The following is a 57,671-nucleotide window of genomic DNA, read 5'->3' as shown; positions in this document are numbered from 1 at the left end:
TCGCGGCGATCCACGAGAGGCGCGTCATCCACAAGGACATCACGCCGAGGAACATCCTGGTGGATACGTCCACCTCGAGGGTTTTTCTCATCGATTTCGGCATATCGGCGCGCATATCTCGTGAGCTCAACGCGCCGACGAGTGCGCGATCGCTGGAGGGCACGCCTCTCTATGTTTCACCGGGACAAACGGGGCGGATGAATCGCGCCGTCGACGCGCGGTCGGACCTTTATTCGCTCGGCGTGATTCTGTATGAGATGCTCGTCGGCCATGTGCCTTTCCCGGACCGCGAGGTCGAGGACGTCATTCAGGCCCATCTGACACGAAATCCGGTGCCGCCGCGCGAGATGGCTCCGTCCGTGCCTGCGCCGCTCTCGGATATTGTCATGAGGCTCCTCGCGAAGACGCCCGAGGAGAGATACCAGAGCGATGCGGGCCTCGCGTTCGACCTCAGCGAATGCCTCCGGCAGTGGAGGGAGCACGGCTCCGTAGACTCATTCCGTCTGTATACGAAGGACAGGGCGCCCGAATTGCGGCGCGCGCAACGCCTGTACGGCCGAGAGCGCGATATCGAAGCGCTCCTCCAGGCGTTCGAGCGCGCCCGCCAGCGCGGCCCGGAGCTGGTCCTCGTCTCGGGTTATTCCGGCATCGGTAAGTCGGCGCTGGTCCGCGAGATTCACAAGACCATCTCGCGGCATGGTGGGTATTTCATTTCGGGAAAATTCGATCAGCTTTCCCGCGACGTGCCGCTCGCGCCGGTCGCCCATGCGTTTCGGGAATTGATGCGCGAGATCCTGACGGAGCCACCCGCGGCGCTCGCACGATGGAAAGAGGGGCTCCTCTCCGCGCTCAAGGGCAACGGCGCGCTGCTCACCGAGCTCGTGCCGGAGCTCGCGCTCATTGTCGGCGACCTGCCCAACGTGCCGGACCTGCCGCCGGATCAGGCCAAGAACCGCTTCGAGCTGACGCTTCTCGACTTTTTGCACGTCTTCGCGAGCGCGGCGCACCCCGTCGTCCTCTTTCTCGATGATCTTCAATGGTTGGATCCGGCTTCGCGGCGGCTTTTGCATATTCTCCTGACGGACGCGTTCAGTCGGCACTTGCTGATCATCGGCGCCTACAGGGACAACGAAGTCGAGCCGGGCCATCCGCTCCTCTCGCTCGTCGCGGAGCTCGGCAAAGTCGGCTTCCGCGCCACCGAAATCCAACTCGGGCCGCTCGATCGTGAGACGTTGCACCACCTCGTCGCCGACACGCTCACGAGCCGGCCCGAGGAGGTCGAGAGCTTGGCCGAGCTGGTTTACGAGAAAACGCACGGAAATCCGTTCTTTTTGCATCAATTCCTGGTCACGCTGAACGAACGGAATCTCCTCCGCTTCGACCCATCCACATACGCGTGGTCATGGGAGGTCGACACCATCCGCGCAGCGAACGTGACGGACAACGTCGTCGATCTGCTCCTCGAAAGCATGCAGGAACTCCCGGCAGCGACGCAGCAGGTGCTCGTGCTCGCGGCGTGCATTGGTCATTCATTCGATTATGGATTGCTGGCCATCGTCGCGAACAAACCGCCGGGTGATATCCTTGCCGCGATTTGGGGAGCGATGAAGGCCGGACTCATCGTGTCTCCGGACGGCGATTACCGGTATCTCGAGGTCGGGCTCGGCGGCGCGGACGCGAGCGTCTCGGCGGCGCGGTTCGACGTCCGCTATCGATTCGTTCACGATCGGGTCCATCAAGCTGCATACCTTCTCCTCCCGCCGGAGCAGCGGGAAACGCTCCATCTTGGCATCGGGCGCCTCCTCCAGCAGCACATCAAAGGCGCGTCCGTGGACGAGCATCTCCTGGAGCTCGTTCGCCACCTCAATATCGGCGCTGCCTGCATGGAGAGTCATGCCGAGCGGGCCGACCTCGCGGCGCTCAACCTGCGAGCCGCCCAAAGAGCCAAGGCTTCCACGGCCTACCACGCGTCCGCCGAGTATGCACGCGCTGGCATCGGCCTGCTCCGCGATGGAGATTGGGACGAACGTTATGATTTGTGCCTCGAATTGTACATGCTCGCGGGGCAAGGCGCGTCTTTGGGCGGTGACGCCGAACGCGCCGAGGTCGTCTTCGCGGAGCTCGGGCGTCGGGTGAAGACCGATATCGAGCGGGCTGCGATCCAGAGGGAGCGCGTATACAGCAGGATATCCCACGGGCAATTCATGGAAGGCGTCAGGATCGGCCTCGATACGCTGGGGCTGCTCGGACACCCGCTGCGGATGGAAGAGATCACGTCGCCGCAGGTGATGATGGCGGAGCTCGCCCAGGTTACGACCAACTTGCGTGGACGCCGCATCGAGGACGTGATCGACGCGCCGGAGGTGAAAGACCCTGTGATCGGCGCGGTCCTCTCGATCCTCGACTCCATCGGCGACGGCTCGCACCACCTCGGCGCGATCCCATTTTCCATCATCAATCTCAGGGCGGTCAACATCGCCCTCGTGCACGGTCATACCGAGCTCGTCGCGCTGCCGTACAGTTGCGTAGGCTACATGCTCGCGGCGATCCGCGGGCGCGTGAACGAGGGGATGGATTTCTGCAAACTGGCGGAGGGGATCAACGCGAAGTTTCCCAGCGCCCTGCAGACCGCGAGGCTGGGCTTTGCTGCGAGCAGCTGCGCGCATATGCGAGATCCGATGCGCCAAGTGGGGGAGCGGTTCGCCGTCACGCGGCAACGCTGCTTGGAGACCGGCGAGTTTCACATGCTCGGCGTCGCCTGTTTCCTCGGGACGATGGCAAACCTTTTCGCGGGGGATCAGATCGACGATGTTCTGGACCTCGCCGAGAAGAACCTGGCAATCGCCCGGCGCACCAAGATTCAGCGCAACAACGCCGCGATGACCGCGGTTCGGCAGAGCATCGCGTGCCTCGCAGGCAAGACGCGGGACGCGACGTCGTTCAGCGACGACAACTTCGACGAGGACAAGTTTGTTCGTGACCTGCAAAGCCAGCAACCCAGCAGCACGAATGTCCACTATGGCGTGTTGAAGACGTTTGTTCTCCTCGTGCACGGAAAACACGCGGACGCCTGGGAGGCCTCGGAGATCGCCGAGCGTGCATTGATGTTCGGCGGCGGGACGATTCAACCAAAGATCCATCCGTTCTTCCGAGCGCTCCTGCTCCTCATCCTACCGCCGCCTGAGGAGCCCAAAGAGGCGGCGAGGCGCAAGGAGCTTTTTACGAGATACAGGGCGGAGATCGCCGAACTCGCGGCGTGGTCCCCGAAGAGCTTTGCGCATGTGAAGGCGCTCGTTGACGCCGAGGAGGCACGAACGCAAGGCGATGTCGCCGGCGCCATGCAGCGCTACGAAAGCGCAATCGCGCTTTGCCAAGAGAATAAGGCCCCCCACTTCGAGGCGATGGCCAACGAGCTCTTCGCCAAGTTTTTCGTGAGCATCGGCATCACCGCGGGCGCCGGCGCCTATATGCGGAATGCGTACCGGGCATACCTGCATTGGGGCGCTCCCCTCAAGGCCGCCTCGCTCGAGTCGGAGTCCTCGCACATCTGGCCCTCGCCCCGCGAGGTTACGCGTTCGAGCTCGAGCACGGGGACGACGAACACATCGGGCCTCACGGAGCTGGGCAGGACGCTCCTCAGCAAGACGGGCGCTGGGAGCCTCCGCGACGCTGCGCTCGTCGTCCGTGCAGCGCAGGAGATCGCGAGCGAGATCGACCTCGCAAAGGTCATCGATCGCCTCGCCCAGCTCGTCCTCAGCAACGCGGGTGCCGATCGTGGGGTATTGATCCTCGCGCGAGACGGGCAGTTTGCGATTGTCGCGAGGCTCGGGGAAGGGAGCAGCACCATCGACGTCGGCGAGGGTGAGCCGCTGGAGAGCGCCGCCGAGTGCGCCCATAGCGTCATCCTTTATGTGTCACGCACACAGGAGGCCGTACTGCTCGACGACAGGGAGAGCGCCGCGCGTTTTGCGAACGATCCGTATCTTCTTCACGAGAATCCACGGTCGATCTTGTGCCTGCCGCTCCTGCACCAAGGCAGGCTGAGCGGCGTGCTTTACCTGGAGAACCGCACCATCTCAGGCGTCTTTCACGAGGCGCGTGTCGAGCTCCTCACCCTGCTGTCCTCGCAGGCCGCCATCGCGATTGAAATCGCAAGTCTCATCGAGAACTCGCGCGCCGCCAATGAAGAGGTCAAGCGGGCCAATGAGCGGCTCGAGCTCGAGGTCGCGCGAAGGACAGAGGAGCTGCGGTATCTCAATCGTGACCTCACCGACGCAAACGTCCGCCTCGAAGCCGAGCTCTCCCAGCGCCGCGTCGTCGAGGAGCAGCGCGAGGCGCTTCAGGCGCAGATCATCGGGGCGCAGCGCGATAGGCTCGCGGAGCTGTCGACGCCGCTGTTGCCCATCACGCGCGAGATCGTGGTCATGCCCCTCATCGGCACCATGGATGGCGAGCGCGCCGCGCAGGTTCTCGCAGTCGCGCTCGAAGGCGCCCAGCGCCAAGGCGCGCGGATGGTCATCCTCGACGTCACGGGGATGAAAGACGTCGATACCCATGTCGCTCGAATGCTCCTCGACGTCGCGGGCGCGCTGCGGCTTCTCGGCGCAGAGACACTCATCACGGGTATCGCTCCGCGGAGCGCACAGACGCTCATTTCGCTCGACGTCGATCTACGGTCCTTCGTGACAATGAGCACGCTCCAGAGCGGAATGGAATACGCTCTCCGGCGCGTCCGCGGTTCAACGGCCGCCGCCTCTGCGCCGAGGCTCCGAGGGCGGTGACCCTACCTCGCCGCGCTCGCGATCTGGAAGCTCAGCGGAAACGACGGGCAGAGCGATATCACCCCCAGCGCCGCGCCGCCCAGCCCGCGCCCCAGCGGCCACGTGCACCCCCCGGCGGGAGAATCGTTCTGGCTAGGGTTTACATGGCGCGGGATCGCCGGACGTAGGGCTTCTGGTGCTCGTCGCGGGCGGGTCCTTCCTCGGAGAGGAGCCGGGTGATGCGGTCCTCGAGGGGCGGGTGACTCGAGAAGAGGGCAATCATGCGGCCGCCGCGGATGCCGAAGGCCTGCATGCTGCCGGGCAAGAGGCTGGGCTGGCCTTGCTGCGTGCGGAGCCTATTCAATGCGCGGGCCATGGCCTGCTTGCCGACGAGCTCGGCGCCGCCATCATCCGCGCGGAACTCGCGACGCCGGCTGAACCAGGCGACGATCAAGCTCGCGAGGATGCCAAAGACGATCTGCAGGACGATGCTGCTCACGAAGTAGGCGATGCCCGGACCTCGCTCCTCGCTGTTCTCGGAGCGGCTCAAGAGTCGGTCGATGAGGAAACCCACGACGCGGCTCAGGAAGATGACGAACGTGTTCAGCACGCCCTGCAAGAGGGTGAGCGTGACCATGTCCCCGTTGGCGACGTGCGCGGTCTCGTGACCGAGCACGGCCTCGACTTCGTTGCGCTGCATGTTCCGCAAGAGACCCGTGGAGACGGCCACGAGGGCATTGTCACGCCGCGCGCCCGTGGCGAAGGCGTTCATCTCCGGGCTGTCGTAGATGGCGACCTCGGGCATTCCAATGCCTGCGTCGCGCGCGAGCTTCTCGACGGTCTGCACCAGCCAGGCTTCCTCGGCGGTCCGGGGGACGTCGATGACATGCGCGCCGGTGCTCCATTTGGCCATGGTCTTCGACAGGAGGAGCGAAATCAGCGAGCCGCCGAAGCCGATCAGCGCGGCCGTGACGAGCAGCCCTGGCAGGCTGATCCGCACCCCTTGCTGCACGAGGAAGCGCTCGAGGCCGAAAACCTGGGCGAGGATGGCGAGCATGGCCACGACGGCCAGGTTGGTCAGTACGAACAAGGCGATCCGGCTGATGAATGTTCCTTTCATTCGCTATCTCCACAATTGGCACGAACCTGGTACAGGAAATCTGTGACGCCTCCGTCCGGGTGCAAGCGGCAAACCGGCGAAGCGCGCCAAAGCTTCCGTGAACCAACATCGGAAAAACCGTGGTGTGGCTTCCGTGGCGCGCCCATTCGTTCGGCGCTTTTGACACGGCAAGTGCCCACCTCCTGCATGCGCCGCCGGGCGGTGGCTTGCTCAATCACGCAAGCAAGATGTTTGACAACGCGAGCGCTCCCCCGATGGCCCCGGCAGGCGCTGATCTGAGCGCGTTGGCGCCCTCGCGGCGCCCTTGCACCGCCTGGCGGCGCCGCTCTTTGGCGCGTGGCCTCGCCGTTGCTTGGCGCACCTCGGGCTCTCGCCCCATTCCCCACGAGGTCGACTGCATGGAACCGCTCGTCCTTCTGCTCTATTATCTGAGTTCGTTCGCCGGCTTTGCCATGGTCATCGGCGGGATCATTCTCATCTACAAGCAAAAGATCTACATCGACGCCCGATCCAACGACATCACGTCGGTTGATACGCCCCTCGGCAAGTTCAGGACAAACGTCCCGGCGCTCGTGCTCTTTGCGCTGGGTTTCGTCCCGTTGATCTTTCCGATTGTCGAACTGCGAAACTATTGCAAGCAGACGAAGATCACCGGCAGCGTCCTGTCCAACGTGATCCCGGTCCAGGTCTATGCGGCCGTTCGGCTGGACGCCGTATCCGGCGACGGGAACTTCGACCTGAGCGTTCCGGCGCTGGTGGGCACTTACAAGATCCTCTACGTCGCGTACGGTGCTTCGGGGACCGTCGTGCTCGACGAGGTGGCGAACCTCAATCAGGCAAAAGACGGGCGGGTCATCCTGCCTCCCAAGCAGATCCAGTTGCCGGACGTGGCGCGGTACGAGGGACGCATCGAGGTGCTGCCGCCCGAGTTCGAGCGCGGAGGGAATCGGTGATGGGAAAAATTCGTGCAGCCATGGTGTCGCTGGCCCTGGTCTCGATCGCGCCGCGCGCGGAGGCGCAAGACGCCTCGCTCGCGGGGTACGTGCGCGAAGCGCCCAGCCTGCGCGCCGTCCCAGCGATGACCGTGCGGCTCCTCGCGCCTCCGGGCGCGAGGCAGCCGGAGATGCTCACGCTGACCAACGTCCAGGGGCAATTCCGTTTTTCGTCGCTCTCGCCGGGAAGCTACATGCTGGAAGTGCTGCAAGGTACGCACGTCGTGAGCCGCGAGATCGTCGAGGTCAGCGGGGAGGCGACGAAGGACGTCATCGTGCGCCGGGTACCGTGATGGTCGCAGACGACCCTGCGTGTACTCCCTTTTGCCTGCGCTGCCCTTTCAGGAAGGCGACGGAGCAGGATGCGGACGAGCTCCTGGAGATGACGTTATTTTTTCCTTCGTCGGCTCCTGGATTTCAAGATGGAGCTGCACAACTACCGCGGGACCCGAGCTGAGGCACCCGCGGGCTGAATGGGTTGAGTCCGAAGGAATGCGTGCGTGAATGCCGCGGCCGTGTGACATGCGTAGGCCGTCCACCCGGGGTCACGTTTGAACCCTACGACGTCACTGATTCCCCGAATTGCCACGGCGGGCACTTGCCGACCGGAGGCGCCGCGGTATACACCTGCCGACTCCATCTCGACGGCGAGAACCTGGCGAGCGGCCTTGCGCAGGAATGCCGCGAGGACTTGGGTGTCCTTCACGAGCCGATCACTCGACCCGATGGCTCCCGCCGTCACGAGTGGTTCCGAGCGCGACGCATGGTGCGCAATGGCTCTTTGCGCCTTCTTTTGCCAGTCCTCGTCGCCGTAGAAGAGCTCGTCGTCGAGCACGATCGCAGGACGCGACGCCATGATGGATGCCGCCGTATTCCATCCTTTGAGCTGCGCCTTGTGGGCCCGCAGGTTGGCTAGGATGGCAGCGGCGTCCTTGTGCACGGGGCCCCCCATCATCGCGTACTCGGAGGGTTTGTCCTGGAGGACCGCCTCGATGCTGAAGTCGACGATACGCGTCGAGACGACAACGTCGCCGAGCGTGAGCTCGTCGGACGGGACCGCACCCGCGATGCCGACCACGAGGAGCCACTGCGGTTCAAGCTCCTCCAGAAGGTCGCGCGCTGCATCAAGCGCTTCCGTGTTCCCTTGCTCGATGCAACGGACGACGGCGACGAGATACGAGCCTCCAGCAGGCAGTTCGAGGCGGTGGAGGTTGTAGACTCTACGCCCCTTCACATGGGTGAACGGCGGGAACCGTTCAAGCACCGCGTCGAACTCGTCCTCGCGGATGGTAAGGATGCCGAAGTCAACTTTGCCCTTGACGTCCTCGACCGAGAGGGGTTGGTGAGGGATGGCGCTCGTCCGAGGGCCTGGTTCGCCAGGCGAGGCGCTGATCTGGCCGCCGTCGAACCTTGCTGTGGCTCCGCCGCCGGCACCCGCCCGCCCCGAGGTCGGGCACCGTTCGAGCGCCTTCCGGAAGACCGTGGCTTCCTGTCGATCACCAGCACGAGCGACCGCGTTCTTGAGCCAGATCGCGAGTGGAACGCTGCCGTCTGCGAGTACGCCCGTCCCGTTCATCCCGTCGAGGTCGGTGAGGATCTGATCACCGGGGGTCGTGGCGATCGGGAGCCCAGCCACGAAGTGCCCATCGATGCCGACAAGCAAGGCGGCGCGGCTCGTGACCATCTGCGCGGTGATGACCGCCGCGTGGAGGTTCAAGATGTCATCGTGCGAAAGGATGGCCATGATGCGCCGTCGGTGAGATGGGGCGAGCAGTCTTCGACAGGTCCCGCGCCGGATCAACGGAGGGTGCGCGTTCGGGTGCGCAAATCCGAGGGGCCACAGCGGGCGCTCGCCGGGCGACCGACGCTCGGGGGAGTGACGTCGTGCCCATAGGTTGATCCCCATCGCAACCTATCGGAGACTCTTCGCCAACTCCTTCAGGCGTTCCATGACCATTCTCTCGCACGACGACATCTTGAACCTCCACGCGGCCGTCGTGTCGGGTCAGCTCGTCGCAAGCCGCCAGGCACTGCTCGTCGGCATCGACGCCAACTTTGTCGCCGCGCTCCCAACCGCACCGACTCCCAGCGACCAGATCCTGACGGACCTGAACGCGATGAACGAGACCGCCGCGCTCGGAGACGGGTCTGTCCCGCTCGAGCGTTGGCTCAAAAACGCCGCGGCACGTGCAGCGGGGCGCGAGGAAGCAGACGTCTTCAAGCGCGCCCTCGAGCGCTGCGGCATGACACCGACCTCGGGGCAAGCGGAACCGCACGGCCCTTTTCCCGGCCTCGAGTTTTTCGACGAGGAGCGCGCGGCCGACTTTTTCGGGCGCGAGGCGGAGGTGACGGAGGCGCTCGCCCAGCTCCACGAATCGCGCCCGCCTCGTCGGTGGCTTCAGATTGACGGACCCAGCGGCGTCGGCAAGTCGTCCTTCGCGCATGCCGGGATCGTGCCCGCGGTGCGCCGGGGCGTGTTCGATGGCGGTACCGCCGGGTGGATCGTGGCTGGGATGCGGCCGGGTTACGATCCGATCGCGAACCTCGCAGAAGCTCTCCTGAAGCACTCGAAGCCGTCGTTCGACCTTCCGCCCCATCTCGACCTCGAAGCGATGACAGCCAAGCTCGGGGCTTCGCCGAGTGCCCTTCGGAGTTTTTTGCGCGAGTACGCGCCGGCCCGTCATGGCGTGTTGCTCCTCGTCGACCAGCTCGAAGAAACCTTTACGCTCGCCCGGCCCGACGAGGCTGTGGTGAAGCAGTTCGACGCATTGCTCGCCGCTGCGCTCGAGGATCGTGAAGGGCCCATGATGCTCGTGACCACCCTCCGCAGCGATTTCGCTGCGCGCATGGGCGAACTCCCAGCGCTCGAAAGCAAGCTCCCCGCAGAGGCCATTCGCTACCACCTCCATCCGATGGACGATGAGGCGCTGCGTGCGGCCATCGAGAAGCCCGCGAAGCGTGCCGACCTTGCATACGAGGAAGGGCTCGTTGCGCGCATCGTCGAGGACGCGCGGTCGCCGGGGGCATTGCCGCTGGTGGCGCATGTGCTCGAAGCGCTCTACGCACGTCGTGAAGGCCGAAGGATGACGCTGCGCGCGTACGAACAGGTCGGCCGCGTGGGCGGCGCGCTCGCTCGCAGTGCGGACAGCATCTTGGGATGTCTGGACGCTGAAGACCGAGAGCGAGCGCAAAAGCTCCTCCTGCGCCTCGTGAGGACGGGGCGCGGCAGTGAGGACACGCGACAGACGGCGCGACGAAAAGACGCCATCGACGTGGCAGGTGGCGAAAAGGACGCGGGTCGGGTGCTTGCGCGATTGTCGGGCGGTCGTGCGGTGGGAATCGCTGGCATGACCGGTACGCCCGCGCGCATCATCATGGCGAGCGGCGACAAAGGCCATGAGCGCCTGGATCTCGTTCATGAGGCGTTGATCCAGAGGTGGGAGACGTTTCAGGGGTGGATCCACAAGGCGCGACCGGCCCTGGAGCTACGCGACGACGTGGAAGAGGCCGCGCGAATCTGGTCGGCGTCTGGTTCCCACGAAGATGGGCTCCCCAAGGGCACGATGCTCGAGCGATTTCGCGGGGTGGAACGAGACCTCCTGGGAGGCCAAGCAAGGATCTATCTCAAGAAGGCAGAAGATTCGGAAGAGCGGTCCAAGCTCGAAAAGAAGCAGATGGAGGCCAGGGCCCACCAGCGGACCCGGCGGCTCAACGCCGTGCTCTTCGGGTTCGTGCTGGTGCTGATCGTGATCGTGGTGTGGGCGCGAAGGCAGGAGCGGCTCGCAACACGAGCGCGTCATGATGCGGACTATCGCAAGCTTGCAGCAATGTCGGAGCTAGCCGGCGCGAGAAACGAGTCGCGGATTCAGCTCCTGCTTGCCGTCGAAGCGGCGAAGATCGCCAAGAATGCCCAGGTGTCCGAGCCAGCCCCCGTCCTTCAAGCTCTCATCGCCGGGGTGACCTCGGTCCCCGAGAACGAGACGCTCCAGGACATAGCTTGGTGGGGGGGGTGGTCGTACATGTGGATCAAGACAAGTGCGGATTTTCGATACTTGGCAGCTATCAATAGAGAAAAGTTGTTTCTGTCACGCATGGGGGAAAGCAGGAGCTCCACTGTTTTCAGGGTGAATGCTGAGGGGGATCTTTCGTTCCACATGAAACGAAACCGTGTCCTCTTCGGTGTCGATCATAGAAAAGTGCTTCTCGATGCGGAGGGCATTCTTCGTCCGGTGCGACTGCCCGATCATCCAAGCTCCCCGCTCTTGTTTGATGTCAGCCCGGATGGTTCGCTTGTCGCGATTGGCTGGGAAGATGGTACGTCGTGGTTATGGGCCACGGAACGGACGCCTGCACCGACGACGTTGCTCGGTGATGGTACGAGCCTGAGCGCGATTGCATTTCATCCCGCCGGGCGAATCCTTGCTACGGGCAACGCGGCCGGGGTGGTCACGTTGCGGCAAGTCGATGATCCCGATGACTCGACCGTATTGTATGCGCACCGCGGGGCAGTTATGGCGATATCCTTCAGCTCCGATGGGCGGCTGATGGCTACAGCTTCTCACGACGGGACCACGCGCATCTGGAGTGTTCAAGACGGTTCCGAGTTGATGACGTTGGAAGGCCCTCAGGGTCGCGTCAAATGCGCCGTCTTCAGCGCAGACAGTCGCCGCCTGATGACATGCTCAGCCGATGCGGTTGTCCGGATCTGGGACCTTGTCCATCCCAACGAGCCGGTCCTTCTCCGAGGGCACGAGTCGACCGTAGAGGATGCTGGGTTCAGCCCTGACGGAGAGCGTGTGCTCACGCGGTCTTTCGACGGGACGGTGCGCCTCTGGCAGGTCGACGGTCGTTCTGCCCCCATCGTTCTCCGCGGCCACGATTCGGAAGTCGTCGCCATGCGCTTCTCTGAGCAGGGCGACCGGATCACGACGGTTGCTGCCGATGGGACTGTGCGCTCATGGCGACCCGACGGCAAGCTCGAGCCATTCGTGCTTCACGGGGCACCCGCGAGGACGACCGATCCATCCTTTGATCCTGAGGGAAAGCGCGTCCTCGTGATCTCCGCCGATGACACAGCCCTCGTCTGGCACCTCGACAAGCCGAAGGAACCCACCGTGCTCAGGGGGCACCATGGCATGCTGTGGAGCGCCAGATTCGACCCCATGGGCGAGGACATCGTGACCGCGTCCGACGACGGCACTGCGCGCGTCTGGAAACCGGGCCATCTGGATGCGCCGCTTGTGCTCGCCGGCCATCGGGGACCGGTGCATTCGGCCACCTTCAGTCCGGACCGAACACGTGTGATCACAGCCTCCGAGGATGGTACGGCCCGCATCTGGAACACCGATGGTTCAGGAACACCGCTCGTGATCAATGGAGACGGAGCTCCGCTCGACTGCGCTCGCTTCGACGGAAATGATCGTGTGCGAATAACAGATTCCAGGAGGTATTACTACTCCTGGCTTTGGCGACTCGACGCCGACGGGCAATCGAGGTTCTTGGGGGAAGAAAAGAAAAGCGCTTGCGAATCCAATACCTGGAGTGAGAAGGCCCGCATTTTTGTCGATGTCCAAGCGCCTTACGTAAACGCCAGGTTCCGGGAAACGGAGCGATTTCGCATTGGAGGCAATGCAAGCACAGTCACGGCCGCCGGTATCAGCAAGGACGGTGAGAAGGTTGTGGCGACTTCGCAAGATGGGGCCGTGTACATCTGGAGCATCGGTCTCGATCGCCTCGTTGAGATGGCTTGTGCACGCGCTGGTACAAATTTTTCGCCCTCCACGTGGCGCCGCTTCTTCGATGACGTGCCCTACCGCGAGACATGCGAGCAATGGCCCAGCTCCCCTGGCCGTGGGCAGGCGGAGGGATTGCCCGAGCCGTCTTGTCTATTTTCAGAATTGGCGTGCGCTCCGCGTTGAGCCCGACGCCCGGGACCGCCGGCCACGGCGGAGCACGAAGGCCCGTTGATTCTGCTCGGCGCGCGTAGGATCGAGGCCAGGATGCGTGAGGATGGCAAAATCGTGTAAGCAGGTTCTGTGCCAACGCTCTTGCCCCGCCCCCGGTCGCGGCCCCCGAATCGCTCGCACGATTCATCTTGTGACCTGCGACGAACGTCGGATACCCTACACCGAGTCCGTGGGGCTTGCGATGAAGCGGAAGTTCGAAGTGGGGCAGGCCAAGCACTTCACAACAAGCGAGGCGACGCGTGCTTGCGAGTAGCTTTTTGGATCCGGTGCTGGGCATCGACGTGCACTGGGAGCTCGTGCCCATGCCGGCGCCCACCCCCGTACCGATTCCCAATCCATTCACCGGGATCGTCTTCGATCCGATCGGGCTCGCGGCCGGTCTCGCGATCGGCGCCGCGTTCGCGCTCGCGGTCGGAGCACCCGTGCAGGGCCCCGTCCTTTACTGGGGGTTCTTCCCGGCGACAAACACCGGCACGGAAGCCATCCACATTCCGGGACACATCCTGTTCCCGCCGGGCGTGTTCTGGGCACCCTTCCCGAGAACGCCGAAGCCGGTCATTCGCCCCGGCGACACGCTGAAGCCGCCCAAGCCGATCACGCCCGACAACGACGCTGTTGCGATTTTCGGCTCCAAGACGGTATCGGTGATGGGCAGCAATGCCGTGCGATTCGGCGACATCCTTCTGAGCTGCTCCGAGCCCATTCGACTGCCGTCGTCCGTCGTCCTGGCGGTGCCCAAAGGCCGGCCGATCCTCATCGGGGGGCCGATGTCGCTGGACATCATGGCTGCCGTCATGGCCTCGCTGCGAACACGGTTCATGTCTGATTCGCTTCACGCACTGGTGTCGCGACTCTCCCCTGGCCGGTTCCGCAACTTCCTTCACCGTGCCGTATGTTTCTTCACGGGGCACCCGGTCGACGTCGCGTCGGGCAAGGTGATCTCGGAGCATGTGGACTTCGCGCTGTCGAGCCCATTGCCGCTACAGATAGACCGCGTCTACTCGTCGGCGTGGGCCGATCGAGCGGGTCGAATGGGCAACGGTTGGAGCATCTCGCTGGACCAGGCGGTGTGGCGCGAACGCGGCAAGGTGGTGTTGCGCAGCGAGGATGGGCGCGAGATCGAGTTCGACAGCTTCGACATGCCCCGTCATCGCATCGAATCGGGTCAGTCGATCTTCAACCCCGTCGAAGGGCTCACGCTCCGCTGCCTCCCCAACGACGCCTGGGAAATCGAAGCGAAGGATGGCGTCGTTCGGGAGTTCGCGCCGATCGCTGGCGATGAGGGTGAACCGGGGGCGCTCGGTCCGACAGCTCGCATCGTCGCGATGCGCGATCGCACGCGTCATCATCGAAACGTGTTTTCGTATGACGCGCGAGGCTGCCTCGAATGGGTTCGAGATGCATTGGGCCGTTACATTCGCATCGAGCACGATGCCGCCAGGCGGATCACGGCGCTCGTGCTTCAGAGTCCCCAGGGCGACCTCTGGACGACACACCGCAGATACCGCTACGACGAGGCAGGTGATCTCGTCGAGGTGGAAGACGCCACCGGCGCTCGTTGGCGATTCGAGTATTGCACGCATCTGCTCACGCGCGAGACCGACCGGACCGGGTTTAGCTGGTACTTCGTCTGGGATGGATTCGGCGCCGATGCCTGGTGCACCCGCACGTGGGGAGACGGCGGCGTCTTCGACCACAAGATCGCCTATGACAAAAAGCAACACATCACGTTCGTCACTGATTCGCTCGGCAATACGACCGAATACCGGATGAACGCCGCAGGGCTCGTCACGAAGATTCGAGAGCCGCTGGGGGGCGCGACCGAGTTCGCCTACGATCCCGTCACGATGCGGCGGACTCGCAAGGTCGACGCCGCCGGACGCGTGACGGCGATGGAGTACGACGCGCGCGGCAACATGACCAAGCTCGTCCGGCCAGACGGGGCGGAGCTCGAGTTCACGTACGATTCGAGAGATCTCCTCGTTCAGGGCAAGGATCCGATTGGTGGTGTATGGCGGTGGCGGTACGACGAGCAGGGGCAGCAGCTCGCGACGAGTGATCCCCTGGGTCAGGTGACAACGTTCGGCTGGGCGAATGGCCTGCCGGCGTGGGTGCGGAGCCCCGGCAGGCGCGTCGTCGAGTTCGAGCACGACGCGCAAGGACAGCTGCGCGTCGTGAAGGACGGCAGCGGTTTCGAGAAACACCTGTCGTGGGATCAACAGGGTCGCCAGACGCGGATCCACGAGGTCGGCGGCGCAACGCTCTCGCTGCGTCATGACCAGGAGGGTCGGCTGATCGAGCTTTCGCGCCCCTCGGGGGAGCGGCAGCGAAGGATCTACGATGCCGAGGGGAACGTCGTCGCCATCGAGGACGGCCGCCGCTCCGTGCGTCTGCACTATGGTGCGGCGCATCGCGTGATTGCATGCGAGGAGGAGGGTGAGCTCCGACGCTTCGAATACGATACGGAAGGTCGGCTCCGTGCGCATGTGGATGCGGCCGGACGACGGACCGCGTTCGACCGTGATCCGGCGGGACGCGTGGTTCGCGAGCGCAAGCCCGATGGGGGCGTGAAGTCGTACAAGCACGATGTCTCGGGCCGAATCGTCGGCGTGCAGAGCCCCGCGCAGCGCACCACCTCCATCGAATACGACAAGGTCGGCCGGGTGACGCGGATGCAGCACTCGGACGGCACGTTCACGACCTTGAGCTGGCGGGCGGACGGCGGCCTGCTGGAGGCGGTCAATGAATCGAGCGCGCTGAGGTTCGAACTCGACGCGCTCGGCCGCACGCTCCGCGAGATCAGCGGTGACGGCTGGGTGCAGTCGCAATACGGTCCAGATAGCATGCGGACGAGCGTACAGAGCTCGTACGGCCTGCTGCAGGAGGTCGAGCGCGATCGCAGGGGATCGGTCCGTCGGATGATGCTCGGGATGCGCCCGTGGTCTGACGCGTCGGCCATCGAGATCGAGCGTGACGCGGCCGGCCACGAAATCGTGCGGCGCATGCCTGGCAACATCGGGCTGACATGGCAACGTGACGACCGTGGCCGCGCGTGCCGCAGGCACACGGTCGCGGCCGTACCCGCGGCCGAGCACGACGCGAGCGGCAGGGTGCAGGTGCTCGAGGAACGCCGGTGGCACTGGCAGGGCGACGACCGCCTCGTCACGCTCGAAGACGTGCGCCGAGGCGCGGCCACGCACTACGATTACGACGGTCGCGGGCGCGTCGTACGAGAGCGCCGCGGCGAGCGGAGCATCGAACGGGCTCACGACGCGCAGGGGAACGTGTACCGCCAAGCCGATCGGCGGGACCGGGAATATGCGGCCGATGGACAGCTCACCCGGACCTCGCAGTCGAGCTACGACCATGACGCCAATGGTCAGCGGATCCGCAGGGTCGACGCAGGCGGGGCGACGTGGAGCTTCGCCTATGACGAACGCGGCATGTTGCGCGCGATCGACAAGCCCGATGGACAGCGCATCGAGTACCAGTACGACGCCCTGGGTCGCCGCACCCGAAAGGTGCGAATCGGCGAGGATCGGCGCGTGGACGAGGAGGTCCGGTATCTCTGGGACGGGCGTCGCATGGTGCACGAGAGCCGCGGCGCCGACGACCTCACATCGTGGTACTGGAGCCCGCACGATACCGCGCCTGTCGCGAAGCGGCGCGGCGACCGGCTTTGGTCGATCGCGGCCGATCACATGGGCAATCCCACGGAGATGTACGACGAGCACGGTCGACTCACCTGGCAGGCCCAGCTCGATATTTATGGGCAGGTTGATCTCCGCGTGGGGACGGCAGACGATTGTCCGTGGCGCTGGCCGGGGCAATACGAGGACACGGACGCCGAGCTGTGCTATAATGGTTTCCGCTACTACGACGCGTTCACCGGCAACTACACGCGGCGCGATCCACTGGGCCTGGCCGGGAACACGAATCCGTACGGCTATCCCGCGAATCCGTGGGCGTACAGCGATCCCCTCGGACTCGAGACGCTTGATTGGATGGCCTTCATGGAGCGGGCGGATGCCTGGAACCTGGGCGAAGGTGTCGACAATCCGATGAGCGATACTTTCAAGAACCAGGCGTTCAATTTGTATAACAAGATGCTCAAGAGCAGCGATATCCCGATCATCGGCGAGTTCGGCGACGTCGACACATTCCTGAAGAAGAACGGCCCAGGGTTCGCGAAGCTGTCCTTGCCGATGCCGCCCGCCACCGGCTTCCACTGGAACACCTTCGTGAATGACATGTGGTTACAGGCCTTCATAGACAACAATGCCGTGGTTCGGCTCGCCAGCGAGCCCACCGAAGAGCTGCTCAGCAGCAAGATGTACGGTAGGTCGGTGTTCGGGCGCGAGATGGATCAGCTCATCGCAGCGGGGTATAAGCTGGTCGGTAAGCTCGGCGATAAGAAGGATCCACTGCGAATGGAGCCACCATGTCGATGAAAGGGGAGACGACGGAAAAGCTCGATCTGGACGAGCTATTCGCGCGCTGGAGCGACCAGATGGCTGTGCTCGACGCAGCGCTCGTGATTCCGAAAATCGAGCCGCTGGTGCCCGGGACGGCGCCGGGCCGGCCGGTCAGCGAGGAGTGGAAGGCGGAGATGCGTAAGCGGACCGACTTGCTGCATCCTCTCGCGCGCGAGATGGCGGAGGTCTACCTGCATCGCCTCGACGATGCAGGACGCCGGCGCGCACAAGCGCTGTTGGCAGCGCATCGCAGAGTCGTTTGGCAGTTCGATGGCGTCATCGACGACTACCTCGAGCGCTTCCTCCAGTCCCTGGATCAGGCGGATCTCGACATCGCGCTCGCGCTCACGGCGATCTACGACGCGCCCGCGGGCGGCCGCGACTTCCACCGGGTCATTTATCCGCGGTACTTGGAGATGCAAAGGCGAGGTATTGATGCGAGGGCGCTGTTCGAGGCCGCGCTCCCGCTCACGACACGACACGACGATCCCGACTTCGGTGCTCACGGGCTGTTCCTCCGTCTGGGTCGAAGGTTGGACGATGACACCGAATCGTAATGTGCTGTCCGGGATTGGGTCCATCCGGACCGCGACATGGAGCTGACATGCAGGCCATTTCCAGCGCGCTGAACCATCTCCTCGAGGATGGCAGCTGGTTTGTTCGTGCGAAGGAGATAGAGCTTCTGGTCGTCCGAGCCAGCGCGGATCTGCGCAAACCGGCGCTCAAGATCCTTGCGGGGCTGGAGTTTCATCACGACAACCGCAGTGCGTGGGTCGTCCTCGACGATGCATACACCCGCGCAGATTCGGGCTGGAAGGTACGCGCGCATCGATTGCTCGCGCATTGGGAGGATCGTCGCGCCGCCTTCCTGAAGAACGAGGGCATCGAGATGCCCAGCGCGCACGCGCCCTCGCTGGCGGGGCAGGCGGGTCTGCTCGCGCACCTGGAAGCCGGCCCTCGGACGGCTCGCGTGGCACTTTTTCGAGGCGCGGCGGGGGCCGTCGTGACAGCGCTGCGCCCGCCGCTGGAAGGCCTGGTGCTCGTAATCGCGCCGACGATCGTGGAGGAGGTGGACGCGCTAGGGAATGAGCTCGAGCTGCTTATCAAAGAGCCTGCGATGAGGTCGTGTCGCTGGGTCCTGCTCGTCGACGCGGCGGAGCCACGGCCCGCGCTGCTCGATCGGCTTGGCGAGAAGCATTCGCTCCAATGCGACTGCGTCCCGGATCCCAAGCAGCACGACAAGGACCTGCAGATGCTCGTATACCCGCCGAATGCCTCGTTCGCAGGCGCGGCACCTCGTGGCGTAAAGCCGCCCAGGCGCGTCGATGATCCTCCGCCGGTCGATCCGGCGGTCGTGGAACAGACGCTCAAGGAGGCTGGCCTCTCCTCCGACTATCTGGCGAAGGCGCCCGATCTGCAGCGTCTGGTGCTCGGCGCTGCGCTTGCGATGAAGGAAGGGAAAGGCGTGGACGCCATACGTATGCAGCGTGAAGCGCGTGATCTCGCCGCGTCGTTGGGCCTCGCGGAGGTGACGGTCATCTGTCAGGTGTCGCTCGCCAGCTACCTCTCGGGGCTCAACCAGCGAGATCCCGCTTTGACGGAGCTGCGCTCCGCGGTCGATCTCGCGACACGGCACAACCTCGGTCTGCAGGAAGCGCAAGCGCGGCTTGCGCTCGCGCTCCTCCTGTCGCTGCAGCAGCGCTTGCCCGAGGCCGCGGGCGAGTATGCAGCGTGCGCGACGCGCGCCGAGAAGGCGAACGTGCCGCTGATCGCGATCGAGGCGTGGAGGCTGGCGGCGCAGCTCGCATTGCAGGTGAAGGCGGAGCAGCAGGCCATTTCGTGCTTCTCCGAGGCGATCCGCGTCGCGGTGGGTTCGGAAAGGGAGATGGTCAAAGTCTCGAGCGCACCGGAGGCGGCGCGCCGCCTCGCGGCGCTCTGCCGAGAACGCGGGCTGATCGCGCAGGCGGAATCGTTGTACACGCAGGCGGACGCCATGGAGCGAGCGGAGGTCGGCGTGGACGCAGCCGCACAGGCTGAGGAGTGAGGCGATACGGGAGACCCCTGGCTGCGCTGCGCACGACCTAAGCCCGCCGTCGAGCGATCGGCGCACGGAGGGCGCAGCTTGCCATGGGTGTCTCTCTATCGCGGAATGCTCGTGCAGTAGCGCCCAGGCCTCAGGAAGCTCCGTACGACGGCGTCCACGCCCGCCTTGGACCGTGGTACAATGCTTCGCGTCATGGATGTCCTCTCCTACTGCCCGCTTCGCGTCGCTGCGCTTTCTTGGCAACCTCGTCCGGGTTCCCATGCGTTGACCGTGGTCTGCAAAGCGACGTTCGAGCTCGGGCCCGGCGAGTCGCCGCTCGCGAAAACGCAAGACGAGCCAGCTCAGGCGGATGTCCACTGGAATGACGATCCTCGGCGAAGCCTGCGGGTCGCGAGTGATCTCGTTCCGTTCAAGCGGCGTGCCGAGGTGCTCGTGCTCGGGCACGCCTTCGCGCCGACGGCGGCGCCCGTGACCTCGGTCGTTGCGCGAATCGCCGTCGGCTCGATCGATAAAGCCATCGAAGTGCACGCGGATCGCGCCTTTACGATGGACGGACGCATCGTCGTCGGAGAGCCATTTTTGAAAGCGCCGCTCGTATGGGAGCGAGCCGCCGGGGGCGCGAACAACCCTTCCGGCATAGCCCCGAACGCGCCGCCGGACGCGCGCGGGTTCAGGCCGGCTCCGAGCCTCGTGCCCCGAGGTTTCACGGTGCGAGCTCCGGCGGATTCGGTTCCGTCCATCGGTTTCGGTCCTCTCGCGCCCGCGTGGTATCCGCGTGCGTCGCTGCTCGGGCGTCATGCGAGCACCTGGGATCCGCGGACCTGGAATACGCGACCCTTGTTCGATGACTTCGACGGCGCGTACTTCAATGCCGCGCCGGTGGATCAACAGCTCGCCGAGATTCGAGGCGACGAGACGGTCGTGCTCGAGCACCTGCATTCGAGCCACCCGCGGCTCACGACGAAGCTCGCGAAGGTGCAACCGAAGGTCACCGTGATGCGTGAATCGGGAGGGGCACAAGAGATCCGGCTCCGCGCGGATACTTTGTGCATCGATACCGATCGATCCCTGGCGACGCTCGTTTGGCGCGGCGTGGTGCTTCTCGAGAAGCCCGACGAAGCCGGAACCGTGATGGTGATGATAGTGGGCTCGGAGGCGAGCGCGGATATCGAAAGCACCCTGACGGTGGCGCCGACGACCACGAAAATCGCGAATGTGCCTACGCGTCCGGCCCTGCCGTTCATGCCCGCCGCGGGGCCGCCAAACCCGGCGATCTTCGAAATGGGGGGGCATGAGACCTCTCGGCGCGAACATGACGAGGAGGTCGGCACGGGGACGATTGGGCCTTGGACGAAGAACCCGGCCCCGGTGCTTCCATTTCAATCAGGCGCGGCGCCGCCGGTCGTTTCCCCGCCGGCGCCCATGGCGGTCGATCCCATCCCTTTCGACGAACTGCCGCCGACGACGCAAAAGAGCCTGAAGGTCGCCGTCGATCGTCCCCTCGAAGCGCCGCGCCCCGCGGCCATCGCGCCCCCCGCGATGATCGGACCCTTGGCAACGCCAGCGATGCCCGAGGCGCTCGCGAAAGCGCCTCCGCCCAAGGCAGAACAAGCGAACGCGCCCAAAGCGGCAGAAGAGCCGAAGAGACCCGCGCCGCCTCCCGCAGCGGAAGAGCGGCCGGCCGATTTGACGATCGAAAAGACCGCGGCGATCGCGGCCGAGATCGCCGAGGGGAAAACCGAGCGTGTGAAGATCCTCGATGCGCATGGCTTGAAGGAGGGCGCGTGGAAAGCGAATGAGCTGCGCTGGAACAAGGCGCTCGAGGAGGAGCCGCAAAAAGGAAAGAACGCGCTCCGGGGCGCGTATGATGGGGCGTATGTCGCGCAGGTGGAGAAGTTTCGAGGCCCGATCGCCGTTGGGGAGTACGCTCGAATCTCCGTGGCCTTGGAGCGAGGAGGCGCAAATGAAGCGCTCGACGCCCTGAAGATCCAGCGGCCAGCGCTGATGCCCATCGTGCGCATGTGGGCGAAGCGTGTGGCGAAGGATATGAAGCTCGGGGAAGAGGCCAGGAAGGCGGTGCGGGACGCGAGGCGCGCGTAGGGCCCGGCTTCAGAAGCGGTTGTCTCGATCGCGGAAATGCGCTCGCGGCGCGAATTGGATCAATTGATCTTCACCACCCCACCCGTGATCTCGTTCGTCCCTGCCGCCGACGAGTTGATCGCCGGGGCCGCGATGCTCACCTTCGCGCCGCCCGAGATGTTCACGTTCGTGCCGCTCATCGTCGCGTCCGCCGTGAACTGCGCGCCTGCGCCATCTGTCGACGCAACGGTTGCCACTTTGCCGGTGCTCGAGACATTCGCGTCACACAGCGTTTGACCGCCGCCGCTCGCTTGAAGCAGCGCGTTCGCGTCGAGAAAGACCTGGCTGTTGCCCGAAGAATGCATCTTCGCGTTCGTGTCGAGGAACATTTCGCTGTTGCCCGAGGAATGTACCTTCGCGTTCGCGTCGAGGAAGACCTCCGTGCCCGAGCTCGACTTCATCAGCGCATTCGCGTCGAGCACAATATGGGCATTGTCGCCCGCCTTGATCGTGATCTTGCCAGGCTCCAGCGTGATCGAGCTGCCCTGGCATTCGAGCGTGATCTTGTTCGGCGCGCTCATGAACGAGGTGTCGGACGCAGTCATCTTGTAATGACCGGTGATGTCGGTGTGGCTGCCATTGAAGCCGCCCTGCTTCGGCTGGCCGAGCACGGTGTTGAATTGGCTGCCCGTGACCGTATTCTTCTGGTCGCCGCCCACCGTCGTCGTGTGGTTCGAGCCGATCGTGACAGACTGGTTCACGCCGATCGTGACGGATTCGTTATTCCCCACCTGTCGTGACCGATCATTGCCGACTGTGAGCGTATCGTCGTGACCGATGCTCTTCGTCCGATCGTTGCCGATATTGACGCTCTCGTCATTCTTGACGAGCTTGTTCAAATCCTTCTCGGCCTGCATGCGCAGGAGCTCTTTGCCCGCAGCGTCCTCGAACATCAGCTCGTTGTAGCCACCGCCTCCGCCCGTCGAATTGCTCTTCCATCCGCTCTGCGTCTTGTTCTCCGGCAGCTTGTACGGCGTCTTCTGCAGGCCCGTATAGACACGGCCGACGATGACGGGGCGATCCGGGTCGCCGCCCAAGAAATCGACCAGGACCTCTTGCCCGATGCGCGGCAAGCTCGACCCGCCATATCCCGCGCCGCCCCAGGGCTGGCTCACGTGGATCCAGCAGGAGCTTTTCTCGTCCATCTTGCTCTCGCGATCCCAATGAAAATGGACCCGAACGCGGCCGAATTCGTCCGTGTGGATTTCCTCGCCCGAAGGACCCACGACCGTCGCGCTCTCCACGCCATTGACCGTCGGCCGCGGCGTCTCTTGATCCGGCCGGAAAGGGACATCCGTCCCCCGCGCCGCGCAGCGGTGCGTCCACTCGCCTTGATCCGTGCCCCTCAAGGACGATTCGATCACGAGCAGCGGTTTCCCATCGCCAATCGCCGCGTGCGGATGCCCCTCGAAGCTCATCACCACGCCGGGCGCGAGGTCGTGCGCATTCGTCTCGAACGTGCAAACCCGCGCGCTACCCCGGTGTGCGTCCAGGCACTTTTGCGCCAGGACCGCGGCTTCTTTTTCATCCGTCCGCGCCTTGCCTTTATCGTCCGCGACCGGTGTCGATTCGCCTTGATCCGTGCCAAAAAGGAACGCGCCCGGCACGTAGTGGTATCGTTCGAGCTTCTCCTCGATGTCGCTGCCGCCCGAAGCGCTCGCCAAGAGCTTGTAGCTCGGCGGCCTTCGATAATCGTGATCCCGCAGCGTGACCTTGCCGGGTTTCACTTGCTGCGACATGCGCACCGCCGTCACGAACTTGATCCCGACATCTCGCACGCTCGACGTATCATCCGCGAACGTGAGCGCTCCCTCGCGCGCGGGATTCGTGTGCGCCGCGTCCGAAAGCACGAGTTTCGTGCCCTCGTCGGTCTGCTCGAAATAATACGCGATGCCAGCGTCCTCGAGCATCCGGCTGATGAACGTGAAATCACTCTCCGCGTATTGCACGCGGTACTTGCGCTTCTTGTAGGCCCCCGCGTCGTATTGCTTCTTCGGCGCGATGTTCCACTCGGCGAGGATCTGGAGTACGATCTCCGGCTCGGAGACCTGCTGGAACATGCGGTAGTTCCTACGCTGCGTGAGCAGCCACAAGGTCGGCACGACCGAGATTTGATACGTCGACATGCCGTCCGGCGCGACGCGCACGAGCTCGATGTGGTTGCAGAGGCCCGTCCACTCGCGCGTAAACGCGCCCGTGGCGAGCGCGAAGCGCGCGGGTTGCCCCACGACCTCGTCGAAGTCGATGCTCGGGTTCTTCGAGAGCGCGGTGATCGTGATCTGGAAGAGCGACGAAATTCGCTCACGCACCTCGAATTGCCGCACGTCGAGGTGATCCTTGGAGGCGAGCTCGATCTCGCAGTTGTTGGTGCCGACGAGCTTTCCCGCGACGGCCGCCGCGCCGCCGACAAATGCGCTGACGGCCTGCTTGGCGATGTTCGAGGTGATCGCTTTCTCCTCGAAGAACGGCAGGTCCTCCGCGATGCTCGACGTCGCGCCCCGGATGAGTTCTCTCCCTTTGCCGGAGACCTTCGCCGTGGCAGCGCCGACCGCGCCCTCGAGCGCCGCTTCCCCTGCTTCTTGCACTGCCTCATCCTTCGACGTCTTGACGAACGACATCTCCACCGCCCTCCGACGACCGAGCTTCGACGGTGCGCATGCTAACCTATCAAGCGTGATCAAGGGAAGCCTTGTCGAAGCACCCACCGTTTTTTAGGATAGCTGGCGGTTTGTGGGCTGGATGTAGGAGGCTGCTCGGGCATAGCACGACCGAATGCAGTGCGCGTCCGCGACTCCTAGCGATATGGTTCGTCCCGGCCGCACTCTTGGGATGCCGCTTGCGGCGGCGCCGCGGTCGGTCGCACGCTGCGTGGCGCGCCACGTCGAGGATCGATCGCCCGTTGAACCCCCTCCAGAGGGCATGATAGCCGACGCTGAGCGAACGCGCCGACGTGGGCAACGAGGATGGGTGCGACCAACGCCTTGCGCGCGACGCCGTTCCAGCTAGCTCGACCGATGCGATCCGTGGTCATGTTCGCCGAGGCGGTGCCGCATGAAGTCTCCTGATGAGCGAGGGCGCGGCGCCCACCCGGCGCCGGGAGCGAGCGTCACCGCGGACTTCGCTCGTCACGAGCGGACAGGACGCTCGTCGCAGGTTGCTTCGTCATCCCCCACGTCCCGCGAGCGAGGCGCGCCCCCCGAGGCCTCCCTTCCGTTCGACGGCTTCCTCAAGCACTACGAGATCATCCGCAAGCTTGGCGAAGGCGGCATGGGGATCGTGCTGCTCGCGCGGGACATCAAGCTCGGGCGCCTCGTCGCCATCAAGCTCCTCCAGGACAGCGGACATGCGACGACGCGCCTGCTCGCCGAGGCCCGAGCGACGGCGCGTTGCAAGCACGAGAACATCGTGGTGATCCACGATGTCGATGAGACCGACGGGCATCCGTACATGGTCCTCGAGTACCTCGAGGGCCGCACGCTGCGGGAGGTCCTGTCCTCGGGCGCCCGAGGATCGAGCCGCGTGCTCCCGAGGGGCCTCGCGCTCGACATCGTGATGTCGGTCCTCCGCGCGCTCGTCGCCGCGCACGAGCGCGACGTCGTGCATCGCGACCTCAAGCCCGAGAACATCATGATCCTCGACGCAGGGGGGGTCAAAGTGCTGGATTTCGGGCTGGCGAGGCCAGGCGATGGCCTGTACACGAGTGACGGCGGCACGCTCGCGTACATGGCGCCCGAGCAATGGCTCGGCGAAAAGGTCGACGCGCGGGCCGATATATGGGCAGTCGGCGTGATCCTGTACGAGCTGCTCGCAGGCGCGCATCCGCTCGAGCCGATCACGATGGAGCGGCTCGAGAGCGTCGCCGACCTTTCCGCGCTCATGCCCAAGCTCCGCGATGTCCTGCCCGAGCTTTCGGCGCTCTCGGACGTCGTGGAACGCTGCCTGCGCAAGCGAAAGGAGGAACGATTCGCGTCGGCGGACGAACTGCTCGCCGCGCTCACGTCTTTGCGCGAAGGGGGAAAACCCCTTGCGCTCGCCTCGGGTGAGCTGCCGTTCGCGGGGCTTTCGACGTTTCAGGAGGCGGACGCGGGCCGCTTCTTCGGCCGCGAGCGGGACATCGCGGCCCTCGTGGGGCGGCTCCGGCGTCAGCGGCTCGTCACGGTGGTGGGCCCCTCCGGCGCTGGAAAATCGTCATTCCTGCGCGCCGGCGTGATCCCGGCCTTGAAGCACTCCGGCGAGAATTGGGACGTGCTTGTCCTGCGCCCGGGCCGCGCTCCCATGTCGGCCCTCGGCGAGGCGCTCGCAGAGGTGCTAACCGAAGGCAAAACGGATGATCCCGTGGCGATGGGCGATCTCCGCGCCGAGCCGGGCTTGCTCGGCGCCCGCCTTCGCGCCCATTGTCGCGCGCAAGGCCCCGAGAGCCGCGCGCTCGTTTTCGTCGATCAATTCGAGGAGCTCTATACCCTGGTCTCCGATCCCGGCGAGCGCTCTGCGTTCCTTCAATGCCTTCTCGGCGTGGCAGACGACGCCTCGTCCCCGCTGCGGGTCATCGTGGCCCTTCGCTCGGATTTCCTCGACCGCGTCGCGGAGGATTCCCATTTCCTGGCCGAGGCAATCCAGGGCCTCCTCCTCCTGCCGCCGATGGGGCGCGAAGCCCTGCGGGAGGCCTTGGTGCGCCCGGTGGAGGCGTCCGGGCATCGCTTCGAGGACGAGGCGATGATCACCGACATCCTGGACGAGCTGTCGCGCGCCAAGACCCCACTGCCGCTCCTGCAATTCTCGGCCGCGGAGGTATGGGAGGCGCGGGATCGGGACGCGAAGACCTTGACGCGGGCGAGCTACGAGCGGCTCGGCGGGGTCGTCGGTTCGCTTTCGACACACGCGGACGCCGTGTTCGCGGCGCTCTCGCTGCCGAGCCAGCGCCTCTGCCAGGCCATCTTCCTACGCCTGGTCACGCCCGAGCGGACGCGCGCGATCGTGAGCATGCCCGAGCTCGCCTCCCTCGCCGAAGATCCCGCCGCCGTGGAGGCGCTCGTCCAGCACCTCTGCGGCGCGAGGCTCTTGCTCCTCGAAGTCGGCGGCCTTCCGGGCACGGTGACGGTGGAGCTCGTCCACGAGTCGCTCATCGAGCGCTGGCCGAGGCTCGCGCGGTGGCTCGACGAGAGCACGGCGGACGCCCAGTTCATGGCCCGGCTGCGCGCCGCCGCCTCGCAATGGCAGGCGGGCGGAGAGGCGTCCGGCTTGTTGTGGCGGGACCGCGCCGCCGAGGAGGCGCGGGCGTGGTACGAACGAAGGCGCGGGAACCCTGAGGCGGAGCGCGGCATGCCGCTCGGCCGCGCGGAAGAGCGGTACCTCCTCGCCGTGATCGACCTCCAGGAGCAGGCGCGGCGGAGGCGACAGCGCTCGATTGCCGGGGCGTTCGTGGTGCTCGGCACCGTGTCGGTCCTCGTGTTTGTCCTGGCCATGCGTGCCCAGGCCCAGGCCCGGCGCGCGGACGCCGAGGCTGCGCGTGTCACGGAGCAGAATGGCGAGCTCGCGCTCCAGGCGCTACGTGGCCGCAATGCCACGCGGATGCTCGCCACGCGTAGGCGGATGGACGATCCCACGCTGGTCCTCGCGCTCGCACGGGAGGTCGAGCCCGAGGACATCCCCAAGGAGTGGGCCGAGATCGTGAGCGGCGCGCTCTCCTCCGGCGTCGCGCGGAACGAGATCGCGGGCCTCCATGGGGGCCTGCCGGTCTACGCGGCGGCCATCAGCCCGGATGGCGCGCGGATCGTCACGGCGTCCCAGGACCAGACGGCGAGCATCCTGGCCGTGGGCGATTTCCAGAGGCTCGCCACGCTGCGGGGCCACGACGCGCACGTCTGGTTCGCCGCGTGGAGCCCGGATGGCGCGCGCATCGTCACGGCGTCCGGGGACAAGACGGCCCGGATCTGGAGCGCGGACGGCTCCGGGGAGCCGCTCGTGCTGCGCGGCCACGAGGACGAGGTCAATTCGGCGCTGATGAGCCCGGATGGGCAGCGCGTCGTCACGGCGTCCATGGACGGGACCGCGAGGGTGTTCCGCGCGGCGGACGGGAGGCAGATCGCCGTGCTCGAGCACCAGGCGAACGTCACGAGCGCCCGGTTCAGCCCGGATGGGAAGAGCATCGTGACGACCTCGGTGGATGGGCTCGCGCGTGTGTGGAGCGCGGACGACAAGGGCGCGCCGCTGGTCCTTCGCGGGCATACGGACGAGGTTGTCGCGGCAACCTGGAGCCCGGATGGCGCGCGCATCGCCACCACGAGCAAGGACGCCACGGTGCGTGTATGGGACGCCTTCGAGGGCGCCGAGCGCCTCACACTGCGCGGCCACGAGGACAAGGTCATGAGCGTCGCGTGGAGCCGCGACGGCAAGCGCATTGCCTCGGCCTCGAAGGACAAGACCGCGCGCATCTGGAATGCCGACGGCGCGGGCCAACCGATCGTCTTGCGTGGCCACAAGCACTGGGTCTACACGGCGGATTTCAGCCCGGATGGCCGCTCCCTCCTCACGGCGTCGCTCGACAGGACGCTTCGGTTCTGGAATCTCGACGAGGTCGTCGCGCCGCGGCTGCTCGAGGGCCACACGGAGGTCATCAACGCGATCACGTGGAGCCCCGATGGCGCGCGGCTCGTTACGGCTTCGGGAGACGGGACCGCGCGGGTGTGGCGTGCGGATGGGGAGGGGAGCCCGGTCGTCTTGCGCGGCCATACCAGGGACATCGTCAGTGCGAGGTGGAGTCCCGATGGCGCGCGGCTCGTCACGGCTTCGCGGGACGGGACCGCGCGGGTATGGCGCCTCGACGACCCCTCTTCGCCCGTCGTCCTCGACGGCCATCGGGCAGGGGTCTGGAGCGTCGATTGGAGCGACTCGGGTGACCGGATCCTCACCGCCTCCATGGATGGAGGCCTTCGCGTGTGGGCGAGCGACGGCTACGTGCTCCAGGCGGAGACAAAGGCTCCGATCGAATCCGAGTGCGTGGTGCAAGCGTGGTTCGAGCCCGCGGGCACGCGGGTGCTCGTGTCGTACGAGACCGGGGACATCTATCTCTGGAACGCGGGCGAGGCGGGCGAGGCGGGCGAGCTCGTCGGGCTCGCCGGGCACACCGGGAGGTTCGTACCCAGCTTTACGGGCGCGCGATGGAGCCCGGACGGCTCGCGCATTCTCTCCACGTTCGCGGACTGCGCTGCGCGAGTCTGGGACGTGCGCGGCGCTGCGGCCCCCGTCACGCTGCAGGGGCACGAATCGAAGTTCACCTTCGCTGCGTGGTCGCCCGACGGCGCGCGGATCCTCACGACGTCCCTCGACGGGACCGCGCGCGTATGGAGCGCCGACGGCTCCGGGCAGCCAGGGGTCCTCCACGGTCACAGGGAACGGGTCGTATCGGCGTGGATGAGCCCCGACGGCACACGCGTCGCCACCGCGTCCGCGGACACGACGGTACGCATTTTTCGTGCGGATGGGTCCGGGCAGCCTTTCGTGCTCGGCGGCTCTCCATTCGTCGTCGGGTCTGCCGAATGGAGCGCCGACGGCAAGTACATCGCGCAATGCTCCGACGAGAAGGTCGCCCGGGTATGGCGCGACGTGGAGCCCTTCACCGGCCCTGAGGACGCCCGGCTCTGGAGGGCGACCTCGTATTGTATTCCCGTGCCCATCCGTAGAGAACTGCTCCAGATCACCGAGGCCGAGGCCCAGAGGGACCAGCAAGCGTGCGAGCGCCGCGTCGCGGAGGCCCGGGCCGCCGAGAGAAACCCAGGCCCCACGCCGCCTCGTGATAGGGTGGTGCGGCCATGACGAGGAAGTTGATCTCGCTCGGTACCACCCAGGACCCCGTGCGCGAGCAGCGGAGGGCGCAGCCCCTCGCGCGTCCCTTCCTGTTCGTCGTGCTCCATTGTGGCCAGCCGGCGCTCGGCGGAGCGCGGTATGGCCTCGCGGAGCTCGACGTCGTCGACATCGGGCGCGGCGCCTCGCGCGTCGCCTCGCGCATCTGCGAGGGCGGCGTGCGGCGGCTCGATCTGCGCCTGCCCGACGCGACCATCTCGAAGACCCAGGGGCGCCTCGTCAGGAGCGGCGACACGTGGGTGTTCGAGGACGCAGGCTCGAGGAACGGCTCCTATGTCAATGACAGGCGCGTCACGAAGATCGCGCTTTCGGACGGTGATTTCATCGAGCTCGGCAACGTCATCCTGCGTTATCGCGCGGGCTTGCCTTCTTCGCCCACCTCCGCCGCGGATCTCGAACTCGATACCCCGGAGGCCAGGGGGCTCCAAACGCTCGTCCCGCCGCTCGCGGACGAGCTCGACGCCCTCGCTCGTATCGCGCGCGCGCCGATCCCGGTGCTCCTCCTCGGCGAGTCGGGCACGGGCAAGGAGGTGCTCGCGAGCAACATCCACACGCGCTCGGGGCGCGCCGGGCCGCTCGTCGCCGTCAATTGCGGGGCGCTCACGGCGTCGCTGCTCGAGAGCCAGCTCTTCGGACATGTCAAGGGCGCGTTCACGGGGGCCATCCGGGACGAGCCGGGCTATGTGCGCCGGGCGGACGGCGGCACGCTCTTCCTCGACGAGGTGGGCGATCTCCCGCTGCCCGCGCAGGCCGCGCTCCTGCGCGTGCTCGAGGAGAACGAAGTCGTACCCGTCGGTGGTTCGAACCCCATCAAGGTGGATCTGCGCGTCGTCGCGGCGACGCACAAGCCGCTCGACAAGATGGCCATCCGGGGCGAGCTTCGGGTCGACTTGCTCGCGCGGCTCTCCGGGCATCGGCACACGCTCACGCGGCTGCGGGATCGGATCGAGGACATGGGGATCTTGGTCCGTGATCTCTTGGGGCGCTCCAAGGTGCCGGGCGCGAGCGAGCTTGGTTTCACCCTACAGGCGGGCAAGTGGCTCTTGTCGCAGCCGTGGTCGCTCAACATCCGGGAGCTCTCGCAGGTCCTCGGGGTCGCGGCTGCGCTCGCGGACGGGCCGCTCATCGAGCGCGCGCACTTGATCGAGCGGAGCCTCGGAACCGTCGCGCCACCCGAAGAGGAGAGCGTCGTGGCGCCGGAGCCCGAGGACGAGAGGGACACGGCGCCGGACGCGTTGCGCGGGCGTATCGTGGCGCTGCTCGAGAAGCACAGGGGCAACGTGAGCGGGGTTGCGCGCGACATGGGCAAGTCGCGGGTCCAGATCCACCGCTGGATACAGAGATTCTCGATCAGCGTCGACACGTATCGCGGGTGATCATGACCGGCTCACGGCATCGGGCACGTGTCGGTCATCGACGGTTCACATAGCGCGTCCTTCTTCACCTCGAGGAGCTGCATCATGCCTTCATCCTCGTGCTCCAGGATGTGGCAGTGCAGCACGTACTTGCCCTCGAAATGCAGGAAGCGCGACAGGAACGTCAGGGTGCCGTCGACGCCCATCATGTCGCCCGTGGGGATGAGAAACGTATCGCGCCAGATGGACTGTGCCGGCTTCTTCCCGTTGATGGACGTCACAAGGAACGAGTTGACGTGGATGTGGAAGGGATGGACCGACGCCACTGCCGCCTTGTTGTTGATCGTCCATTCCTCCACGGCGCCCAGAGCCATGCATTGGTCGATACGGGTTTCGCAGAACGTCCTGCCGTCGATGGTGAAATGTGTTCCTTGCGCATCGATGGACACGGCGAAGTCGAGCTGGCGGCTCTTGTCGATCTGGTTGCCGGGCTTCGCCATGTCGTCGAAGGACGGGTAAAGCGCCGGAGGCGTGAGTGCTTGCGGGATCTGAAGGCTCGTGTCTGGCGTCCCCGAGACGATCACGGTGGCGAGGACCTGCGGCTCCCAGCAGACGAAGTCCAGGTAGCCGAGCGCCACCATCTGGTAGGTGCCCGGTTCGAATTGGACGAGCATGTCCGCGCGGCCTCCCGGCGGGATGACATACTCGACCTCCGAAACGGCGTTGGTCATCGGCATCTTCAGGGGCGCCGCGTAGGTGATCCCGTCCGTCGCGACCTGGTAGTACGTGACCGACTTCGCCCGCAACGCGTCCCGGTTGAGCACGGGCGGCCCCCCGTTGCTCGCGCAAGAATAGTCGAAAGGATTATAGTCGGGCTTCGGCAACGACGTTGCGGCGTCCACCTGATCGTCCGGTACGCGGAGGAAGGCGATGTCCAGCGGAGCACGGAAGCCCGTGTGAAGGACCCGGAAGCGCTGCACCTCACTCGGATGCATGCGAAGGATCGGGTTGATCTGGCCGTTGACGTGGAAGAAATCCACAACGTTATCAGGCAAGGGGCCGGAATGGCCCATTTCACCGTACGTCGCGAGGCGGATTTTCCCATTGCATGGATCCTTGGTCTGGAGCATGAGCTCACCGACGACCAGGAGCTGCTCCTTGCCCTGGCCCGGCGCGGGCTCGGGTGAAAACATCTTGTCGAGATCGTCTTGCCATTCATCGCGGATGATGAGGGCCCCCACCATGCCGCCTGCCACCTGGATGGCCGTCGCGCCGTGGAAGTGTGGGTGATACCAGTAGGTCCCGGCCGGATGATCGGCCATCGTCCCATCCGGCATGACGACGTCTTTGGGGATGTCGATGACGAAGTCGTAGCTTTGGCCAGGACCAATCGCCAAGAAGACGTCATCTCCGGGCGGCCCGGGGTCGACGTGCAGACCGTGCGTGTGGAAGTTGGTCGTGTTGTTTTGCATGCCCGGGCCGTGCCCGCCATGGCCGCCGCTGGTGGTCATGCCGCAATCGACGGGGTCCACGGCGCTGCCGTCGTCCGGGAGGCCGTTGATGAGCTTGAGCTTGAGCCGATCACCCGGGCGAAGCTCGACGCTCGGGCCTGGGATCGTGCCCGAATACGTTCCCTCGAAGTTCGCCTCTCCTGCGTTGACCTTGAGGCCGGTGTACGCGCGGGTCATGAACGTATACTGACCGACCGTCACCTCGACCTCGGTGATGGTCATCTCGATATCGAGAAGGCCGTCCTTGGCTCGGACCGTGGCAGGGTTGAAGAGCTCTCTGCTCGGAACCGGCTGCGGCGTCGGGGTCTTGTCGTCGTCGCTGCAACCGATCGTATCGGGCAGCAAGAGGCCAGCGCCGAGCGTGGCGCCCATCCTCAAAAAAAGGCGCCGATCGAATGTGAGCGTGACACGAGCCAAATTTTTATCCGATGAAGATTTGTTATGGGAAGTCACGAGTTCACCCTGTGGATTCGCCGTTGCGCTCCGGATGGTCGACGATGCTATGGGAGATGGCGAGCCGCGGGACACCTCGGGGATCCGTCGTGGCTGCTTCGAGCGTGCGCCTTGCAACGCTTGGGCCACCTTTCCGAACGAGAACACAAATTCGTCGGTGAGCGTGCGCTTACGGTAAGGAGGCGGCCACCGGCCGAGCGCTGCCGACGGATGCGTACAGGACCTGTAACAGGACCTGTAACAGGGCCCTGTTACAGGTCCTGTTACAGCGGTCGGGCCAGGGTAGGTCGCATTTCCAAAGAACGATGGGACGCCCCGGCTCGGTAGGCCCAGGCCACCCGAGGGTCGCACCCGGCCGAAGGCACCGACGCGCGTTTCGCCTCGCTGCGCTGTTCGCCGCTAGAAAGCCCCGGCGCGCTCGATCGCGTCCTGCAACCTGCGCGGGTTGGTGGTTCGAGGGCAACGGCCTGCTGTCATCCCATGCTGTCATACCACAGGATGCGGCCAGGTCGATCTCCGATGCACAAGCAAGACCTATCATGGGCTGGCACCGCGCTTGCTACGTCGCGGGCGTAACGTCTACCCAAAGAGAACCTGGATAGCAAAAGGCGCCCCCCGAGCGTGCGCCAAGACAAACGTTCGTCGTCAGCGGCAGTGTCACCGCCCTGTTGGGCGACGCTTGCCGGCGATCGATTCACATCAGCGCATCCCGAGGCGACCTTTCGACGCCGGGGGTCGCAAGAGGACCCACGATGAGTGTCTTCGACGACGCAGATACCACCTTCGAGGTGGTCGTGAACCACGAGGAGCAATACTCGATCTGGCCCGCCGGCCGGGAGATCCCTGCGGGCTGGCGCCTGGCGGGGAAGAGCGGGAAGCGCGCGGAGTGCCTCCAGTATATCGAGGAGGTTTGGACCGACATGCGGCCGCTCAGCCTGCGCAAGCAGATGGACGCGGCTGCGGCTGCGGCCAAGTCGCAGGCCTGAGTCGCCGACCCCATGGAGCCGATCCCGGGCGCGTGGTTCTGGAGGCCCAGGCCCGTGGCATTGCCGCGGGCGCGGCTCTTTTGCTTCCCCTATGCGGGGGCGAACGCGATGGTCTTCAGGACCTGGTCCGCTCACCTGTCGCCCGACGTGGAACTCGTCGCCGCGCAGCTTCCAGGCCGAGGGCCGCGAATCCGCGAGGCGCCCATCACGAGGCTAAAGCCCCTGGTGGAGGCGCTCGGGCAGACGCTCGCCCCTAGCCGCATCCCTTTCGTGATGTTCGGGCACAGCATGGGCGGGCTCGTCGCGTTTTCGCTTTGCCACTGGCTGCGCGCGCGCGGCTTTCCGGCGCCGATGCACCTTTTCATTTCCGGCCGCCGCGCGGCGCAGATCCCGGACTCCTACCCACCCACCGGCGAGCTGACCGACGCGTACATCCTCTCCTGCATCCGACGTTATGGCGGAACGCCCGCGAGCGTTCTGGCCGAGCCGGGGCTCATGGAGCTGCTCGTGCCTATTTTCCGGGCGGACTTCGAGCTCCTTCGGTCCTACCGCCACGTGCCGGCAGAGCCTCTCGATGTTCCGCTGACCGCAATCGGAGGCACGAAGGACGACACGGTGCCGTCGGCGCAGCTCGAAGGGTGGCGCGAGCACACGAAAGGACCATTTGCGCTCAGCATCCTCGAGGGCGACCATTTCTTTCTGCATTCCGCCGAGGCGGCTGTGCTGCGCGTGGTCGGGCAGGCCTTCGAGGGAGCCTCGCGCGGTGAAGTGTAAATTGGATATTGGTGCATAGAGAGCGCGACTATGGCAGGCGAGGCTACGAAGGCTGATCGAACCAAGACGTTCACCAAGGACGATTCGCGCGCCGGCCGGGCGGAGGCGATCATACGGCGGAACGTCTTATGGGCGCTCGTGGCGGGCGTCCTTCCCGTGCCGGTCGCCGACTTCGTCGCAATCAAGGGTGTTCAGCTCAAGATGCTGAGGGAGCTCGCCGACCTTTACGAGGTGAAGTTCACCCATGAGGTCGTGACAATGCTCGTTGGTTCCCTCATCTCCAGCACCTGGAGCGTGGGCGTGGGAGCCACGCTCGGATACGGACTCGTCAAGCTCGTCCCCGTGGTCGGCACGGCTCTCGGGCTCATCTCGACGCCGCTCGTCGCGGGCGCGGCCACGTATGCGCTTGGCAAGGTATTTACGATGCATTTCGAGACCGGTGGTACGTTCCTCGATTTCGATCCGAACGCCATGAGGTCGCATTTTAGGTCGGAGTTCGAGAAAGCCAAGGAGACGGTCGCCACGATGCAGCAGGAGCCGTAGGCCTGCCGGTCGATCCTCGGGCTCGGATGGATATCAAGAGACGCAATCACGACATACGATGAGCATGCACGACGAGAGCGGATGCATTCGGAGTCAGGACGCAGGCCGCCGCGGCGACCTTGGGGCGCGTTGGAACGAGGAGCACGCCGAGCCGGCGTGCCCGATGGGGCGCTTGCCCCTGCTCACCTCCGACGAGCTGCGCCTGCTGGCGGCGTGGAACAACACGGCGGTGACGTATCCGGAGTGCAAGTGCATTCACGAGCTCTTCGAGGAGCAGGTCGCGCGGACGCCTGATGCCGTGGCATTGGTGTTCGGCGAGCACGAGCTCACCTATCGGGAGCTCGACCAGCGCTCGAATCAGCTCGCCCACCACCTGCGCGGGCTGTGCGTGGGCCCGGAGGTGCGGGTCGGGCTGTGCGTCGAGCGTTCGCTGGAGATGGTGGTGGGGCTGCTCGGCATTCTGAAGGCGGGTGGCGCGTACGTGCCGCTCGACCCTGGTTATCCGCGGGAACGGCTGGCCTACATGCTGACGGACGCGCGTCCGGCGGTGCTGCTGACCCAGGAGCGCCTGGAGGGGAGGCTGCCCGCGCATGAGGTTGTCACGGTCTACCTCGATGCAGGCGCGGCCCGCTGGCAGGAGCAGCCGGTCACGCCGCCCGACGTGGAGGTAGGGCCGGGCAATGCGATGTACGTGATTTACACCTCAGGCTCGACGGGTCGGCCGAAAGGTGTGCTGAACACGCATCGCGGGCTCGACAATCGCCTGCGCTGGATGCAGCGCGCCTACGGTCTGAAGGCGAGCGACGCGGTCTTGCAGAAGACGCCGCTGTCGTTCGACGTGTCAGGCTGGGAATTGTGGTGGCCGCTTTTGGAGGGCGCGCGCATGGTGATTGCGGCGCCCGAGGGGCACAAGGATCCGCGTTATCTTGCTGCGCTCATGGAGGAGCGCGGCGTCACGGTGACGCATTTCGTGCCGTCGATGTTCGGCGTGTTCCTGGCGGCGACGGAGCCCCGGGAGCGCGCGTCGCTGCGGCTGGTATTCGCGAGCGGCGAGGCGCTGCCGGCGCACCTGCGTGGGTCCTGGTATGGGGGCAGCAAGGGCGAGCTCCACAATCTGTATGGCCCTACGGAGGCGGCCATTGATGTGACGAGCCACGCCTGCCGGGCGGACGAGGAGGGGCCGGTGCCGATCGGGCGTCCGATCGACAACACGCGCACGTACGTGCTCGACGACGATTTGCGCCCGGTGCCCGTGGGCGTAGCGGGGGAGCTGTACCTGTCGGGCGTGCAGCTCGCTCGCGGCTACCTGAATCGGTCCGAGCTGACGGCGGAGCGATTCGTTCCAGACCCGTTTTCGCCCGAGGCGGGCGTGCGGATGTATCGCACGGGCGACCTGGCGTGCTGGAGGGAGGACGGGGAGCTTGAATTCCTGGGCCGCATCGACCACCAGGTGAAGGTCCGCGGGTTCCGGATCGAGCTCGGCGAGATCGAGGCGGCGCTCGCGACGCACGGGTCGGTGCGCGGCAGCGTGGTGGTGGCGCGGGAGGACGCGTCGGGCGACAAGCGGCTGGTGGGGTACGTGGTTGCAGCGGAGGAGGGGTGGGCGCCGGGCGCATTGCGTGAGCACCTGAGCGCGACATTGCCGGAGTATATGGTGCCGTCAGCGTTCGTGCGGCTGACGGAGCTGCCGCTGAATCCGAGCGGCAAGGTGGACCGCAAGGCGCTGCCGTCGCCCGAGGCGACGCGCGGCGAGGCGGAGACGTCGTACGTGGCGCCGCGGACCGAGACGGAGCGCGCGCTCGTAGCCATTTGGGAAGAGTTGCTCGACGTGCGACCCATCGGGGTCAAAGACAATTTCTTCCGGCTCGGCGGCCATTCGCTCCTGGCCTTTCGCCTCGTGTCCGCCATCGAGGCGCGGATCGGGGGCGCGCTGAGTGTAGCGACGGTGTTTCGCCATCCGACGATCGAGGCGCTTTCGGCAATTTGTGACACGAGGGCAGAGCGACCGGCGTTTGCGCCGCAAATCCGCCTCTCGCCACGCGCGGAGGGCGAGGCTCCTCATGAGGGCCTGTCGGGCACGGAGCGCCGCATCTGGTTTTTGGAGAAGCTGTCGCCGGAGGCGAGGTCGTACCAGATCCCGCACGTATTCGAGGTGGTGTCCGCGCTCTCAGTTCCGGCGCTCCACGAAAGCGTACGCGCGTTGGCATTGCGCCACGAAATCCTTCGCACGACGTATCCGGAGGTGGACGGCACGCCGAGGCGGCGCGTGTCGGACGACGTGGCCATTCCGATTCGCGTGGAAGACGTCTCGTCCCTGCCCGAAGCAGAGCGCGATGCCGCATTCCGGGTGCTGCTCGCCGCGGAGGTCGAGACCCGCTTCGACCTGGAGCGTGGCCCGCTGACCCGGGTCCTGGCCGTGAAGACGGCCGCGGACAGGCATGTCGTCGTCGTGCACCAGCACCACGTTATCACGGATGAATGGTCGTGGGGGCTCTTGCTCGCGGAGCTCTCGTCCCTGTACGAGGCGTCGCGCCGCGGCGGGACGGCCGCGCTGCCTCCCCTTGTCTACCATTCTTCGGATTATGCGCGCGCAGAGCAGTCGGCGCTCGCCAGCGACGGGCTCGCGGCGTCGCGGGCCTATTGGAAAGATTCTCTCTCCGGCGTACCGCGGCTCGACCTGTCGATGGTTTCTCCTCCCTCGGACGCAGGCTCGGGGCCGGAAGGGTGCGTCTCGCTTCATTTGTCGCCGGAGACGAGCCGCCGAATGCAGGCGCTCTCGCACGAAAGCAACGCGACCCCCTTCATGGCCTGGTATGCGGCCCTGGCGGCTGTGTTTTCTCGGTACAGCCGGCAGACGGACTTCGGCCTCGGTGCGGTCCTCGCGAATCGCCAGGTCGCTGGGACCGAGGCGATGCTCGGGTTTTTCACGAATACGGTTGTGCTGCGGACCGACCTCTCGGGAGACCCGACGTTTGCCGAGCTGCTCTCGCGTGCGCGGCGGACTTCGCTGGACGCGTACGAACACCAGGCGCTGCCATTCGACGTCGTGGTCCAGGACCAGGGGCTCTCGCGGCAGGCCGGCGAGAACCCGCTGTTCGACGTGACCTTCTTCGAGGTGACGCCGCCGAGCACCGGAGATGCGGCCGGCTGGTCACCGCTGCTCGGCGCGGTGCCGGAGGGCGTGACGACGGCGAAGAACGCGCTCGCCGTGACCGTCCGCCACGGCGCCGAGGGGACCGTCGTGGAGGTCCTGTACGACACGAGGCGTGTCTCGCGCACGGCAGCGGAGCGGTTGTGCGGGCATCTGCGGACGGTGGTGACGGATGCCGCGACGCACCCAGACAAACGTTTGTCGGACTTGGACCTCTTGACTGAAGAGGAGACGGAGAAACTCGCCGCGTGGAACGACACGCCCAAAGTGGACCCCGCCGCGCGGTGCATTCACGAGCTCATGGCGGAGCAGGCGGCGAAGGCGCCGGGGGCCGTGGCCCTCGAGCAGGACGGCCGGCAGCTCAGCTATGGTGAATTCGAGGCGCAGGCGAACCGGCTGGCGCACCACCTTCGCTCTCTCGGCGTTGGGCCCGAGGTGCGCGTGGCGCTGTGCGTGGAGCGGTCGTTCGACATGGTGGTGGGCCTGGTCGGGATCCTGAAGGCAGGCGGCGCATTCGTGCCGCTGGATCCGGCATATCCGGCGGACAGGCTCTCGCTCCTGCTATCCGAAGCGCAGGCACCGGTGCTGCTGACGCACGAAAGCCTTGAGGACCGGTTCACGGCGTCCGGTGTGACGATGGTGCGGCTCGACGCGGACGCGACGCAATGGGCGTCGCAGCCGGATGCTCCCCCCGAGAGCGGCGTCAAGCCCGAGCATGCGAATTACGTGGTGTTCACCTCAGGCTCCACGGGCAAACCCAAGCCGGTGATCAACGAACACCGGGGGCTGGCCGCGCGTGTGGCATTCCAGCGCGAGCACTTCGTGATCCATCCGAGCGATCGCGTGTTGCAGAGCGCAGCGGTGGCGTTCGACGGAGCGATCATCGACTGGATGATATCGCTGTGCAACGGCGCCGCGTGTGTGTTGCCGAGCAATGCCTCCGGCGCGGTCGAGGGCATTGCAGAGTGCCTGGAGAACCGTGGGATCACGGTGTCGTTCATCCCGCCCGCGATGCTGCGGGTGCTGAACTGTCGCGCACCCCATCTGCGCCATATCACGCTGGCGGGCGACACGACCTCGCCCGCGCTCGCGGCGCAGTGGGCGAAGGGCCGGAACGTGCTGAACTCCTACGGCCCTACCGAGTTCAGCATCTTCGGTGCGCAAGCTTATTTTGATCCAGAGCGGCCGGAGAGTTTTTCGATCGGCCGACCGGTTCACGGCGTGCAGATCCACGTGCTCGATGGCGCCAAGCGGCCCGTGCCCATAGGAATGGCAGGGGAGATCCACCTCGCGGGGGTGGGCCTGGCGCGTGGCTATCTGAATCGTCCTGGCATGACGGCGGAGCGGTTTGTCCCGGATCCTTTCTCGAAGGAGCTTGGCGCCCGGATGTACTGCACCGGGGATCTCGCGCGCTGGAACGAAGACGGCGAGCTTGAGTTTTTGGGTCGCGCCGATCACCAGGTGAAGATCCGAGGGTTCCGAGTCGAGACAGGCGAAATCGAGGCGGCGCTCTGCTCGCACGCCGCGGTGGGGTCGTGCGTCGTCGTGGCGCGTGAGGATGCGCCGGGGGACAAGCGAATCGTCGCCTATGTGGTGGGGAAGGACGGCGCGCCGGCGGCGGGCGCGTTGCGCGAGCACCTGCAATGCAGGCTCCCCGATTACATGATCCCGTCGGCCTTCGTCTCCCTCGATGCGCTGCCGCTCTCGCCGAACGGCAAGGTGGACCGCAGGCGGCTGCCTGCGCCGGACGACACGCGACAGGCCGCGGAGGCAGCCTACGCCGCGCCACGCACGGAAGCGGAACAAGCGCTCACGGAGATCTGGTCGGAGGTGCTGCGCGCCACGCCCGTGGGAATCCACGACAACTTCTTCGCGCTCGGAGGCGATTCGATCCTCGCGATCCAGGTGGTGGGGCGAGCCAAGCGAGCCGGTTTGCACTTGACCGTGCGTGACATGTTCATGCACCAGACGGTCGCGGAGCTTTCGCCGGCGGCGCGCAGCTCGAGCGAAGCTTTGGTGGAGCAGGGCGCGGTGACCGGCAGGGCTTCGCTGACGCCGAGCCAGCATTGGTTCCTGAACAAGGACCCCGAAGAGATACATCATTTCAATCAGGCGATGATGTGGACGCCGTCGTTCACGCTATCGCCCGAGATCGTGGCGGAGGCATTGCAGGTCGTGTTGAGGCAACACGACGCGCTGCGATTGCGGTATCACCGCGCGGAGTCCGGGTGGGTGCAGAGCCACGCGGAGGAGGTGGCGCTGCCGCTCGAGCGGGTGGACCTCTCGGCGGTGCCGTCCTCGGCACGCAAGGCCGCTGTGCAGAACGTGGCGGATACCCTGCAAGGAGGTTTGTCACTCTTCACGGGCCCGGTCGCCCGCGCGGCGTGGTTGGATTTGGGCGAGGAAGGGACGCGGCTCCTGCTCGTCGTGCACCATCTCGTCGTGGATGGCGTGTCGTGGCGCATTCTGCACGATGACCTCGAGCGCGCCTGCGAGGTCCGGCTGGCCGGACAAACACCGCAGCTCGCCGCCAAGACGACCTCGTTCCGGCAATGGTCGGAGCGGCTGCACGGATTCGTGGCCGGCGGCGGCCTGTCGGAGGAGCTAGGCTACTGGCAGGCGCAATGCGAGCGCGCCGTGGCACCGCTCCCGCTCGACCGCAAGGCGGCGCCGGGCACGGTGGGCGAGAGCCGTACGGTGGACGTGGAGCTGTCAGCGGAGGAGACCCGAGCGCTTCTGCACGCCGTGAGCGCGGCCTACCGCACCGAGATCAATGACGTCTTGCTTTCGGCGCTCGCATTCGCGCTGAGCGCGTTTTGCAAGACGAATACCATCTGCGTCGACCTGGAGGGGCACGGGCGCGAAGCGGTGGTCGAGGACGTGGACGTGTCCCGCACCGTCGGATGGTTCACGGCCATGTTCCCCGTTTGGCTGACGGTGCCGGGGAACGACGATCCTGCGGCGCTGCTGAAGGGGATCAAGGAGCAACTCCGGTCGGTACCGAGCCGAGGCGTGGGGTACGGCTGGCTGCGGTATGGGCACCCGGACGCGGCGGTGCGAGCCTCGCTGTCAGTCGATTCGCCCGTGGTGTTCAATTACCTCGGACAGCTCGACATGGCGGCGCAGGGCCGAGGGTTGCTCGGGCCGGCGGGCGCGTCGACGGGGAGGTCTACGAGCCCGCGGATGAGGCTGTGGCATACGCTTGCGGTGAACGGCGGCGTTTGGCAGGGGCGCCTGCGGTTCGAATGGACGTACAGCCCCGTGGTGCACGACGCGTCCACGGTGGAGCGGCTCGCGGCACGGTTCGTCGCTTCGCTACGGCGGCTCATCGCCCATTGCACTTCGGGCGAGGCATTTGGATACACGCCCTCGGACTTCCCGCTCGCGCGGCTCGGGCAAGAGGCCCTGGACCGCCTCTTCGGGACCACGCGCGGCGTGGAGAGTATCTACCCGCTCTCGCCGCTTCAGGCAGGCCTTTTGTTCCACGCTCTGCGTGAGCCGGAATCGCCGACTTACACGGTCCAGCTTGCGCTCGAGCTGGGCGGCGAGGTGGACGCCGCGGCCCTCGAGAGCGCGTGGAAGACCGTGTTCGCACGGTATGCGGTCTACCGGACGTCGTTCGTGTGGCAGGGGGTCCCGGAGCCGCTGCAGGTGGTGCGGCTCCGCATCTCCTTCGCAATGCCGACGTACGACTGGTCCGTGCTGGACGCGGCTGAGGCAGAGGCGCGCTGGGAAGCCCTGCAGCGCGAGGAGCGCGCCGCGGGCTTCGATTTCACGTGCGCTCCGCTGGCGCGGGTTGCGCTCGTGCGGATGCCCGGAGGTCGGACGTGGATGCTGAAGACCACGCATCACATCCTGTCCGACGGCTGGTCGATGCCGGTCGTGCTCGGAGAACTGCAGGCCGCTTATGCCGCGCTCCGAGGCGGGAACAAGCTCGTATTGCCGGAACCAGCGCCGTATGAGCGCTACATCGCCTGGCTCGCCACGAGGGACGAACAGGCGTCGTCGGCGTTTTTCGCCGCCTACCTGGACGGCGTCGAGGAGCCGACGCGGCTGCCATTTCCGCCTCCCGCGGCGATGGCTGCCGGGGCGACGCGGGAGCACGCGCATCGCAATGCCTCGCTGACGGACGCCGAGACCGAGGAGGTCACGGCGTTCGCACGGCGGCACGGCCTGACCGTGAATACGGTGGTGCAAGGGGCGCTCGCGCAGATCCTCGGCCGTTACGCGGGACGACCGGATGTTGTCCTTGGCATGACGACCTCCGGTCGCAGCGCGCCAATCGCCGGCATCGAGCGGATGGTCGGCTTGTTCATCAACACGCTGCCGCTCCGGGCCCGCTGGTCGGGAGCGGAGGGCGTGGTCGAATGGCTCAAGCGGCTGCAAGCCGAGCAGGTCGAGCTGCGCGCCCACGAGGCGACGCCGCTTTACGAGGTGCAGCGATCGTGCGCGGTGGGCGGCGGCCGCGCGCTGTTCGACACGCTCCTCCTCTTCGAGAACTACCCGGTGGACGAAGCTGCGCAGCAGGCCGAGGTCCTGCCGATCGTGGGCTTCCGGAGCTTCGAGCAGACGAGCTATCCGCTCGCCATTGCGGTGGTGGCGAGCAAAACGCTCAACCTGCACTGGATGTGGGATCCCGCAGCGCTCCGCGAGGAAGACGTCGAGCGAATCGGGGGGCACCTGCGCACCCTGCTCCTCGACATGGTGGCGCACCCGGGCAAACCTCTGTCCGAGCTCGATCTCCTCACCGAGCCGGAGTACGGGCAGCTCGCAGCCTGGAATGCCACGGCGGCGGCCCCCCCCGAACAGTGCATTCACGAGCTCTTCGAGGAGCAGGTCGCGCGGACGCCTGATGCCGTGGCATTGGTGTTCGGCGAGCACGAGCTCACCTATCGGGAGCTCGACCAGCGCTCGAATCAGCTCGCCCACCACCTGCGCGGGCTGTGCGTGGGCCCGGAGGTGCGGGTCGGGCTGTGCGTCGAGCGTTCGCTGGAGATGGTGGTGGGGCTGCTCGGCATTCTGAAGGCGGGTGGCGCGTACGTGCCGCTCGACCCTGGCTATCCGCGGGAACGTCTGGCCTACATGCTGATGGACGCGCGTCCGGCGGTGCTGCTGACCCAGGAGCGCCTGGAGGGGAGGCTGCCCGCGCATGAGGTTGTCACGGTCTACCTCGATGCAGGCGCGGCCCGCTGGCAGGAGCAGCCGGTCACGCCGCCCGACGTGGAGGTAGGGCCGGACAATGCGATGTACGTGATTTACACCTCAGGCTCGACGGGTCGGCCGAAAGGTGTGCTGAACACGCATCGCGGGCTCGACAATCGCCTGCGCTGGATGCAGCGCGCCTACGGTCTGAAGGCGAGCGACGCGGTCTTGCAGAAGACGCCGCTGTCGTTCGACGTGTCGGGCTGGGAATTGTGGTGGCCGCTTTTGGAGGGCGCGCGCATGGTGATTGCGGCGCCCGAGGGGCACAAGGATCCGCGTTATCTCGCTGCGCTCATCGAGAAGCGCGGCGTCACGGTGTCGCATTTCGTACCGTCGATGTTCGGCGTGTTCCTGGCGGCGACGGAGCCCCGGGAGCGCGCGTCGCTGCGGCTGGTGTTCGCGAGCGGCGAGGCGCTGCCGGCGCACTTGCGTGGGTCCTGGTATGGGGGCAGCAAGGGCGAGCTCCACAATCTGTATGGCCCTACGGAGGCGGCCATTGATGTGACGAGCCACGCCTGCCGGGCGGACGAGGAGGGGCCGGTGCCGATCGGGCGTCCGATCGACAACACGCGCACGTACGTGCTCGACGACGATTTGCGCCCGGTGCCCGTGGGCGTAGCGGGGGAGCTGTACCTGTCGGGCGTGCAGCTCGCTCGCGGCTACCTGAATCGGTCCGAGCTGACGGCGGAGCGATTCGTTCCAGACCCGTTTTCGCCCGAGGCGGGCGTGCGGATGTATCGCACGGGCGACCTGGCGTGCTGGAGGGAGGACGGGGAGCTTGAATTCCTGGGCCGCATCGACCACCAGGTGAAGGTCCGCGGGTTCCGGATCGAGCTCGGCGAGATCGAGGCGGCGCTCGCGACGCACGGGTCGGTGCGCGGCAGCGTGGTGGTGGCGCGGGAGGACGCGTCGGGCGACAAGCGGCTGGTGGGGTACGTGGTTGCAGCGGAGGAGGGGTGGGCGCCGGGCGCATTGCGTGAGCACCTGAGCGCGACATTGCCGGAGTATATGGTGCCGTCAGCGTTCGTGCGGCTGACGGAGCTGCCGCTGAATCCGAGCGGCAAGGTGGACCGCAAGGCGCTGCCGTCGCCCGAGGCGACGCGCGGCGAGGCGGAGACGTCGTACGTGGCGCCGCGGACCGAGACGGAGCGCGCGCTCGTGGCCATTTGGGAAGAGTTGCTCGACGTGCGGCCCATCGGCGCGCACGACGACTTCTTCCTGCTCGGCGGCCATTCACTCCTGGCGATACGCATGATGTCCGCGGTGAAGGCGAGGCTCGGGCGCGAGCTGAGCGTCGTGACGCTATTTCAGCAATCGACGGTGGCGGCCCTGGCGGCGTCGTTGGACGGGATGGCGAAGCGATTGGCGCCCGTGGCCGCCTTCTCTCCCGCCCCGCGCGGCGCAGCCGATCCCGCGTACGCCGACCTCTCGGGGGCCGAGCGGCGGACGTGGTTCGCCGACAAACTCTCACCCGAGGCGCTGTCGTACCAGGTCCCGCAGATGTTCGTCCTTCGAGGCGCGCTCTCGGAGCCGGCGCTGCGAAAGAGCGTGGTGCTGCTGGCGGAGCGGCAGGAGATCCTGCGCACGACGTATCCCGAGGTGGACGGCGTGCCGAGGCGGGTGGTGGTGGAGAGCGTATCGATTCCGGTGCGCGTGGAGGACGTCTCGGCGTTGCCCGAAGCGGGGCAGGAAGGCGCCTTGCGCGCGCTCCTGGATGCTGAGATCAGGGTTCGTTTCGATCTCGGAGCCGGACCGCTGACGCGGGTGCTCGTGGTGAGGATCGCGGCTGAGCACCATGTCGTGCTGGTCCTGCAGCACCACATCATCACGGATGAATGGTCCAGCGGCGTGCTGCTCTCCGAGCTCTCGCGGCTGTACGAGGCGTGCTGCCGCGGCGAGCCTGCGAGTCTGCCGGGGCTTTCGTACCAGTTCGCCGACTATGCACGGTCGGAGCAGGATGCGCTGACGGGAGGCGGGTTCGGGGCGTTGCGTGCATATTGGAAAGACAAACTCGCGGGCGTGCCGCGGCTCCAGTTGCCCATTCTTCGCCCCGCCGCGGGGGACGGCCCAGGCCCCGAAGCGAGCGTGATGCTTCGCATTCCTGCATATGCGAGCAGCGCGCTGCATGCGCTGGCGCGTGAGCACAGCTGTACGCCGTTCATGGCGTGGTATGCGGTCCTGACGGCGGTCCTGTCGCGTTACAGCGGCCAGAAGGACTTCGGGCTGGGGGCGGTGATCGCGAATCGTGAGGTGCCGGGCGCGGAAAGCCTCCTGGGCTTCTTCACGAACACGGTCGTGCTGCGGACCGACCTCTCGGGAGACCCGACGTTTGCCGAACTGCTCTTGCGTGCGCGGCGGACTTCGCTGGACGCGTACGAGCACCAGGCGCTGCCGTTCGACATCGTGGTGCAGGATCAGGGGCTCTCGCGGCAGGCCGGAGAGAACCCGCTGTATGACGTGGCCTTCTTCGAGGTGACGTCGCCGAGCACCGGAGCTACGGCCGGCTGGTCACCCGTCCTTGGGGCGGTGCACGAGGGCATGGCGACGGCGAAGGACGCGCTCGCCGTGTCCGTGCAGCACTCGGCCGAGGGGACCGTCGTGGAGGTCCTGTACGACACGAGGCGTGTCTCGCGCACGGCAGCGGAGCGGTTGTGCGGGCATCTGCGGACGGTGGTGACGGATGCCGCGACGCACCCAGACAAACGTTTGTCGGACTTGGACCTCTTGACCGAAGAGGAGACGGAAAACTCGCCGCGTGGAACGACACGCCCAAAGTGGACCCCGCCGCGCGGTGCATTCACGAGCTCATGGCGGAGCAGGCGGCGAAGGCGCCGGGGGCCGTGGCCCTCGAGCAGGACGGCCGGCAGCTCAGCTATGGTGAATTCGAGGCGCAGGCGAACCGGCTGGCGCACCACCTTCGCTCTCTCGGCGTTGGGCCCGAGGTGCGCGTGGCGCTGTGCGTGGAGCGGTCGTTCGACATGGTGGTGGGCCTGGTCGGGATCCTGAAGGCAGGCGGCGCATTCGTGCCGCTGGATCCGGCATATCCGGCGGACAGGCTCTCGCTCCTGCTATCCGAAGCGCAGGCACCGGTGCTGCTGACGCACGAAAGCCTTGAGGACCGGTTCACGGCGTCCGGTGTGACGATGGTGCGGCTCGACGCGGACGCGACGCAATGGGCGTCGCAGCCGGATGCTCCCCCCGAGAGCGGCGTCAAGCCCGAGCATGCGAATTACGTGGTGTTCACCTCAGGCTCCACGGGCAAACCCAAGCCGGTGATCAACGAACACCGGGGGCTGGCCGCGCGTGTGGCATTCCAGCGCGAGCACTTCGTGATCCATCCGAGCGATCGCGTGTTGCAGAGCGCAGCGGTGGCGTTCGACGGAGCGATCATCGACTGGATGATATCGCTGTGCAACGGCGCCGCGTGTGTGTTGCCGAGCAATGCCTCCGGTGCGGTCGAGGGCATTGCAGAGTGCCTGGAGAACCGTGGGATCACGGTGTCGTTCATCCCGCCCGCGATGCTGCGGGTGCTGAACTGTCGCGCACCCCATCTGCGCCATATCACGCTGGCGGGCGACACGACCTCGCCCGCGCTCGCGGCGCAGTGGGCGAAGGGCCGGAACGTGCTGAACTCCTACGGCCCTACCGAGTTCAGCATCTTCGGCGCGCAAGCTTATTTTGATCCAGAGCGGCCGGAGAGTTTTTCGATCGGCCGACCGGTTCACGGCGTGCAGATCCACGTGCTCGATGGCGCCAAGCGGCCCGTGCCCATAGGAATGGCAGGGGAGATCCACCTCGCGGGGGTGGGCCTGGCGCGTGGCTATCTGAATCGTCCTGGCATGACGGCGGAGCGGTTTGTCCCGGATCCTTTCTCGAAGGAGCTTGGCGCCCGGATGTACTGCACCGGGGATCTCGCGCGCTGGAACGAAGACGGCGAGCTTGAGTTTTTGGGTCGCGCCGATCACCAGGTGAAGATCCGAGGGTTCCGAGTCGAGACAGGCGAAATCGAGGCGGCGCTCTGCTCGCACGCCGCGGTGGGGTCGTGCGTCGTCGTGGCGCGTGAGGATGCGCCGGGGGACAAGCGAATCGTCGCCTACGTGGTGGTGAAGGACGGCGCGTGCACGACAGGTGATTTGCGGGAGTGGATCCGCGCGAAATTGCCGGAATACATGGTGCCGTCGGCGTTCGTGTTCCTCGACAAACTGCCGCTCTCCGCGAACGGCAAGGTCGACCGCAAGGCGCTGCCGTCGCCCGAGGCGACGCGCGGCGACGCGGAGACCTCGTACGTGGCGCCGAGGACCGAAACGGAGTGCGCGCTCGTGGCCCTATGGGAAGAGTTGCTCGAGGTGCGGCCCATCGGCGCGCACGACGACTTCTTCCTGCTCGGCGGCCATTCGCTTTTGGCGGTGCGCCTCGTGTCCGCGGTGAAAGCGCGGCTCGGGCTCGGGCTGACCGTGGCGACGCTATTTCAGCAATCGACGGTGGCGGCCCTGGCAGCGTCGCTGGACGGGATGGAGAAGCGCTCGGCGCCCGTGGTCGCCCTCTCTCCCGCCCCGCGCGGCGAGCTCGATCCCGCGTACGCCGGCCTCTCGGGGACCGAGCGGCGGATGTGGTTCGTCGACAAACTCTCGCCCGAGGCGCTGTCGTACCAGGTCCCGCAGATGTTCGTCCTTCGAGGCGCGCTCTCGGAGCCGGCGCTGCGCCGGAGCGTGACGTTGCTCGCGGAGCGGCAGGAGATCCTGCGCACGACGTATCCCGAGGTGGACGGCGTGCCGAGGCGGGTGGTGGTGGAGAGCGTATCGATTCCGGTGCGCGTGGAGGACGTCTCGGCGTTGCCCGAAGGGGCGCGGGAAGACGCCTTGCACGCGCTCCTGGAGGCCGAGATCGGGGTTCATTTCGACCTCGGAGCCGGACCGCTGACGCGAGTGCTCATCGTGAGCATGGCGGCTGAGCACCACGTTGTGCTCGTCCTGCAACACCACATCATCACGGACGAATGGTCCAGCGGCGTGCTTCTCTCCGAGCTCTCGCGGTTGTACGAGGCGTGCTGCCGCGGCGAGCCTGCGAATCTGCCGAGGCTTTCGTACCAGTTCGCTGACTATGCACGGTCGGAGCAGGATGCGCTGACAGGAGGCGGGTTCGGGGCGTCGCGTGCGTACTGGAAGGACAAACTCGCGGGCGTGCCGCGACTCCAGTTGCCCATTCTTCGCCCCGCCGCGGGGGACGGCCCAGGCCCCGAAGCGAGCGTGATGCTCCGCATTCCAGCGCATGCGAGCAGCGCGCTGCATGCGTTGGCGCGTGAGCACGGCTGTACGCCGTTCATGGCGTGGTATGCGGTCCTGACGGCGGTCCTGTCGCGTTACAGCGGCCAGAAGGACTTCGGGCTGGGGGCGGTGATCGCGAATCGCGAGGTGCCGGGCGCGGAAAGCCTCCTGGGCTTCTTCACGAACACGGTCGTGCTGCGGACCGACCTTTCGGGAAACCCGACGTTTGGCGAGCTGCTATCGACTGCGAGGCGCACGTCCGTGGAGGTCCACGAGCATCAGGCATTGCCGTTCGACGTGGTGGTGCAGGACCAGAGGTTGTCCAGGCACGGCGATGAGAACCCGCTGTATGACGTGCTCCTCTTCGATGTATCGGCGCCGCACGCCGGGACCGCGGCGGGGTGGTCGCCGTTCCTCGAAGCGGTGTCCCCCGGTGTGACAACCGCGAAAAACGCGCTGGTGTTCGCCCTGGTCCGTGACGCGGAAGGGACCAGCGTCCACCTTGCCTATGACACGACGCGCGTGGACGACGCCGCGGCGAAGCGGCTGGGCGAGCACCTGCACACCTTGCTCCTCGGCGCGGTGGCGCGTCCTGACAAACCCCTGTCCGAGCTTGCCTTCCTGACCGAGGCGGAGCACGGGCAGATCGCTGCCTGGAACGATACGGCGGCCGCGTATCCCGAGGGCAAGTGCATTCACGGCCTCTTCGAGGAGCAGGTCGCACGGACACCCGACGCGGTGGCATTGGTATTCAACGAGCAGCAGCTCACCTACCGGGAGCTCGACCAGCGCTCGAATCAGCTCGCCCACCATCTGCGCGCGCTGGGCGTGAGCTCGGAGGTGCTGGTGGGGCTATGTGTCGAGCGTTCGCTGGAGATGGTGGTGGGGCTGCTCGGCATTCTGAAGGCGGGTGGCGCGTACGTGCCACTCGACGCCGGCTATCCGCGGGAGAGGCTGGCCTACATGCTGACAGACGCTCGGCCCGCGGTGCTGCTCACCCAGGAGCGCCTGCAGGACAGATTGCCTGCACACGAGGCCGTGACGGTGCATCTCGATGCGAGCGCCCCCCCTTGGCGGGAGCTGCCGCTCACGCCTCCCGGCGCCCAGATAGGGCCGGAAAACGCGGTTTATGTCATCTATACGTCGGGCTCGACCGGGAGGCCCAAAGGCGTTCAGGTTCTGCACGGCGCGCTGACGAACCTGCTCCACGATTTCGCCGAAGAGATGGGGGCCGGGCCCCAGGACGCGATGCTGGCCGTCACGTCGCTGTCCTTCGATATCGCCGGGCTGGAGCTGTTCATGCCCTTGCTTCGGGGGGCCTCGGTCCACCTTGCGTCGCAGGAAGACGTGAGCAATGGGGAAGCGCTGGTGAGAGCCCTGGAGCGCGCGACGATGATGCAGGCGACGCCTGCGACGTGGCGCATGGTACTCGACGCAGGCTGGAAGGGGGGAAGGCCCCTGCAGGTGCTGTGCGGCGGAGAAGCAATGACGCCGGATCTCGCGGCCAAGCTCGCACTCCGGGCATCCACGGTCAGGAACGTGTATGGGCCGACGGAGACGACGATCTGGTCTGCGCAATATCGCGTCGACGCCGAGCAGAGCTACGTCCGGATCGGCCGAGGTATCGCCAACACGCAGCTCCATGTGGTCGACCGAAACCTGATGCAGGTCCCGGTGGGCATCCCTGGGGAGCTGTACATTGCGGGCGCCGGGCTCGCGCGCGGCTATCTGGCGCGCCCCGGATTGACAGCGGAGCGCTTCGTCCCCGACCCGTTCTCGAATGTGCCCGGGGCGCGGATGTATCGCACGGGTGACCTCGCCCGATGGGACACGAACGGAGAGCTGGAGTTCCTCGGGCGTATTGATCACCAGGTGAAGATCCGGGGCTTCCGCATCGAGCTCGGCGAGATCGAGGCGGTGCTGTCGTCCCATCCGGCGGTGCGAGCGTGCGCTGTGGTTGCCTGGGCGTACGCAGCCGACGACAAGCGGCTGGTCGCGTACGTGGTGGTCGGGGAAGGCGAATGTTCGGAGGGCACGCTGCGCGAGCACATGCAGGCCTCGCTGCCCGCGTACATGGTCCCCTCTGTATTCGTGCGGCTGGCGGCGCTGCCGCTGAATCCCAGCGGCAAGGTGGACCGCAAGGCGCTGCCGGCACCGGAGATGACGCGTAGCGCGGTGGAGACCTCGTACGTGGCGCCGCGGACCGAGACGGAGCGCGCGCTCGCCGAGCTGTGGTCGCAGGTGCTGCATTTCTCGCCCGTCGGGATCCACGATAACTTCTTCACGCTCGGAGGGGACTCGATCCTCGCGATCCAGGTGATAGGCCGCGCCAAACAAGCTGGCCTCCACCTGACCGTGCGCGATCTTTTCGCGCACCAGACGGTGGCGCAGCTCGCGCAGGCGGCGCGCAGGGAAAGCGCGGTCCTCGCGGAGCAGGGCGCCGTGACCGGGACGGTCCCGCTGACGCCGATCCAGCACTGGTTCCTGGATAGAGATCCCGAAGACGCTCATCACTTCAGCCCGGCGATGTCGTGGACGCCGCCGCCCGCGCTATCGCCGGAGATCGCCGCAGAGGCGCTGCGGATCCTCGCGGAGCAGCACGACGCATTGCGGCTTCGGTATCGTCGCACCAACGCCGGGTGGGTGCAGACGTACGAGGAGGGGGCGACCCTGGTGCTCGAGCGGGTGGACCTGTCGGCGCTTCCGCCCTCGGCCCGCGATGCCGCCGTGAAGAAGGCAGCGGAGGTCCTGCAACGGGGTATGAATCTGTCCAGCGGCCCGATTCTCCGCGCTGCGTGGCTGGAGATGGGTGAATGTGGGACGCGGTTGCTCATCGCCATGCATCACCTCGTCACGGACATCGTGTCATGGCGCATCGTGTGCGAGGACGTAGAGCGCGCCTGCGATGCGCTGATCGCTGGGCGGACGCCGGATCTCGGACCCAAGACGACATCCCTTCGCCAGTGGTCCGAGCGATTGCACGCGTTTGTCGGCGGCGGCGGTCTGTCGGAGGAACTCGCGTACTGGCAGGCGCAATGCGCTCGCAGCGTTACGCCGGGCGCGCGGGACCGCGACGGCGCGGTGGGGACCTTCGGCGATAGCCGCACCCTGGAGGTGGAGCTGTCGGCGGCAGAGACCAGTGCACTCCTCCACGACGTGGGTTCGGGTCGTGGAACGGAGATCCATGCGGTCCTGCTATCGGCGCTCGCAGAAGGATTGAGCGCGTCCTCCGAGACAGATACGGTCTGCGTGGCATTGCAGCATCATGGTCGCGAGCCCGTGGTGGAGGACGTCGACGTGTCCCGCACCGTGGGGTGGTTCTCGTCGCTGTTCCCGCTCTCGCTGCGCGTGCCTCCGGGGGGCGATCCGGCTGCGCTGCTGAATGGTGTGAAGGAGCAGCTCCGGTCCATGCCAGCACGGGGCGTGGGATACGGATGGCTGCGGTATGCGCACCCGGACGAGGCCGTACGCGCGTCGCTCACCGTGTCAATGCCGATGCTGTTCAACTATCTCGGGCAGCATGAGGCGGGCTCGACCTGGGAGTTCGCGGGGACGGAGCACACGAGCGCGAGCCCGAACATGGCGTTGTTTCATGAGCTCGTATTGAGTGGCATCGTGATGCACGGGCGCCTGCGGTTCACATGGAGCTACAGCCCCGCGATGTACGAAGAATCGACGGTGGAGCGGATCGCGGAAAGGGTCCTTTCGTCGCTGCGACGCCTCATCGCGCAATTCACCTCGCGCGACGCATTCGGGGAGACGCCTTCGGGCCCGTCGACCGAGGCGGACGCCTCCACGCGCGTGGAAGCTCGCTTGATCGCGAGGCAGCAATGTACGTCATAGACCTTCTTCTCGAGGAGGCGAAGGGGCAGCGGGCTTCCATCCTGGCCGTCGCGACGATGGGGGGGGTCGCGAACGCGCTCCTCCTCGTCGGCGCCAATGTCCTTGCCGGGTCCCCGGAGAAGGCGGACCTGCGCGAGCTTTTCATGTTCGTGCTGACGATGGCTCTCTACGTCCTCGGCGCTCGATCGACATACCACCGGACGACGTCCCTCGTCGAGGCTGTGCTCCACCGCATCAGGACGAGGATCGCCGAGAAGATCGAGCGAACGGAGCTCGAGGGGCTCGAGCGCGTCGGGACCGCAGAGATCTTCGATCGCGTCACGGAGAACATGTCCGTCGTATCGGAGCAAGGGTGGGTGCTCGGGAGCTTCCTGCAGGCGCTTTTCGTCCTCGTGTTCGGGCTCGTTTACATTGCGTGGATCTCGCTGCCAGCCTTCGCGCTGATCGCGCTCATGTTGGTGTTCGGGTTCTTCATCGTTCAATACAGATTCGAAGAGGTCGTCGATGTGCTGCGCCACATGGGGCAGCTACGGCTCGAGCTCTTCGATAGGGTCATGGATCTGCTGAAGGGCTTCAAAGAAGCCAAGTTCAGCCGCCGGCGCGGGCGTGAGATCCACGACGATATCGTGGGGATGGCCGAGTCCCTCCGCACCGGCGCCGTGAGGACGGCCGAGGGGCTCAGCGGCGTTTTGGTCATGCCCAACTGCGTCCTGTACATCCTGCTGGGGGCGGTCGTTTTCACTCTGCCCAGGTACGTCGACGTGGATGCCCAGACCATGGCCAGCCTGGTCACATGCACCGCGTTCGTGTGGGGCCCCTTCACCAGCGTGGCCGGAGGGCTCAATGCGGTGTTTCGATCCAGCGTCGCATTCGAACAGATCCGGGCGCTGGAGGGGAAGCTCGATGAGGCCGTTCAGCGAGCGGCCGTCCAGAAGACCGAGGATCCCTGGAATGGTCGCATCGGCACCCTCTCGACACGCGATATCGTGTACGAGTATCCCTCCGACAACGGAGACAGGAACTTCCGCGTCGGCCCTCTGAGCCTCGACATCGAGCCGGGCGAGGTCGTTTTCCTCGTCGGTGGGAACGGGAGCGGCAAATCGACGCTGCTCAAGGTGCTCACGGGGCTCTACCCGCGGAGCGGCGGAGAGCTGCGCGTCGGTGGTGTCCTCGTCCAGCCGGAGAACGTGGCCGCGTATCGCGAGATGATTTCGGCGATCTATTCGGACTTCCACCTCTTCTCCAAGCTCTATGGCATGCTGGACGCGAAGCCGGAATCGGTACGCGCGCTGATCGCGGAAATGGGCCTCCAGGGGAAAACCTCTTTCGAGGAGCAGCAATTTACCCGGCGCGCTCTGTCGACCGGCCAGCGCAGGCGCCTGGCCACGATCATGACGCTCCTCGAGGACCGCCCCGTTTACGTATTCGACGAGTGGGCCGCCGATCAGGATCCTGGATTCCGCAGATACTTCTACGAGGATCTCGTGCCCGCGTTGAAGGGCCGGGGCAAGACGGTCATCGCCGTCACCCACGATGATCGCTACTTTCATTGCGCGGACCGCGTCATCAAGCTGAGCTACGGGAAGGTCCAGGCGACCACCCGAATGGATGCGCCTTGACGATCGTCGACCTCATCACCCAGGAGGCGGGGAACGAGCGCCGTCGCATCTTCATGGCGGCGTGCGTGGCGGGCGCCACGAGCATGTTCGTGCTTATCGGGGCGAATGTCGTGGCCGGCGCGCCGGAGCGTTCGGGGCTTTCGGCGGTCGGCCTCTTCGCGCTCGTGGTCGTCGGCCACTATCTCAGCGCGAAATACGTGTACTACCGGACGGCCACGGTCGTGGAATCGGCGCTGCACCGGATCAAGATCAGGATCGTCGACAAGCTCGAGAAGGCGGACATCCAGGGGGTCGAGCGCATCGGCACTGCGGAGATCCACGACGGCATCACGGAAAACCTGAGCGTCGTGTCCAACTACGGGCCGCTGATATCGGCCTTCTTGCAAGCGGCCATCATCCTGGCGTTCGCGGTGCTGTACGTCGCCTGGATCTCCCTGCCGACCTTTATCGCCATTACGTTCTTGCTCGCCATCGGCTACTCGACGTACCGAGACAGGGCGAAGGAGCTCGAGCGCTATCTGCAGCGCCTCGGGGACGCCCGCGTCGTGTTCTTCGATCGGCTCACGGACCTGCTGAAGGGCTTCAAGGAGGTCAAGCTCAGCCGCCGGCGCGGGCGGGACATCTGCACCGACATCGAGCGGTCGTCGGAGGCGCTGCGGGGATTCAACCTGAAGTCCGGCGAGATGAACGGCGACAATTTCATCTTCGCCAGCGGCAACCTTTATGCGCTGCTCGGCGTCATCGTCCTCGTCATTCCACAGCACATCGATGTGAACTCCTCTGCGCTGGTTGGCATCGTCGCGGCCATCCTGTTCCTTTGGGGACCCATGACCGTGCTGATCACGGGAGCGCCTGCATACATCCGCTCGAATGTGGCGCTAGACAGAGCGCGGACGCTGGAGGAAAAGCTCGACAAGGCCATCCAGGAGGCACGAATCGCGCTGGACGTCGAGGACGCATGGCGAGGTGGATTCGGCGTCATCGCGGGGCGCGGCATCGAGTTCGAATACGTTTCCGAGGACGGCGATGGCGCGTTCCGCATCGGACCTCTCGATGTCGACATCACGGAAGGCGAGATTGTGTTCATCGTCGGCGGGAACGGGAGCGGCAAGTCGACGGCCCTCAAGGTGCTCACGGGGCTGTATCCGCCGACGAGCGGCGATCTCCTGGTCGGCGGGGTACGCGTCGATTCCAACAACGTTGCCGCGTATCGGGAGAAGATCTCGGCCATCTATTCGGACTTCCACCTGTTCGCCAAGCTCTACGGGCTGCTCGACGTCGACCCGGCGGCCGTGCACCGGTTGCTCGCGCAGATGGATCTCCAGCAGAAGACGTCGTTCGAGAACAAGGGTTTCACGAACCGCAATCTCTCCACCGGACAGCGCAAGCGCCTGGCCATGATCGTGGCGCTCCTCGAGGATCGGCCCATCTGTGTGTTCGACGAATGGGCCGCAGATCAGGACCCCGAGTTCCGCGCGTACTTCTACGAAGAGCTGTTGCCGGCGCTGAAGGAGCGCGGGAAGACGGTCATTGCAGTCACCCACGACGACCGATTCTTCCACTGTGCGGATCGCGTGATAACCATGGAGTACGGCCGTATTCGGTCTGTGGAACGCGCATGAACCCGAGAATCGATGAAATGGCCGGTGAGCCTGAATTGATCAGCGCCAACCAGCTCGTCGAGCAGAGTGCCGATCTGCCTGCAAATGCACGCGCGCAGCTGCTCGAGGTGCTGACCTGGCTCCAGACCTACATCGCCAAGCCGAATCCGCTGCTCGGCCGCAAGGGCCACGTCTGCCCCTTCGTCGGTCCTGCCTTGGCCCGCTTTCGGGCCATCCGCTTTCATGTGTACCAGGGCGAGCTCCACCCCGCCGCCGTGGAGCCGGTAATGCGCGCGCTGGCGGCGCGCTTTCCGACGCTGCCGCCCACCACGGAGGTCGGCCGCGAGTTTCGCGCCATCCTGACCCTGTTTCCGGATTTGCCCAACGATGGCGGGCCCATGCTGATCGATCCAGTGCATTTCGCGCTGAAGCCCGAGATCACCGCGCAGGGCTTGATGATTGGCCAATTCTACCCCGGCTGCCTTGAGCCTGGCTTGCACAACCCTGACTACCGCCCCCTCGAAGCGCCGCACCCGATGCTGGTGATTCGCTCGATGCAGCTCACCGATCTGATGTTCTTGTTCTCGCGCCCGGAGTGCCTGCTCGCCTACATCCGGAAGTTCGACGTCTCCTCCCGCGACGAGCTCATGGCGCGCGTCGCAGCCGCCGACATCCCCAAACTGCCGACGCGCTGGGAGGAGGTCGTGGATGCAGCGTTTCGACCGGATGGAAACGTCGATTGATGGAGGACCTCGTGGCCCCGACTCGGAAGCACGACGAACATCGCTCGAGAAAAACGACGCTCGGGCTCACCATTCGCGACATTGTGATCTCTTCGGGGCTGCTTGCTCTCTTCGCTGCGTTTTTCGCGCGAGGTGGCAGGTTCGTGCTCGACCTTCCAAGGCCATCACGGCTCGCGGACGTGAGCATCACGAACGAGGTCTCGAGCGAGACTTGCGGGTCGGCGCCGCAGGACGGCCACCCCGTCATCGTCGAGATGCTGTACAGCGGCGACAAGCGGGCGTGGATCGACGAGGCAGCGACTCGGTTCGCGAAGATATGTCCGAAGATCCAGATCAAAGCGACTGCGGCGAGTAGCGTCGAGGGAGCCGACCTTATCCTGAAGGGCGGGGTGAAGCCGACGATCTGGTCCCCCGCGGATGATCTCGTCCTCCGGTATCTCGATGCTCGCTGGAGGGAGGTTCATGACCGGTCGCCGTTCGACATCACGAAGCAGGTCTCGCTCGTTCGCTCGCCGCTCCTGGTCTTGATATGGGAAGACAGGCTCGAGGTCCTCGAAGCCATCCTCGATAAAACCAGGAATGGTGAAGGGTCGTGGGTGAACTCGTTGTGCTCGGGGGTGCCTAGGGACCCGCAGGATCTCGAGATAATGGCGCTCGAACACAAGGTGCCGGGGACGTGGAGCGATTGGTACGGCTCGGTCGACCCGGCCGCGCTCTCGCAACAACCGGCGCCGGCGGCTCGGCGGGTCGACAAGAGGACCAAGCGTGCCTATATCGCGCCGTTTCCGACGGTCGACGAAATAAAGCGGTGGGGACAGGTGAAAATTACGCACTCGTCGCCGACGCGCTCGGCGGAGGGGCTCGAAGCGCTGTACCTGATGGCGTACGAGTACGCATTGCCGCCGAACGACAGGCCGGCCGCGCTCAAGGAGCTCATCAATGAGGCGCTCGAGCAACCCGCGAAAGAGGGGATCGTGCGGAGCGAGCTTGCCGAGACGGACTTCGCGCGCTCGTTTCAGGAGCGACGTGAGCCTTTCCAGCGCTGGCTCGAGCGCTGCGAGGCAGGAGCGCCGCCGCCTACGGCGTCGGCGGACCTTTTGACCGACGCCATGTTCAGTCTCGGCGCGAGCCGATATGACGCCGTGGTGACGCAGGAGCATCTCATTTTCACGGTCTTCCAGCAGATCGACATGCATGCCGACGTCATGGCGGAGGTGCGCGTCGTGTATCCGCGGCCGACGATCGTGAACGAGCATCCCGTCGTCATTTT

22 protein-coding genes and 1 pseudogene (2 of these 23 running past the window's edge) are annotated in these 57,671 nt (G+C 65.9%); 19 read left to right on the top strand and 4 right to left on the bottom strand.

Annotated features, from left to right (window positions below; genetic code table 11):
* Positions 1 to 4,781, top strand: partial view of an AAA family ATPase gene (locus POL67_RS41665; protein WP_271926635.1) — the 3' portion only. The gene continues 379 nt to the left of window position 1, outside the view; the window shows 4,781 of its 5,160 coding nt (coding positions 380-5,160); its start codon lies beyond the left edge, outside the window; it ends in the stop codon at positions 4,779 to 4,781.
* Between the two features lie 139 nt (positions 4,782 to 4,920).
* Here POL67_RS41665 and htpX read toward each other — a convergent pair whose 3' ends face one another.
* A complete protein-coding gene (htpX, locus tag POL67_RS41660; RefSeq protein WP_271926634.1) occupies positions 4,921 to 5,880 on the bottom strand; it encodes a protease HtpX in 960 nt (319 codons plus the stop codon).
* 119 nt (positions 5,881 to 5,999) lie between these two features.
* On the opposite strand from htpX, the gene POL67_RS41655 reads away from it, so the two are divergent.
* Together POL67_RS41655 and POL67_RS41650 are read left to right on the top strand one after the other, a co-directional pair.
* Complete coding sequence (locus tag POL67_RS41655) at positions 6,000 to 6,833, top strand: hypothetical protein (protein ID WP_271926633.1); 834 nt, start codon at positions 6,000 to 6,002, stop codon at positions 6,831 to 6,833.
* Positions 6,833 to 7,165: a carboxypeptidase-like regulatory domain-containing protein gene (locus POL67_RS41650; RefSeq protein ID WP_271926631.1), complete on the top strand. Its 333-nt coding sequence runs from the start codon at positions 6,833 to 6,835 to the stop codon at positions 7,163 to 7,165. Before POL67_RS41655 ends, POL67_RS41650 begins: the two co-directional genes overlap by 1 nt.
* A gap of 143 nt (positions 7,166 to 7,308) precedes the next feature.
* On the opposite strand, the gene POL67_RS41645 is transcribed toward POL67_RS41650, so the two are convergent.
* Positions 7,309 to 8,616 carry a phosphorylase family protein gene (locus POL67_RS41645; RefSeq protein ID WP_271926629.1) on the bottom strand — a complete coding sequence of 436 codons (1,308 nt, stop codon included), beginning with the start codon at positions 8,614 to 8,616 and terminating at the stop codon, positions 7,309 to 7,311.
* 205 nt (positions 8,617 to 8,821) lie between these two features.
* On the opposite strand from POL67_RS41645, the gene POL67_RS41640 reads away from it, so the two are divergent.
* The 5 genes from POL67_RS41640 to POL67_RS41620 all read left to right on the top strand — a co-directional run bounded on the left by POL67_RS41640 (position 8,822) and on the right by POL67_RS41620 (position 21,457).
* Positions 8,822 to 12,790, top strand: a complete 3,969-nt coding sequence (locus POL67_RS41640) for an nSTAND1 domain-containing NTPase (RefSeq protein WP_271926627.1) — start codon at positions 8,822 to 8,824, stop codon at positions 12,788 to 12,790.
* Between the two features lie 287 nt (positions 12,791 to 13,077).
* Entirely contained in the window at positions 13,078 to 17,289 is a 4,212-nt protein-coding gene (locus POL67_RS41635; RefSeq protein ID WP_271926626.1) for a DUF6531 domain-containing protein, read from the top strand.
* Positions 17,280 to 17,870 carry a hypothetical protein gene (locus tag POL67_RS41630; protein ID WP_271926624.1) on the top strand — a complete coding sequence of 197 codons (591 nt, stop codon included), beginning with the start codon at positions 17,280 to 17,282 and terminating at the stop codon, positions 17,868 to 17,870. Before POL67_RS41635 ends, POL67_RS41630 begins: the two co-directional genes overlap by 10 nt.
* Before the next feature lie 47 nt (positions 17,871 to 17,917).
* Positions 17,918 to 19,357, top strand: a complete 1,440-nt coding sequence (locus tag POL67_RS41625; RefSeq protein ID WP_271926623.1) for a hypothetical protein — start codon at positions 17,918 to 17,920, stop codon at positions 19,355 to 19,357.
* A gap of 180 nt (positions 19,358 to 19,537) precedes the next feature.
* Positions 19,538 to 21,457, top strand: coding sequence for a DUF2169 family type VI secretion system accessory protein (locus tag POL67_RS41620; RefSeq protein ID WP_308789575.1), 1,920 nt, complete (start codon positions 19,538 to 19,540; stop codon positions 21,455 to 21,457).
* A gap of 59 nt (positions 21,458 to 21,516) precedes the next feature.
* Here POL67_RS41620 and POL67_RS41615 read toward each other — a convergent pair whose 3' ends face one another.
* Entirely contained in the window at positions 21,517 to 24,114 is a 2,598-nt protein-coding gene (locus POL67_RS41615; protein WP_271926619.1) for a type VI secretion system Vgr family protein, read from the bottom strand.
* A gap of 433 nt (positions 24,115 to 24,547) precedes the next feature.
* Here POL67_RS41615 and POL67_RS41610 point away from each other — a divergent pair, with 433 nt between their 5' ends.
* Complete coding sequence (locus POL67_RS41610) at positions 24,548 to 29,308, top strand: nSTAND1 domain-containing NTPase (protein WP_271926617.1); 4,761 nt, start codon at positions 24,548 to 24,550, stop codon at positions 29,306 to 29,308.
* Entirely contained in the window at positions 29,305 to 30,732 is a 1,428-nt protein-coding gene (locus POL67_RS41605) for an FHA and sigma-54 interaction domain-containing protein (RefSeq protein ID WP_271926615.1), read from the top strand. Before POL67_RS41610 ends, POL67_RS41605 begins: the two co-directional genes overlap by 4 nt.
* A gap of 11 nt (positions 30,733 to 30,743) precedes the next feature.
* On the opposite strand, the gene POL67_RS41600 is transcribed toward POL67_RS41605, so the two are convergent.
* Positions 30,744 to 32,594: a multicopper oxidase family protein gene (locus tag POL67_RS41600; RefSeq protein WP_271926613.1), complete on the bottom strand. Its 1,851-nt coding sequence runs from the start codon at positions 32,592 to 32,594 to the stop codon at positions 30,744 to 30,746.
* An 833-nt stretch (positions 32,595 to 33,427) separates the two neighbouring features.
* On the opposite strand from POL67_RS41600, the gene POL67_RS41595 reads away from it, so the two are divergent.
* From POL67_RS41595 to POL67_RS41555, 9 genes and pseudogenes are all read left to right on the top strand, one after another.
* Positions 33,428 to 33,661: an MbtH family protein gene (locus POL67_RS41595; protein ID WP_271926611.1), complete on the top strand. Its 234-nt coding sequence runs from the start codon at positions 33,428 to 33,430 to the stop codon at positions 33,659 to 33,661.
* A 12-nt stretch (positions 33,662 to 33,673) separates the two neighbouring features.
* Positions 33,674 to 34,435: a thioesterase II family protein gene (locus POL67_RS41590; RefSeq protein ID WP_271926609.1), complete on the top strand. Its 762-nt coding sequence runs from the start codon at positions 33,674 to 33,676 to the stop codon at positions 34,433 to 34,435.
* Between the two features lie 30 nt (positions 34,436 to 34,465).
* Positions 34,466 to 34,978 carry a YcjF family protein gene (locus POL67_RS41585; protein ID WP_271926607.1) on the top strand — a complete coding sequence of 171 codons (513 nt, stop codon included), beginning with the start codon at positions 34,466 to 34,468 and terminating at the stop codon, positions 34,976 to 34,978.
* A gap of 58 nt (positions 34,979 to 35,036) precedes the next feature.
* Positions 35,037 to 46,064 (top strand): annotated as a pseudogene (locus POL67_RS41580) (amino acid adenylation domain-containing protein); the annotation flags it as partial.
* Positions 46,065 to 46,138: 74 nt separating this feature from the next.
* Entirely contained in the window at positions 46,139 to 52,438 is a 6,300-nt protein-coding gene (locus tag POL67_RS41575; RefSeq protein WP_271926606.1) for a non-ribosomal peptide synthetase, read from the top strand.
* Entirely contained in the window at positions 52,426 to 54,057 is a 1,632-nt protein-coding gene (locus POL67_RS41570; protein ID WP_271926605.1) for a cyclic peptide export ABC transporter, read from the top strand. The genes POL67_RS41575 and POL67_RS41570 overlap by 13 nt, the downstream gene beginning before the upstream one ends.
* A complete protein-coding gene (locus tag POL67_RS41565) occupies positions 54,054 to 55,679 on the top strand; it encodes a cyclic peptide export ABC transporter (protein WP_271926604.1) in 1,626 nt (541 codons plus the stop codon). The genes POL67_RS41570 and POL67_RS41565 overlap by 4 nt, the downstream gene beginning before the upstream one ends.
* Positions 55,676 to 56,401 (top strand): DUF6875 domain-containing protein, encoded by a 726-nt coding sequence (locus tag POL67_RS41560; protein WP_271926603.1) that lies wholly within the window; start codon positions 55,676 to 55,678, stop codon positions 56,399 to 56,401. The genes POL67_RS41565 and POL67_RS41560 overlap by 4 nt, the downstream gene beginning before the upstream one ends.
* Before the next feature lie 143 nt (positions 56,402 to 56,544).
* Positions 56,545 to 57,671 carry the 5' portion of a substrate-binding domain-containing protein gene (locus POL67_RS41555; protein ID WP_271926602.1) on the top strand. 280 nt of this gene lie beyond the right edge of the window, so only the first 1,127 of its 1,407 coding nucleotides appear in the window; the start codon lies at positions 56,545 to 56,547; its stop codon lies off the right edge, out of view.

This window comes from Polyangium mundeleinium (assembly GCF_028369105.1).
GTDB classification, from domain to species: Bacteria; Myxococcota_A; Polyangia; order Polyangiales; family Polyangiaceae; genus Polyangium; species Polyangium mundeleinium.
Note: the sequence above shows the minus strand (reverse complement) of the source record. Positions and strands in the feature narration are given on the sequence as shown.

Coding starts and splice junctions, on each gene's coding strand:
- htpX (WP_271926634.1), bottom strand. CDS start 5,880: ATGAAAGGAACATTCATCAGCCGGATCGCCTTGTTCGTACTGACCAAC.
- POL67_RS41650 (WP_271926631.1), top strand. CDS start 6,833: ATGGGAAAAATTCGTGCAGCCATGGTGTCGCTGGCCCTGGTCTCGATC.
- POL67_RS41645 (WP_271926629.1), bottom strand. CDS start 8,616: ATGGCCATCCTTTCGCACGATGACATCTTGAACCTCCACGCGGCGGTC.
- POL67_RS41640 (WP_271926627.1), top strand. CDS start 8,822: ATGACCATTCTCTCGCACGACGACATCTTGAACCTCCACGCGGCCGTC.
- POL67_RS41630 (WP_271926624.1), top strand. CDS start 17,280: ATGTCGATGAAAGGGGAGACGACGGAAAAGCTCGATCTGGACGAGCTA.
- POL67_RS41625 (WP_271926623.1), top strand. CDS start 17,918: ATGCAGGCCATTTCCAGCGCGCTGAACCATCTCCTCGAGGATGGCAGC.
- POL67_RS41620 (WP_308789575.1), top strand. CDS start 19,538: ATGCTTCGCGTCATGGATGTCCTCTCCTACTGCCCGCTTCGCGTCGCT.
- POL67_RS41615 (WP_271926619.1), bottom strand. CDS start 24,114: ATGTCGTTCGTCAAGACGTCGAAGGATGAGGCAGTGCAAGAAGCAGGG.
- POL67_RS41610 (WP_271926617.1), top strand. CDS start 24,548: ATGAAGTCTCCTGATGAGCGAGGGCGCGGCGCCCACCCGGCGCCGGGA.
- POL67_RS41605 (WP_271926615.1), top strand. CDS start 29,305: ATGACGAGGAAGTTGATCTCGCTCGGTACCACCCAGGACCCCGTGCGC.
- POL67_RS41600 (WP_271926613.1), bottom strand. CDS start 32,594: ATGGGCGCCACGCTCGGCGCTGGCCTCTTGCTGCCCGATACGATCGGT.
- POL67_RS41595 (WP_271926611.1), top strand. CDS start 33,428: ATGAGTGTCTTCGACGACGCAGATACCACCTTCGAGGTGGTCGTGAAC.
- POL67_RS41590 (WP_271926609.1), top strand. CDS start 33,674: ATGGAGCCGATCCCGGGCGCGTGGTTCTGGAGGCCCAGGCCCGTGGCA.
- POL67_RS41585 (WP_271926607.1), top strand. CDS start 34,466: ATGGCAGGCGAGGCTACGAAGGCTGATCGAACCAAGACGTTCACCAAG.
- POL67_RS41575 (WP_271926606.1), top strand. CDS start 46,139: ATGGCGGAGCAGGCGGCGAAGGCGCCGGGGGCCGTGGCCCTCGAGCAG.
- POL67_RS41570 (WP_271926605.1), top strand. CDS start 52,426: ATGTACGTCATAGACCTTCTTCTCGAGGAGGCGAAGGGGCAGCGGGCT.
- POL67_RS41560 (WP_271926603.1), top strand. CDS start 55,676: ATGAACCCGAGAATCGATGAAATGGCCGGTGAGCCTGAATTGATCAGC.